Raw genomic sequence first — 57,671 nt, 5'->3', positions numbered from 1 at the left:
CGCTCCGTCACCGACTGCTCCGTGAAGTAGAGATTCTTCTTCGGAAACGCATCATGCACCTGATCGAACGCCTCCACCGTGCCGCCGTACAGGTGGAACCCTGTCCCATCCACATACTTGTTCGCCTTCTTGTCTTTCAAAATCGCCAGCGGATACGCCGGATGATCCAGGTTGTGGTCATACAGCACAATCTTCGTCCTGATCCCCGCCTTCTTAAACGCCGGTCCCAGGTGGTTCGCAATAAAGTCCGCCTGCTCCGACTCCAGCATCAACATGCTCGGCGTGTTCTTCTCATTCAGCGGCTCGTTCTCAACCGTCAGCGCGTCGATCGTGATCCCCTCAGCCTTCATCCCCTCGATGTACTTCACCCAGTACAGCGCATACGCATCAAAGTACTCCGGCTTCAGCACGCCGCCCCTCGCCACACCCGTCGTCTTCATCCACAGCGGAGCCGACCACGGCGAAGCCAGAATCTTGATCTTCGGATTGATAGCCAGAATCTCCTTCAGCACCGGAATCACATCCGCCTTGTCCGGCTCCAGCGAGAACTTCTCCATCTTCACGTCCGTCTCGCCCTTCGGCAGGTCGTCGTACGAGTAGACGTGATCATTCATGTCCGAAGCCCCCACGCTGACCCGCAAGTAGCTCACGCCAATTCCATCGCCCTCCGTTGTAAACAGCTCCTTCAGCAGAGCCGCGCGCTTATCCGCGTCCATCTTCGCAATCAACTGCGCGCTCCCACCCGTCAGCGCAAACCCGAAGCCGTCCATCGTCTGGAACCTCTTCGTGTCGTCGACATCGATCACCATGCCGCTCGCCGCCTCGCCACCAAACGCAATCGCCGGCGACTGCAGCTTCAGCAGCGACGATCGATCCGGAGTCGTCAGCCACAGCGACGCCTCCTGCGCGCGCAGCACCATCGGCATCATCATCGCCGCCACAGCCAACATCACACCCGTCCTCTTCCAACTCATCTCACTCTCCCCAAGATCACTTCGTCACCGACACCGTCTTCAGTCCAAGCGCCTTCAGATACCCCTCATTCACGCGGCAGCGCTCGAGCTTAATGTTCTCCAGCAATCCTGCAAACGCCTTATCGATCAGCGCCTGCTCCGGCCGCTCCTTCAGCCGAGCCTCCGTCGCACCAACCGCGCGCGGCAGCTTCGCAAACGCCACAATCCTGTCCCACCCCTCCGGTGGCTCCACCGTCACCACCGCCGAGCTCTTCCCCATCTTCTTGTACGGCCAGAACGCCCACCCAATGTCGTTCTTCTCCAGCAGCTCTCGAAACTGCGTAATCCACTCATCCGTGTTCTCGCCCGACTCTCCCAGCCACAGCGGAACGCCGTACTTCTGGCGAAAATCCACGTAGCTCTGCACAGCCGGCTGCTCCACCTTCATCCAGTACTTGTGCAGCGAGTACGCCGTATCCTTATCGAACGGCGGCCCGAACACTCCAAAGTTCGTGTCCCACTGAGCCCCGCCCAGAAACAGGATGTGATTCCGATCCACCTCGCGCACAGCCGCAGTCAGCTTCTTATAAAGCGGCTCCAGCTCCCCGTTCAGCGGCCGCAGCGCGGGATAGTGCGGGATCGGTTCATTCAGCAGGTCATACCCCATCACCGTCCTGTTGTTCGCATAATGCTTCGCAATCCGCTGCCACACCGCCACCAGATGCGCCTGCTCCTTCGGGCTGTCGTACAGCCACGGATACCCATAGCTGTCATCGATGTTCGTTCCCGTCTGCCCACCCGGAGCGGCGTGCATGTCCAAAATCACATACAGCCCCTCCTGCCGCGACCACTCCACCACGCGGTCCAGCAGCTTGAACCCCTCGCTGTTCTCCGCCTCGAAAAACCTGTAGTGCAGCGGCACGCGCACCGAGTTGAACCCCGCCTCGTGCAGCAGATGAATATCCGCCTTCGTCACGTAGTTCTCGCGATACTGCTTCCAGAACTCCTCCGCCCTGTCCGGCCCGATCAGCTCCGTCACCAGCGCCTCAATCTCGCGCTCCGACTGCGGCCCTCCCTCGAAGAGCCACATGTAGCCCTCCGTCACCATCCAGTTCCCCAGACTTGTCCCCCGCAGCAGCACCGGCTTGCCACCTGCGTCCACAATCTCTCCACCCTGCGTATGCGCAAACTGCCCATACATCGGAAGCGAAGCCAGACTCAGCGCAATCCCAACCACTCCTAGCAGACGACGAACCCTCATTCCAACCCCATTCAGAAAAAATGCCCTACTTCGCAGCCACCCTCAAACGTCGCGGCATTCGAGTCCGTTCCCATCCAGAGATCGGACACACCCGTCTCCTCTTCGAAAACCAAGAGAACGCCCTCGAAGAAGTTGCTCCAACTCCGTGCTATCCCATCACTGGCAACGAGATTCCCGCGTCCCTCCAGCCGAACAAGTGTAGAAAAACGTTTGTCTCTCTGTCTATGAAGAAGTCCCTCATCGGTCACCCATCCGCCATCCTGCTGCCACTGTTGCTGCTACTGTTAAGAACACACACCACGTCTTCACCGCTTAAAGGGCGCTTTCTCATGCAAAAGCCACCTTCACCCCCATCCCGCCCTCGACACGTCAGCCTCAAGATGCTGGCCGAGTACCTCCATCTCAGCCCCTCCACCGTCTCCTTCGTCCTCAACAACACCCCCGGCCGCTCCATCCCCGAAGCCACCCGCGCCCGCGTCAAAGCCGCCGCCGAAAAGTTCAACTACCAGCCCAGCATGATCGCACGCACGCTGCAGGGCAAGCGCATGCAGACCATCGGCATCCTCCTCCCCGAGCTCGGCGAAGGCTACCACTCCCAGGTCCTCTCCGGAGTCGGCGACCTCCTCATGCGCATGGACTACTTCTACTTCACCGTCCACCACCGCCACCGCAAAGACCTCATCGAGGCCTATCCCAACCTCCTCCGCTCCCGCGGCGTCGACGGCATCCTCGCCATCGACACCCACCTCGAAGCTCCACCGCCGCTCCCTACCGTCACCGTTGCCGGCCACACCACCCTTCCCGGCGTCACCAACGTCCTCCTCGACGAAGAGCGCGCCGCGCACCTCTCCCTCTCGCACCTCCGCGATCTCGGCCACCACAAGATCGCCTTCATGCACGGCCAGCCCTTCAGCTCCGACTCCGACACTCGCTGGAACGCCACCCTTCGTGCCGCCAAAGAGCTCGGCGTCGAGATCCACAACGAGCTCATGATCTACCTCTCCAAGGACTCCCACTCCCCCGAGATCAGCTACCCCGGCATCCGCTCCCTCATCCAGAGCGGACGCCCCTTCACCGCCGTCCTCTGCTTCAACGACGTCTCCGCCATGGGAACCATCCGCGCCCTCCACGAGACCGGCCTCCGCGTCCCCGAAGACGTCTCCGTCCTCGGCTTCGACGACATCCAGTCCGCCGCCTACCAGGTCCCCTCCCTCACCACCATCCGCCAGCCCCTGCAGCAGATGGGCACCGCCGCCGCCGAACTCCTCCTCCAAAAACTCGCCGGCGACCCCATCCCCGACCTCGTCCAGGTCTCCCCCGAGCTCATCATCCGCGAATCCACCGCCCCTGCCCGCACCCTGCCAACCTCAAAGAAGCGGTCTCGCACAACCTAACATCCTCCGTCGCCTCCGCAACGCGACATGATTGGGGTTCTCCTGACCGGACCCCCACCGCCGCAAAAATTCCCTGCAAGGTTTTGCACCCACAAGACATCCCATCCCAACCACGATCACGTCTTTATGAGCAGCGGCACTTGGCGCACTCCAGCGCCCTCCCCGGTCTAGCAACAAAAACGACAGCGATGGGAGGTCCCTATGCTCCTCGTCCCCGTAGTGTTGTTTCGGGACGCCACAAGTGGCGAATACCTCGTGCCAAGACCGTCGCCAGGGCTCGAACTGCTGCAACCAGGTGACCACGTGGTGCTCTACAACGGCCGGAGGGTGACCGTAGTCCGAACCATCCGGCGCAGCCAGGACGAACTCCAGATCTTCTGCGAATGAACACCGCCCGCAGCGGAATCGACCGCCGAAATCCAGCCAAAAACGCTGTCAAGCCCCAGACTGCCGTTCCCAGGTAGCCGGAGAGCCCCAAACTGCACAAACATATAGCCTTACCCTCAACCCAGAAAACCGCCGCAAAGTGCCGATTAATTCCACCCGCTTCCGTAAAATAGAAGTAGAGACAAGAAGGGAAAAGGGCTGGAGGAATCCGGCCATATTTCTTTTAAAATCAACGGCTTGCGATGACTGCTGTTTATTTTCAATACTTTACACGGGAGACAAGCACAAAGTACCAACCTAACCCAAAATAATGGAATACTTTGCGCAAAATTAGGGGGAGGGGATTAGTACCTCGCAGGAGCTAGCGTCCCACCCTGCTTCAGCCGATAGAACCGGTCCGCCGCAACACCCTCAAAGCTCTGCGCGCTCCCATCCGGCCAGCGAACCTCGACCCTGTCGATCTTCGCCGCATCGCCCAGCCCGAAGTGCAGCCGCAGGTCGCTCTGCGAAAGATAGCTGCCGCCGCTCCGAACCTCGTCCATCTGCCGCGCCCCACCGGCATTAACGAACACCCGGGCATTCAACGCAAGCCGGTCCCCCGTCGAGCCCTCGAGTTCAAAGCTCACCCAGTGGTGCGCCGGATCGGGCCGGGCCTCAAGGATCATCGGCAAGCCCGTCAGGTTCTCGACCACAAGATCCAGCCGACCCCTGTTGAAGAGATCCCCCACCGCCAGCCCGCGACTCACCTGCGGAGCTGTCACCGCCAGCCCCATCCGCGCACTCACGTCCTTGAACGTGCCGTCGCGCTGATTCTGAAACACCAGCTTCGGCTCGCGATACGCCGTTCCCAGTTTCGCGTTATCCACCTGCGGATACACGTGGCCGTTCACCAGCACCAGGTCCAGCCACCCCGAGTTGTCCAGATCGACAAACGCATCGCCCCAGCCCACAAATGGCACCGTCGACCGCGCGATCCCCGCCGCATGCGAGACGTCCGTGAAGTTCAGGTTGCCGTCGTTGCGATAAAGCGTCATGTACTCGTCGCTGAAGTGGCTCACCGCAACGCTCATCCGCCCCGTGTGCATGAAGTCGCCCAGCGCGACTCCCATGTTCGCCTGCTCCACGCCGTCCTCGCTCACCGCAACGCCAGCGTCATAACCGATCTCCTTGAACCGTCCGCCACCCTCGTTGCGGTACAGATAGTTCGGCTCGCCGTCATTCGCAACAAACAAATCAATCTTCCCATCGTTGTCGAAGTCCGACCAGACCGCCCCCAGCCCGAAGAACCTCTTCGCATCGTCGACGCCAACCGTCTTCGCCAACTCGGTAAACGTCCCGTCGCCGTTGTTATGAAACAGCGTGTCTGGATAACCCTTCAACCCGCGCGGCCCGCACTGTACGGGAACATCATGATACTGGCACGTCTTCTTCGACCCGAACGTCGGCAGGTCCTTCAGGTCGAAGTCCACATAGTGCGGAACAAACAGATCTACAAACCCATCACCGTCATAGTCGCCAAACGTCACGCCCGTCGCCCAACCACTGTCTTTATCAAGCCCGCTCTGCTTCGTCACATCCGCAAACGTGCCGTCGCCGTTGTTCCGATACAGCACTACGCCGCCAAAGCAGCTCACCGCCAGATCGGGCCTGCCGTCGTTGTTGTAATCCCCTACCGCCGCGCCCATCGCCCAGCACGGATACTCCACGCCCGCTTTGTCCGTAACATCCGTAAACGTCCCGTCGTGGTTATTCCGATACAACGCACTCTTCACCTTCTTGCCCTCAAGCGCCATCGCAACACTCGGCGAGTTCGTAAAATAGATATCGAGCCACCCATCGCCGTCGTAGTCGATCAGCGCCACCCCACCGCCCATCGACTCCACAATGTACCTCTGCTCCGGACTCGCCAGATGCTCAAAGCGAATCCCCGTCGAGGACGTGATATCGACCAGCTGCGGATACCTTCCCGCCGGCGATCGCTGCGCCGCACTCGCTGCCCCCCGCGGTTTGGCGGGGGCCTGACGCTGCGCCTCAACAGCACTCGCAACCAAAAGCGAACCGAGCAGAACGATGGCGCCAAACCTGCTTCGAGAGCTCGAACTCATCACTCCTGCTTCGCCTCTTTCGCCGGCTCGTCGCTTTCGTTTTGAAGCCGCAGATCTTTATAGATCTTGCGCAGCTTCTCTTTCATGTCCTTGTACTTCTGGTACTCGGCAAGCTCGCGCTTCGCATCCTCCGGCCGATTCAGCTTCCGATACACCGCGCTCAACCGATAATGCGCCTGCACGTTCGTCGGGTCCGCAGCAACCACCTTCTCCAGCAGAGGCAGCGCCGACGCCGCATCGCCCTTCTCCGTAAACACCCGCGCCTGCCCCATCAGCGCGTCCGCATCGCTCGGAGCCGCCGTCAACGCCTGTTTGTAGTAGTTGGCCGCGCCGTCGAGGTTCCCCGCATCCGCCGACAGATCGCCCAGCTTCGTCAACGCCTTCTCATCCGAAGGATTCGCCGCAACCGCCAGTCTGTACTCCTTCTCCGCCTCCGCGCGCAGCTTCAGGCCCGGCGACGCATGCAGCGCCTCAGCCAGCTCATAGTGAATCCCCGGCAGATTCGGATTCGCCGCCACAGCCTTGCGATAGTTCGTAATCGCGCCGTTGATGTCCCGCTGCCGCACCAGCTCATGCGCCATAGCCTGATACATCTGCCCCGACTCAGGAGCCGCCACCGACAACCCCAACAACGCCTCCCCCGCCAAGTCCGTATAGATGCGATACGCCGCATACAGCACCCGCGGATCCGTAGGCGCTCCCTGCCGCAGCGTCTCCACCACCCCCGCCGCCTTCGCCAGTTCCCCCGACGCCGTATCGATTTCGATCAGCTCGAGCCCAACCTCCATGCGAACGTTCGCATCATCCAGCTTCGACACAACTGCTTCAAGATCGGCCCGCGCAGCATCCGTCTTGCCCAGCCGCCGCTCGCACAGCCCCAACAGCGCCTGAATCTTCGTCAAATCCGGCTGCTGCACCACCGCCGCACGAAGATGAGGTTCCGCCTCCGCATACTTCCTCTGAAAAAAGAGCAGCACGCCCAGATTCGCCCGAGCGTCCAGATTATTCGGATCGACAGCCAGCACCGCGGCGAACTCCTTCGCCGCAAGCTCGGGCTTCTTCTCACTCAAAAGCTGATGTGCTCTCTGCTGATGAACCCTTACCTGTTCGGCGGCAGAACCCCCACCCGACTGCGCCACAGCCGTGCCGGCAGCTCCTGCAACAAGCAACAAAAGAAGTACCAAAACCCTCATTCCACGACCATACACTGCTACCGCAAGGCAAGTTAAAAGAAACAGGGATGGCTGTTCGCAGCCATCCCTGCGGTGACTATTAGAACGTAACGCGACCAACGAGCTGCATCCCGCGGCCGTTGACCGTAAGTGTACGGATCGTCGAGGTTCCCGTCGCAATGGAACCGTCGGGATTTACGGTCAGTTGAGCTGAACCCTGGTTGCCGCCGGATGTCGGCAATCCAAAGCTCGGGTGATTGAAGACATTTCTTGCATCTGCTCGAATCTGCAGGTTCACCGACTCCCAGATATGGAACGTCTTGCCGAGCGAGAAGTTCACATTGGAGAGTCCAGGACCGTTCAGCAGATTACGCCCAGCGTTTCCGAATGTTCCCGGAGTCGGAGTAGCAAATGCCGCCTCGTTGAACCACTGGTTTGTACCGTGATACGCGCCATGGCTGCTAAGTTTTGGATTGCCGATGAGGTTCGGATACCACTGTGAGTTCTGCGCCAACGAATACGAGTTGTCGGTCGCCATCGAGACGGTGAACGGCTGGCCGCTCTGCACGACCAGTGTTCCGGCCGTCTGCCAGCCTCCAACAATCTGATCGAGTAAGAGACTGTTATTCAGGAACCGCTTGCCGCGCCCGAAGGGTAGCTCATAGATCGCGCTTCCTTTGAAGGCGTTGCGTATATCGAAGTTCGAGTTGGCGTAATTCGCAGAGGGATTGTAGGACCGTTGATAGTTCTGCGCGCCGGCTCTGCTGCCCCACCCCGAAGAGTCGATATTACTCAGGAAGTGAGACCAGACGTAGTTGAAGTTGAAGTTCAGGCCATTGGAAAGCCTCTTGTTGACAGAGGCCTGAAGCGAGTTGTAGTTAGACAGCGCGTTGTTCGTGCTCCCGAAGATGTTTCCGAATTGCGGATAGGGGCGCGACTGCTGGTCGTTCGGCGCGAGCCTGTTTTCGGGAACCTGGTTAATATCCACCGGGAACGGCAGGTCGTGTCCATGGCTGGCTACATAGGCGAGTTCAACCACCATATCGTTTGAGATCTCGCGCTGCATGGACAGATTCCACTGATAGCTGCCGCCAACAGGAGCGTGGTATTGGTTGTAGTTGACATTGGAACCGTTGTAACCGGCAGGATTGGTCGTTACGGGTATATATGGCAGGTTCGCGCCCGTACCGCCCAGGAGCCCGATCGGAGTTACACCACCACTCTGGTCGCTGAGGTTGCCCTTGGTACCGAAGGCCTGACCCATTCCAGGAGCATAGGTGTCGAGGCTCCAGTTATAGGCATACAGACCGAATCCGCCCCGGAGAGTGGTGCGCGGATCGAGCATCCAGGCAAAGCCGACGCGCGGCAGGAAGGTCGTGTAGACCGGTTCCTGCAGCCTGTCTCTTCCACCCGCCTTGGTTGTGCCGTACCAGAACGCGCCCAACGTACCGGTTGCAGGGTTCTGAACTCTGGGATCGAAGGTCGCCATATTGCCCTTGACCTCTCCCCACCCTGACTGGATCTGATACCGAAGACCCAGGTTGAGCGTCAGATTCTGCGTGAGTTTGTAGTCATCCTGAATGAACATCTGCGGAACCCGCATACGAGCACCGGCCTCTGGAGTCACTTGCGCGCCCCAGCTATTCATCGTGCCCAACAGGAAGTCCGCGTAGCCCATACCGCCGAGCTGTTTCGTCTTATCGTTCGGGTCGGTCGTGCTGGTATAGGCGCCGGTAAAGCCCATCGTGCCGGCATCGATGTTCCCCCACGCCGTAGAGTTATCGCGGAAGAAAAGGTACTCGCCACCGAAGTGGAGGATGTGCTTACCCTTGACCAGGGTGACCACATCCGAGGGATCGTAGATGTGCTCCTTGTAGACAGCGTTGGTGTTCGGCGTCAGCTGGTAGTAACCCGTGACATTCAGCGTCGGGAAGTTGTCGGCTTTGGCGAACTGCCAGCCTAGTTTGCCTGGGAATCCCTGGTCCAACGCTGCCGGAACGAAGAAGTTCATCTGGTTCGTATAGGCAACGCGAAGCTCGTTGATGACGTTGGGCGAGATCGTCCATACATCCGTGATTTGTGCGTTGTGACGGCTCACAACCTGCGATTGGCAGTTGATAGGGCAAATGCCCTGTCCCTGGGAATAGGCGGGGTTATCGCTGGCGGTCTCCGACATCGTTAAGCGGTTATTGCCAGTGATGTCCCAATCCGCGCGGCCAAAGAACCTCTGGAACGGCTGCGAATTTGGTACGTTGTAAAAATAGTTGTTCTGAACGATGCCGTTCGAAGAGACTGTACCCGGCGTATTCGGCTTCGGATAGTACTGCTGCATCGCCTGAGCTACCTTGTCGAGCCTGCTTGCGGGGATGCGGTTTCCGTTGCCGTAGACCTGAGCAAACGTTTGGCGCTGGATTGCGCCGTTCACAACCGTCGTCGTATTAGGGTCATAAATGTCTGGAAGCCCCGTAAAGTCGCCGTTCAGCATCGCCGCAGTCGGAACAGTTGCCGTTCCAGTTGATGCCGCTCCATGGTTAATGACCTTGTCGTAATCGAAAAAGAAGAAGAGTTTTCTCTTGATAATCGGCCCGCCCACACTGAAACCAAAGTTGTTGTAACGAAGCGGAGAGACGGCCTCCTCCCTCGTCTTCGTCGCGAAGGCGTAATTCGCCGCATTCATCGCGTCATTCTGAAAGTACTCATATGCCGAACCGTGAAAGCGGTCCGTGCCGCCCTTGCTGATCTGGTTGAACATGATGCCGCCGATGCCATACTGCGCCGAGAAGGCAGAGGCACTTACTTTCACCTCCTGGATCGTTTCCTGAATCATGACGTCGGCGTTGGCGCTATGCGGCAGCGTAATCGCCGCGCCATCGGCCAGGATCGTGCTGAAGGGAAGATTGCCATTCACCGCAGCGACCTGCCCCGGGTTGCTCGAACCCTGAGCGCCCATCGGTGCACCCGCGGCTCCCGGAAGCAAAATTGTAAAGTTCTCCCACGTGGGAGTGCCGACCTGGGGAAGGTTCGCCAGCTGTCTGGAAGCGAGCGTGGTCGATTGCTCCGCATTTTCGGTCGAAAGCAACGGAATATCGGTATTCACCACGACCGACTCGGTCACCGCTCCAACGGGAAGCTGGGCGTCTACCTTCATGATTCCTACCTGCACAGTCACGGCAGATCTCACCAGCTTCTGAAAACCTGTCTTCGAAAATGTCAGCTCGTAGTTTCCAGGAACGATCGAGTTTGTGTCGTACAAACCATCCTGGTTCGTCGTGAAGTCCTTGGTAACGCCGGTGTCCTTGTTCAGAACCGTCACCGTCGCGTCAGGAATCGCAGCGCCACTGGAATCCGTTACGATTCCGCGTATATCTCCGGCGTTCATGCTCTGCCCCTGCACTAGCCCCGCACACGACATCCACAACACTGCCGCGACGACCGTCAGTATCGATCTCATTCTTCTCGTATTCATGATGTTGCCTCCAGAAATCTTGCAATCAACGACGTGCACAACCCGCAATCCCCGACAAGCAGGAAACTTTTCAACAAGACAAACGTTTGTCTTTGACGGATATTTTTCCGCTGCCAATTAGGCATCACCCATGCAAGCTTCGTCAAGTACTTAAATGGATAGAAATCCCGCCCGCCCCGGGTGTATAAACTCCACCAGCAACCCACTCACCCGTCTCGCACACGCAGGACTCGCCCCGGACCGATCACTCTTTGTGTATGTCCAGAATTTCCCCGCAGTTACACAAGTGGTCTGAACACTTCAACCGATGCCATCGGCTGCGCCGAGAACCAGTGCTCAATCGTTGAGCGTTTACTCTTTCAATTCCCCGCACAACCGAAGCGCCAGCGCGCGTCATCGCTCAGCAGCTATCGCGAAGCCTCTTCAAGAACGAATCCCGCCGCCTGAAAGTCCCCGCGCAGGACGACATCAAGCCCCCGCGACATCCAGGATGCTCCGCTCGCAACCTCAGGCGCGGCTTCGGCCTTCGCTCCATGTATGGGCCGCAGCCGATACTGCCCCGCCGCGTCGAGTCCACGCAACTTCACTGTCGGGAAAGGATAACCCTTCTGGCTCGAGTGCAGAAACGCAAAGACAACCGCCTGCCGCTTGTCCACCGAGACCGACTCCGTCGCCGAAGCCTCGCTCCCTCCCTCGGGTGAGATCAGACGGTACAGGTCACCGTGCTGCACTGTCTCGCGAACCTCCTTGTACGCCGCGATCATCTCCTTGGCCACAGCAAAATCCTCGGGCGACCACGTCCCCAGATTCGCGCCTACCCCGAGGCCCCCCTGCATCGAAGACAGAAACCTGTACTCAAGCGACGTCGTTCTCTGGTTCACCCAGTTCGGCGAGTCGGTGACCCAGGCCATCATCACGCCCGGCGTGTAGGCATAGCTGAAGCCGTCCTGAATCGTCAGCCGGTCGAAGGGATCCGTGTTATCCGAGGTCCACACCTCGTCGGTCAGGAGCATAATCCCCAGATCCACGCGCCCGCCGCCACCCGAGCACGACTCAATCTCCACCTTCGGATGCCTTGCGCGCAACTCGCGCAGAATACCGTACAGATTCTCCACGTAAGTGACGTACACCTTCTTCTGATCCTCGGTCGCGGCGGCATCCCAGCCCGGTTCGGCCCAGTTGCGGTTGTAGTCCCACTTCAGAAACGCAATGTCGTTCTGCTTCAGCAGGTCATCCAGAAAGCCAAGCACATAGTCCCGCACATCGCTGCGCGCCAGGTTCAGCACCAGTTGATTGCGCAGCTCAGTGTGCGGGCGGCCGGGAAAGTTCAGCACCCACTCCGGATGCTTGCGATACAGATCGCTGTCCGGATTCACCATCTCCGGCTCCACCCACAGCCCGAAGTCCATCCCCAGCCCATGCACCTTATCGATCAGCGGCTTCAGCCCGTTGGGAAACTTCTGCTTGTTCACATACCAGTCCCCCAGGCCGGCATGGTCGTTCTTCCGCTGCCCGAACCAGCCGTCGTCCATCACAAAGCGCTCCACCCCGATGCTCGCCGCCTTCTCCGCCAGCGCAACCTGCCCAGCCTCGTTCACCGCAAATCCCGTAGCCTCCCACGAGTTATAGAGCACAGGCCGAGGACGCGGATGCGGCGCCTGCGGCAGAATGCGCGTCACCTCAAACCGGTGCAGCAGCCGCGACGCCCCGTCGATGCCATCCTGCGAATAGCCGCCGTAGAACACCGGCGTCGTCAACCTCTCGCCCGGCGCCAGCCGATAGCCGAAGTCGAACGGATTGAACCCTCCCGTCACGCGAACCTGCCGCAGCTGATCCTGCTCCACGCTGATGCTCCACGATCCGCTCCAAGCCAGCGCGCCGAACCACACCTCGCCCGTATCCTCGTCCTTCGCGTCGCCACGTTCGATCGCAAACCACGGGCTGTTCTGGTGTCCCGTCGAGCCGCGCCTGCTCTCCAGCACCGTCTTTCCCGGCGCGATCTTCTGCTCATTCAGCGTCCACTCCGCCGCCCACCGCCCCGACAGATATCGCAGCCGATAGTCGCTTCCCACCGGCAGATTCCAGCTCGCCGCAGCCGCCTGTTCGATCATCACCGGAGCTTTCGTCCGGTTCAGGATCACCGCCGACCTCCCCAAAACGCCCGTCGATGCGTCCATCGAGTAGTGGAGCTCCACAAACACGTCCCGCGAGATGTCCTTCAGCGTCACCACCACTCCATCGCGCTCCACTTCGTGCGAGACATAGTGCAGCACCAGGTCGCGATTGCCGTCCGCAAAGCTCACCTTCAGCGCCGGCTCCGAATAGAGACCCTCTCCCCACCCCGAGAACTCCTGCTGAGTCGCATTCGCCGGAGCCTCGAACGAGGCCACTCCATGGCCTGCCTTCGCAGCAACAAACCCATCGCTCTCCTGAAGCCGTCCACCCCAATAGAGCGTCTGAAGCTCCTGCCTGTCGTTCACGCCAAAGGCATACGTCACCCCTGCCGCATCCATGCGAAAGACACGGCTCCCTGCGTCGAAGCGAACACTGGAAACTCCATCGGGCGGGGCCGCCCACGCGGCGCCAACTGCGAGGAGCAAAAAGACGCTCCGCACGCACAAACACTTCAGACATTCAGGCATCAGGTTCGTCCTCGTCCTGTAATCGTATACATTTAAGTGTCTGGCCCTAATTCCACCCGACGCTTTGTCGTTTCTTTTTGAGGAGCTCTCCAAGGAGCCCCTTCAATTGAAAAGAATTCTACTTCGAACCGGCGTACCAACGACCTTGCCGCAGTCAAAAAGTCTCGGACACTCATTGTCTTACCAAGCCGAAAAGTAATGTCACTCCGCTCAAAATCGCGCATCCTAAACTTATAGCGAGTCGCGTCCTGTAGAAGCCCAACGGAAAACACATCTCGCGGAGAGGTTCATGCAGAAAGAAAACACCACGCGGCGCTGGCTCGCTATCGCCGCATCTCTCGCCCTCGCGGCCACCGCACCGTTGCTTCGGTCACAGGCCCTCGCCGCCGGCGGAACCATCCGCATCGACGCCCGCGCCCAGGGCACTCCCTTTCCCCACTTTTGGGAGCAGACCTTCGGCTCCGGCCGCGCCATCCTCTCCCTGCGCGACAGCTACCGCAAAGACCTCCACTCCGTAAAGCAGATCACCGGCTTTCAGGCCGTCCGTTTCCACGGCATCTTCGACGACGAGGTCGGCCTCTACGACCCTGACCGCAAGCCCATCCAGTTCGCCCAGATGAAGGACGCCACCGCCGTCGCTCCGTCCGACAACGCCGGCATCTACAACTTCTCCTACGTCGATCAGATCTACGACGGCCTCCTCGACCAGGGCATCCGCCCCTTCGTCGAACTCAGCTTCATGCCGAAGAAGCTCGCCTCCGACCCCGACTCGATCCATCCCTTCTGGTACCACCCCAACGTCACGCCGCCGCGCGACTACGCCCAGTGGGACGCCATGATCACCGCCTTCGCCCAGCACCTCGTCGATCGCTACGGCATCGACGAGGTCTCCCACTGGAACTTCGAAGTCTGGAACGAACCCAACATCGATTTCTGGCGCGGCAAGCCCGCGCAGGCCTCCTACTTCGAGCTCTATGACCACACCGCGCTCGCCATCAAAAAGGTCAACTCCCGCCTGCGCGTCGGCGGCCCCTCCACCGCGCAGGCCGCATGGGTCGGCGACTTCCTCCGTCACTGCAAGGAAAAGAACATCCCCGTCGACTTCGCCTCCAGCCACGTCTACGCCAACGACACCGCCAAAGACGTCTTCCACGCCGACGAGGTCATCCCGCGCGACCGCATGGTCTGCCGCTCCGTCCGCAAGGTCCACGACGAGATCACCTCCTCGCCCCTGCCCTCCACGCCGCTCATCTTCAGCGAGTACAACGCCAGCTACGCCAACGAGCCCAACGTCACCGACTCCGTCTACATGGGCCCCTGGCTCGCCACCACCATCAGCCAGTGCGACGGCCTCACCCAGGCCATGAGCTACTGGAGCTTCTCCGACGTCTTCGAAGAACAAGGCGTCGTCCGAACTCCCTTCTACGGCGGCTTCGGCCTCGTCGCCGCAGACAACATCACAAAGCCCGCCTTCAACGCCTTCGCCATGCTGCACCAGCTTGGCGACCGCCGCATTCCGCTCTCCTCTGACTCCGCTCTCGCCACGCGCCGCTCCGACGGCTCGCTCGCCGTCGCGCTCTGGAACTACGCTTCGCCCGACGGCACCGGCGCCAACTACACCCCGCCGCCTGCCAGCCGCGGACCATCGAAGACCTTCACCCTCCAACTAACCGGAGTCCCCGCCGACGCCTCAGCCACCATCCTTCGCCTCGACGAAGACCACGGCAACGTCATCAAAACCTACGACGCCATGGGTCGCCCCGCCTTTCCCTCACGCGACCAGATCGTCAAGCTCCGCGAAGCCGGCCGTGCCGCGCCGCCGGAGCAGGCATCGCTCACCGCCGGCAGCCTCACCCTCCAGATTCCTCCCCAAGGACTTGTCGTAGTTATCCTCGGCAGCAAGGCGGCGCGTTAGACTCGAGTGTTGTCCGTTCTCAAATTCATCCTGGTGACCTCCGCATGAAGGCGATCACGCGGCGCAGTGCGACTCGCCTGCTCGCCGGTGGGCTGCTCTCCGGTGTCGTGCTTCCGCCCCTCACCCAGCGGCTGGCCTTCGCCGCGCCGCGCCCCGTCACACTCAGCGACGCCGACTCCGCCTTCCTCGACGAGATGGAGCGCCAGGCCTGCCTCTACTTCTACGAGCAGGCCGACCCTAACACCGGACAGGTCCTCGACCGCGCCAACAACCGCGCCACCACCGGACAGCTCGACTCGCGCTTCGCCTCCAGCGTCGCCGCAACAGGCTTCGGCCTCACCGCGCTCTGCATCGCCGACAGCCGCGGTTACCTCCCCGCCGATCGCATCCGCCGTCGCGTGCTCTCCACGCTTCAGTTCCACCTCAGGCCCATGCCCACCGAGCATGGCTTCTACTACCACTTCAACGACGTAAAGACCGGCCTCCCCCTGCTCAACATCGAGGTCTCGCCCATCGACACCGCCATCCTCCTCTGCGGCGTCCTTACCTGCCGCGCCTACTTCAACGACGCGAAGATCTCCGACCTTGCCACGCAGATCTACAACCGCGTCGACTGGCCCTGGATGCTCAACAACGGCGACACCTTCGCCCTCGGATGGCTCCCCGCCACCGGCTTCATCAACGTGCGCTGGGACCACTACGCCGAGATGATGATGATGTACCTGCTCGCCATCGGCTCTCCCACTCATCCCATCGACCCATCCTTCTGGGCCAACTTCTCGCGCCCGCGCATGCGCTTTCAAAGGTTCAACTACATCGGCAGCCGCGATCCTCTCTTCGTCCACCTCTACTCGCACGCCTGGTTCGACTTCTATCGCAAACGCGACGCCTTCGCCGACTACTTCGCCAACTCCGTCACCGCCGTCCGCGCACACAAGGCCTTTTGCCTCAGCCTCAACCGCGGCTACACCGACGACTACTGGGGAGTCTCCGCCTCGGACTGGCAGCACGGCTACACCGCCTGGGGAGGCCCGCCGCTCATGGGGCCGGTCGACGGCTCCGTCGTTCCCTGCGCCACCGCCGGCTCCCTGCCCTTCCTGCCCCAGGACTGCCTGCGCGTTCTCCGCTCACTCAAGGACAACTACGAACAGTACGCCTGGGGACGCTACGGCCCCTGTGACGCCCTTCACCCCAGCCTCTCCTGGTACGACTCCGACGTCCTCGGCATCGACCTCGGCATCAGCCTGTTGGCAGCGGAAAACCTCCGCAGCGGCTTCGTCTGGAAAACCTTCATGCAAAACCCCGAAGCCTCCAATGCCATGAGACTCGCCGGCTTCCGCAGCTACTAGTTGCATCCGCCAGATTTGCAGATTGCTTCTGCTCAAAATTCAAAGACGTGTCATCCTGAGCGGAGCCTCTCACAGCCTTATCGTGAGAGGCATAGTCGAAGGATCTGCGGTTCCTATCGAAGCGTCCAAACCGCACAACAAAACCCCGCTAATCTAGCCGCAATACGTGTCAATACAAGTCCTAGGCCACCTGCGGCTCCGCCTCGCCCTGCTCTCCCGGAATCCCTTTCGTCTTCACAACCTCCGGCTCCTCCAACGCCTCCAGCGACTCCTTGCTCAACGGCTTCTCATGCAACAGCAGCTCCGCCGCGCGCACAATCGCATTCGCGTGGAACCACCGCTTGAAGCACTCCCCGCGCAGAAGATTCGCCAGCGCCAGCAGGCTCATCCCCTGGTGGTGGGCCATCCATGACCGCACCACCTTCGGCTCGCCGCCTTCGATGTAGTCCGCCGCCTCATAGAAGCCGTAGTCCCCCACCCAGCCCATCGCGTCCATCCTGCGGAGATTCTCAATCGCATCGTCTCTCAATAACTCCAGCGCAAGAAACGTCGAATACGGCGAGATCACCGGCCCGTCCTCCGCGCCATACTTCAATGCCAGCTGCGGAATCCCCCACGCCTGATACCCATAACGCCCCGCAGCGTCCGTCTTCGCATAGCCCGACTCCGAGATTCCCCACGGAATCCTTCGCACATGGTCCCGCTGAATCCGCACCGCTGACTCCAGCGCCCGCGTAATCAGCGTATTCGCATACGCCCGCATCCACAGCGCTGGCATCATGAACTCGAACATCGTGCCCGTCCACGACACCAGGCAAGCGTGCCCACGCACCAGCACGTGCGAGCGATCCAACTTGAACCACGACTCCTGCGGAATATCTCCCTTCGCCACCGCAAGGAAGAACGCCATCCTTGCCTCCGACGCCAGCAGGTCGTAACACGCGCCATACAGCTCACCCGTCACACCGTCGTAGCCAATCGAGAGCAGCTTCCTTGACTCCACCAGCAGAAACCCATACTGCATCGCATCGGCGTAACGATTCGCCCGCTCCGCGATCGCCTCCACATCCGCTCGCAGCCGCATCACGCGCTCTCTCGAGGCTGGCAGCAGTTCGCGCAGCTCTCGAGCCAGCACGCCGAGTTCACCCCCGGCACCGCTCAGCCTCTCCTCCAGCTCCGACGCATACTGCGCAGCCCGCGCCAGTGTCGTCGACCGCCTGGCATCCTCAAGCCCCAGCGAAGGCTCCGGCGCCAACCGGTCAAACCGCGGCGACAACCAGGGAGCGTACTCCTCGATAAACCGCGCGCGCCTTTCGCGACATCGCTCCCGCTCCTGGCTCACCCAATCATCAGCCCCCTTCGCTCGCGTCTCCTCCTCACGCGCCAGCGGACGCTTCAATAACTCCAGCGCCCCCGTGTGCAATGAATACATCGAAGCCGCAAGGTTCCCGCTGTCCACCGCCGAGACAATCTTCGGCATAATCGGCTTCAGCGTCTCGATGTCGTACCAGTTGTAGATATGCCCGCGCTGCTTCTCCAACCGCTCATACGTATCCAGCGTCCCCAGCGTAGCCTCGGCAAACTCCGCCGGAGTAATAAATCCGAACTCGCACGCAGCCTGCCGCGCATTCAGCAGCATCCCCAGGTTCGTCGGCGAAAGCTTCCGCACCTGGTGCATCTCCTTCTCCTCCACGTTGTCCGGGATCAGCCAGTGATTCTCCGCTCCCCCAAACTCCGCAAAGTATCGCCAGATCAGGAGCGCCTGCCGCTCCAGAAACTCGCGATCCTTCGTCCTCAGCGGCCCCACCTCAGCACGCAGCGGCGAGTTCAGCCACGAGACCACCGCCGGAGCCAGCGCCCACATCACCAGCACCGGCGAGGCCGCGAACAGCGACTCCGGCTTCGCCAGCGCCAGCCCCATCGCAATCGTCAGCGCGATCACCGGCGACAGCTTCAGATACATGTCCAGCGAACCGCGCCCGCCGCCTCCCGACTCCGACTCCGCCGCCGTCTCCCAGTCCAGCAGATTTCTACCGGAAAGAAACGTGCGATTCAGCGAGCGCACAATCGCGTCCAGCGAAAGAAGCATGTGATGCGGCAGAAAGATCAGGTTCAGCATCGTGATGCCCAGTGACGACACAAACGTCGCAACTCCTCCACGCGCCGTCGCAAAGCTACGGTTGAACAGCGCACGGCTCAGATGGAAGCCCAGCTGCACCAGGCTCGGCAGCAGCATCAACAGAAGCACCGTCACCGTCCAGTACAGCGCTCCGCCAGGTAGGAAGAACCACCCGAAGAGAAACAGGAGAAACGTCACCGGCTCAATCAGGCTGCGCCGCAGATTATCCAGAATCTTCCATCGCGAGATCGTGCTGATCGGATTCACCACCAGGTTGCCGAACTCGTCCGGAACCACATTGAACAGCCAGCGCAGAATCTGCCAGTCGCCGCGAACCCATCGATGCTTGCGTTTCGTGTGCGCCGAGTAGTGCGACGGATAGTCGTCGATCACCTCGATGTCCGAGACCAGCCCCGCCCGCGCATACGCTCCCTCAATCAGGTCATGCGATAGCAGCGCATTGCGCGGAAAGCGATGATTCAGCACCTCATGGAACGCGTGCGCGTCATAGATGCCCTTGCCTGTAAAGATTCCCTCGCCAAAGAGATCCTGGTACGCGTCCGACACCGCTCGCGCATACACATCGAACCCCGTCTCGCCCGAGTAGAGCGCCGACAGCCGCGACCGTGACGCCGACGCAACACTCACTCCAACGCGCGGCTGCAGAATCCCGTACCCCGCCGTCACAATCCTCAACCGAGGATGAATGATCGCGCGATTCAGCGGATGCGCCATCGTCCCCACCATCCGCGCCGCCGTCCCATGCGGAAGCTGCGTGTCCGAATCCAGCGTGATCACATAGCAGATGCGCTCCAGCACGCCCAGCGGACCCACCTTGCGTGGAAAGCTGTCGATCTCGTCCAGCAGCAGCTTGTTCAGATCCAGCAGTTTGCCACGCTTGCGCTCCCATCCCATCCACACGCCCTGCCGCGCGTTGTACACGCGGTGACGGTGCAGCAGAAGAAACGATCCTCCCTTGCGCCCCGCATACTTCACATTCAGCGCGTCGATCGCGCGCGCCGCCAAATCCACCAGCGGACCCTCGTCCGGATCAGGTGGCCGCGCCGTCGTGTCGGGAAGGTCCGTCAACAGCGCGAAGTGAAGATTCGGATCCTGGTTCGAAAGATACCGCGCCTCCAGCTCGTCCAGAAGATCACTCACCTGCCGCTCGTTCAGCAGAAGTGTAGGAACGACCACCAGCGTCGCGTTCTCCTGCGAAATACCCTTTGAAAAATCCAGCTTCGGCAGAGCTTCCGTCTTCATCAGCGCAGAGACCATTCCGTTCACCAGGTCCACCGCGCCCTGCGTCGCCGGCAGCAGAGCCAGCAGCAGCGCCGCCATCACCGGCCAGAACTCATGCCGTGGAACCAGCGGAAGAATCATCGCCGTAATCAGCAGCAGCGCCAGGATGAACGTGCCCAGGATGTAGAACTCTTCGTTGTACGTGCGCACCAGATCGCGCAGCCGCTCCAGCGCCGTAGGCCGGAACCCGATGCGAAGCTTCAGCTCGCGAACCCCATCCGCAAACAGGTAGTAGCCGATGTGCGACTTCCTCTTCGCCATCCGCGGATCGCTATACTCCAGTCGCGCCGCCGCCTCCGCCAGCTCCAGCGCAACCTGCGCCGTCTGCAGTTCGTTCGTGTCGGCGTGCCGCGCAAGCTCTGCAACCCGCATCCGATACGCCGCCCGCGTCTCCTCCTCCATCGAAGCGAATACGCCAACCGGATCCAGCCGCAGCACGGTGTCAAAGGCAATCAGCGGCTCCAGAACCTCGCGCCACTCGATCTGGTTCATGCGCCGCAGACTATGGATCGGCGCCGAGAAAGGAGACTGCTCGATCGGAGGAAGCTCGCCGGCGGCAAACACCGCATCCGCACGGTTCAGGATGAACTCCAGCTGCGCCAGTTTCAGCGCATCCGGCAGCAGCTGAACCTCACGCAGCGTCAACGGATGGTGCTTCTGAACCTGCTCCGCATAGATCGAGAGCGACCGCCCCGACCACACTCCCTCCACCGCTGCCATGTAGCTGCCCGCAATATGGATCACCTGCGGCAGCATGCCCTCCGGAGGAAGATCCGCCAGCGGAGCCTCGGCAAACGTGGCTGCCGCATCCTCGCCGCGTGGGATCGCCGCCTCGAACATTCGCACGCTCTCTACCAGCTCCAGCTTCGGCGTCAGCACTGCCGTCGAGGTCCCTGCCTTCCATCGCGGAACAGCCTCCTTCAACCTCGATCGCAGCCTGTCCAGATACCCCTTCAGTTCATCCTGCGTCTTCCCCGGAGCCTGCTGCCGCAGGCGCACCGCCAGCGCATCGGCGTGTTGCCGCAGCTCCGTCTCGCCAATCGTCGGCTCCTCCGGCAACCCCGCCGAAGGCGTATCCAGTACCGGAGCCGTCAGCGAAGAGGCATGCGGAGACGTCAGTTCTTCAGATAATGCCATCGACTCGTTCTTTCCTCTCTCGACTCCAGAGTGCTTCTCGACTCCAGAGTGCTGCGCCTATCTCATGCGCCATCCCCCCTTAGGTTGGATGACTGCACGAGCAACCGCGCCTACCTGTAACTCGCCGCCTGCATCTCAAACATGCCGGCGTACACGCCGCCTCTGGCCATCAGCTGCTGATGATTGCCCTCTTCAATCAAACGCCCGCCCTCAAGCACAACGATGCGGTCTGCCATCCGGACCGTAGAGAAACGGTGCGAGATCAGCAGCGCCATCTTGCCCTCCGTCAGCTCCGCAAAACGCTCGAACACCTCAAGCTCGCTCCGGGCATCCAGCGCAGCCGTCGGCTCGTCCAGAATCAGCAACTGCGCATCACGAAGATACGCCCGCGCCAGCGCAATCTTCTGCCACTCCCCTCCCGACAGCTCCACACCGCCCTCGAACCTGCGCCCCAGCATTTGGTCGTAGCCTCCCGCCAGCTTGGCGACCACCGTATCCGCAAGGCTCTTCTGCGCCGCCGACTCCAACTCCTCCTGGCTGCTCAGCCGCTCAACACGCCCCACGCCTATATTCTCCCGCGCCGTCATCTCAAAGCGCACGAAGTCCTGAAAGATCACCCCGATGTTTTTGTGCAGGTCCTCGAGCGAATACTCGCGCAAATCCACGCCGTCCAGCAGAATCTGCCCCTCCGTCGGGTCATAGAGCCGCGTGATCAGCTTCACCACCGTCGTCTTGCCCTGCCCATTCTCGCCGATCAGCGCAATGCGCTCTCCCGGGCGCAGGACCATGTTGAAGTCCTTCAGCACAGTCCGCGTCGTCCCCGGATAGGCAAACGAAACATTGCGAAACTCAAATCCCCGGTCGATCCGCTCCGGCACGCGCCTGCCGCGCGGGTTCGCATCCACCGTCGGCTTCATCTCGAAGAACGCCAGCAGGTCCGTCAAAAACAGCGCCTGATCCGCAATCCCCGACGCAGTCGAAAACACCTGCTGCAGATTCGAACTCGCCTGCTGAATTGCCGTCGTCAAAAAGGTGAACTGTCCAATGTCATAGCGCCCCCCCAGCGTCCGCCAGATCACATACACATACGCGCCGTAGTAGCCCAGCGTCCCCACCACACCCAGCATGCCGCCGATCAACAGCTTCGCGCGCGACAGCGCCACGTCCTCGCGATAGATCCGGTCCGCCAGCGTCTTGAATCTCTCCGTGAAGAAGCCATGCAGCCCGAACAGCTTTACTTCCTTCGCCCCCTCGCGGCTTCCCGCCACCTGCCGCAGATAATCCATCTGCCGCTTCGCCGGTGTCTGTCGAAAATTCTTCGCATACCCCAGGAACGCGAAGTGCGTCTCTCCCAGGAACGACGGCAGCACTCCCACCGCCAGCAGCAGCACCAGCCACGGTGAAGCCCACGCCAGCGCCGCCGAAAACGTCAGCATCGTGATCACCTGCTGCACAAGCCGGCCCATCTGCTGGATCAGCACCAGCCTGTCGGTCGCCTGCACGCGCGCCCGCTCCAGCCGGTCATAGAAGACCGGGTCTTCATACGTCGTCAGATCCAGTCGCGCCGCCTGCTCCATCACGCGCACGCTCACATGCTGCGTGTAACGATTCGCTAGCAGCTGGTCCGTGTAGTCCACCGCGCGCATCAGCAAGCCCAGCGCAACGTTCAGCCCCACCTCCGTGCCCACCAGCCACCAGAAGTTCGCCGCCAGCGCCTGGCCCCGAAGCACGTTCGCAATGTCGTTGATGATGTACTGCGCCACCTTCGCGATGCCGAACGGAAGCACCGCGACAAACAGCCGCAGCACCAGCCCCCACGTCACCACCCCCGGGCCCGACTCCCACAGAATCCCCAGCACCGGCGGAACGTTCCGCAACGCGCGAAGACGCTCCAGCCACGGACTCTGGGCCTTTTGTACCTTTTGACGATCGTTCATACCTGGGTCGTTATCGCGCAGCAGCCTTTCCCCACCACTCTATCCTGCCCACCTAATCTATCCACATGGATGCGCGAACCCCGAACTGCGTTGGATACCTCGCCCGCTGCCGACCACCACAAAACACAAGGCCGACTCCCCTCGCAGGAGCCGGCCTTGTCTCTGCCGCTTCCCCTATTTCTGCGTCACGCGCAGAGCAATCCTCCGGTTCTGCGCTCGTCCCTCTTCGGTCGAGTTGTCCCCCACAGGATACTGATCCCCGTAGCCCTCCGCCTCCATCCGCGACGCATCCACACCCTTGGCGACCAGCGCGTTCATCACGTTCTTCGCCCGCGCGTCCGACAGGGCCTTGTTCGCCGCCGGATCGCCCGTGTTGTCCGTATACCCGCCAATCTTCACATGCACGTTCGGATACGCCTTCAGGATCTCGGCGATGTTATTCAACTGCTCGTCCGACGACGGCTCGAGCGTCGCCTTTCCCGTATTGAACAACAAACGATCGAAGTTGAACCACGTCGTGTCGTCCACCGGCTTCGACGGATCCTGAATAAACGTGAGCAGCTTGTTCTCGATCCCGAACTGCGGAATATTCAGCTCCACTCCATTCGGCAGCTTCGTTTTGAAAAACTCCCCCAGCGCCGACATCGCTGACGTTGCCGCGTTTCCCATCGCGTTGCCCGCCTCCTGCACCGGACTCTTCGCGCGGTTGAAGAACCACAGTCCCGCCAGCAGAAGCGCCGCCACCAGAACCACCGGCCACAGCCACTTGTTCGTCGTCGCCGCAGCCTGCGACGGAACAGCAACCGCACTCGAAGGCCCCGCAAAGATACTCCGGAACTCCGCCGGCAGAAACCGCTGCAGGCCCGGCGCCTCCGCCTTCAACGCACTTCCCAGCGTAGCCGGGCTCATGTTGTTATCGCGAACGTACTTGCACAGCGCCCCCATCACCAGCGTCGCAGCCACCCTCAACAGCGTGTTCGCCTTGCCGGCGCCCAAGCCCGAGAACTGGCTCACCGCATCGGTCACCGCGTCCATGCGCGAACCGAACACCGTCGAAAGAAATCTCCCGCCCAGATCGCTCAATGGAGAGGCTCCCGAAGCCGTCTCCAGGTTCGATGTCAGGCCCGTCAGTGCCGCCGGCGTGTTGGCCGGATTCGTAATCATCCCAAAGATCTGGCCCAGAAAGCCAGGCTCGTCTGCCCTCGCCGCAAGGCCGGAGAGCATCGCCTCCGCACCGCCCTGCAGGCCTCGTTGCACCGTATCGGTCGACTCACCCATCTGGGCAGCCAGCGGAGAGGCGATCTGCGGCCCAAGCAAACTCATCACACTCTCGATGATCGAATCTGCCATATCTTCCTCCTGGCGACAGTCATCTCACCACACGTTCCCTCGGGCCCGGTTCTCAGGACATCATGTTAGACAGCCCGCGCAGCGGAAATAGTTGCTCCATCGATAGTTAGCAGCATCCTCGACGTCTCACTCCTCCGCCTCATCGCCCACCGGCCGCTTCGCCGTCGCCAGAATCTTCTCCGAAAGCTGTTGCGGCACCACATCGTAGTGGTCCATATCCATTCGGAAGCTCCCGCGCCCCTGCGTGATCGACGTCAGCGTCGTCCCATAGTTCAGCATCTCCGCCATCGGAACCTCGGCCCGCACAACCGTTCCCGAGCCTGCGCTCTCCATCCCCTGCACCCGCCCGCGCCGGCTGTTCAGGTCCGCCATCAACGCGCCCGCAAACTCGTCCGGAGCCTCGATCTCCACCCGCATCACCGGCTCCAGCAGCGCCGGCTTCGCCTGCTCCATGCACTTGCGAAACGCAATCCGCGCCGCCAGCTTGAACGACATCTCGCTCGAGTCCACCTCGTGGTAGCTCCCATCAAACACCGTCGCCTTGAAGTCCACCACCGGATACCCGGCCAGAAATCCCCTGCCCGCCGACTCATGAATCCCCTTCTCCACCGCAGGCACAAACTGTCGCGGAATCGCTCCGCCAAAAATATCGTTCTCAAACACAATCCCGCTCCCTCGCGGCAGCGGCTCCATCCGTATCTTGCAGTCGCCAAACTGCCCATGCCCTCCCGTCTGCTTCTTGTGCCGCCCCTGCGCCTCCGCCTTGCCGCGAATCGTCTCCCGATACGGAACCTTCGGAGCCTTGAGCGTCACCTCCGTGTGGTACCGCTTCTTCAGCTTCGACACGATCGCCTCGATATGCGTCTGCCCCGAGCCCGCCACCAGAAACTCACTCGTCTGCGGATCGCGGAAGAACCGAACCATCTGGTCCTCCTCCATCAGCTTGTGCAACGCCGGAGCCAGCTTGTCCTCATCCCCGCGAGACTTTGGCTCGATCGCATACGTCATCACCGGCTCCGGCACCGACACCTGTTCCAAAAAGATCTCATGCGCCCTGTCACCCAGCGTGTCTCCGCTCAGCGTCGAGCGCAACTTCGGAACCGCCCCCAGATCCCCCGCATGCAGCTCCGGAATCTCCGCCGGCTTCCTCCCCTGCATCACCGAAAGATGCGACAGCCGCTCCGTCTCATGGCGCGTAAAGTTCTCCACCGTCATATCGTTCTTCACCACGCCGCTCACCACCTTGAAGAACGAGATCTTCCCGGCGAACGGGTCCGACATCGTCTTGTACACATACAGCGCCAGCGGCTCCTTGTCATCCATCCGCCGCATCACCATCTCTTCATTGACAAATTCATCGCCGGACTTCGACTCGCCGTTGCCTTGCGGTATCGACCGCGCCGCCCGCGCCGCAATCGGCTCGCGCTCCACCGGAGCCGGAGCATACATCTTCAGAAAATCCAGCAGATGGTCCGTCCCTACATTCCTCAGTCCGCTCGTATACAGCACCGGGAAGATCCTGTCCTCGCGAATCGCCTCATGCAGCGCCGTAATCAAATGCTCCTCCGGAATCGTCCCCTCCCGGAAGAACTCCTCCATCAGCTCGTCCTTACCCTCCGCCACCAGCTCGACTAGAGCCTCGTGCGCCTTCCGCGCGTCCTCCTCGAGAGCATGAGGAATCTTCCCTGGCTCGCCCCGCCCGCTGCCGTCCGGCTGATACAGATACGCCTTCATCGTCACCAGATCGACCACCCCGTGGAAGCCCTTGTCGTCTATGATCGGCAGCTCGATCGGCACCACCTGCCTTCCCCAGTGCTTCTGCATCACCTCGATCATCTGCTGCCGCCCCAGCCGGCTGTCCGCCTTCGGATGATCCACCTGGTTCACGACAATCGCGCGCGGCAGCGCCACCTCCGTCGCATACTTCCACACCCGGTCCGTCATCGTCTCCACCCCCGAGCAAGCATTCACCACCACCAGCGCCGACTCCACCGGCATCATCGCCGCCCGCGCCTCGTGCACAAACATATGGAACCCCGGCGTATCCACCAGGTTCACCTTCACCCCGTTCCACTCCGCAAACGCCACCGCATTCGCCATCGTCGTCTGCCGAGCCACCTCTTCCTCGTCATACGCCGTCACCGCAGACCCATCCGCCACGCGCCCCAGCGCCGGAGTCATCTTCGCCGCATGCAGCAGCGCCGCAATCAACGACGTCTTCCCGCTGTGCGCATGGCCAACCACCGCTACATTCCGTATCTCGCTCCCCGTATAGACCCTCATCCCAAGACCCTCCTTACACATCCGTCATCTCGATCCAAGCGGCGCAACCTTCCCCACACGTCATCTCGATCCAAGCGCGCACCATCACACACGTCATCTCCCACGACGCGCGCACTTCCACAAAGCGTCATCTCGACCGAAGCCCCTGAGCGAGCCGAAGGCGAGTCGAATGGGGCGCAGAGGAGAGACCCCTGTATTCCGTCTTTGCTCTTGCCCTTCCCCCCGCACCGTCGCTGCACGCCGCACCGCACAGGGATAACGCGACGGCACCACCACGCCGGTCGCATCGGCCAGCCCTCCGCTGGAACCCTCGGTCTGCCGTCCCTTACAACCAATGGAGGCACCGCACCTTTCTTTCAATCACTCGGGCCGCCTGTACTCCCAGCCTGCGTGACTGCTGCAACAAAGCATTCTCGCCCCGGAGACTGCCTCGCTCCAGCCGCCCTCTTTCAGGGCGCCGCAGCCGCTCCCCCGTAACGAAGCACGGATGCTATCACACCCCGCAACGCCCCCGTCAACGCCTCTCCGAACCTCCTCCCCGCGCGTCCACGCAAGCCCCGACGGCGGCAATGTTAGACTTCAACCCGTCTCATTGAATACCTTCTTCTTCGCCGGATCGCAGCGCTTACCGGCCCCAGGACTCTGCCATGGATAGCTCCACCGTCACCGCCCGCCTCGTCGTTCACGACGGAGACAACTCCCACACCGTCGCCGTCGATCACCTGCCCTTCACCATCGGCCGCCAGGCCGACCGCGACCTCGTCCTCTCCAACGCGCAGATCTCCCGCCAGCACGCCGTCATCCACCACGACGACGAGGGTTACGTCATCCAGGACCTCGGCAGCCGCCACGGCATTGTCGTCAACGGCATCCGCCGCGAGACCGCCCGCCTCCAGGCCGGCGACCGCATCCAGCTCGGAGCCTCCGGAATCACCCTCGTCTTCCTCCTCCCCCAGGACCACTCCTCCACCCGCGCCCTGCTCAGCCGCATCTCCTCCACCCCCTCCGGAGGAACCGAGCTCGAAAAACTCTCGCTCTTCCTCCAGGCCGCGCAGAGCTTCAACAGCACCCGCGTCCTCACCGACGTCCTCACCACCATGCTCGAGTACACCCTCCGCCTCACCGGCGCCGAGCGTGGCTTCGTCTTCCTCGGCGACAACGCCTCCTCCCTCGCCCTCGAAAGCGGCCTCTCCAGCGACGGCCAGCCTCTCGTCGACGACTCCCGCATCTCCCACTCCATCCTCCGCGACGCCGCCACCAGCGGCCAGCCCTACATCATCGGCGACGTCTCCGGCGAAGGCCAGATCATCGGAACCCAGAGCGCCGTCGCCCACGAGCTCCGCAGCGTCATCGCAATCCCCCTCCGCGGCCGCAACTCCGACCGCTTCTTCGGCGTCCTCTACCTCGACTCCCGCCTCCGCACCAGCACCCTCAACCGCGTCGGCCGCGACATCCTCAACGCCATCGCCTCCGAAGCCGCGAACCTCCTCGAAAACGCCCGCATGGTCCAGGCCGAGCGCGCCGCCGACCTCCTCCGCAACGAGCTCGACATCGCCGCCAACATCCAGCAGAGCCTCATCGCCCGCGAAACCCCCTCCTTCCCCTACGCCCGCATTCTGGCACGCACCGCCCAGTGCACCGAGGTCGGCGGCGACTTCTACGACATCATCCCCCTCGGCCCCAACGGCAGCGCCACCAACGCCAATGCAGACGATGCAGGCTTCGTCGCCATCGTCGCCGACGTCTCCGGCAAAGGAATGTCCGCCGCCCTGCTCGCCGCCATCATCCAGGGAATGATGTACGCCCAGGTCAAGGGCTGTACCACCCTCACCGACGCGTTCGCCACGGTCAACACCTTCCTCTGCTCCCGCGTCTCCGGCCAGAAATACGTCACCATGCTCGCCGTGCACTTCCGCCCCAACGGCGAGCTCGAGTTCGTCAACGGAGGCCACGTCCCGCCCTTCCTCGTCCTCGAAGACGGCACCACCCAGGCCATCTCCGACGGCGACGTCCCCGTCGGCCTCATCCCCGGCACGCAGTTCCACTCTATCCGCCTTACCGTCCCCCCAAAAGCAAGGCTCGTCCTCCTCAGCGACGGCATCACTGAGACCGAAGACGCCAACGGCAACCAGTTCGGCCCCACCCGCCTCCCACGCGAGCTGGCCTCCGACGACCCCATGCACGCCGTCTTCGCCGCCATGCACCACTTCAGCAACGGAGCCCCACCTCACGACGACTGCACCTTGCTCGTCATCGATCGAACGGCATAAAACTGAACCTGCTGCCGCCGCAGCTGCGAGCGCCGCCTCATGAAGCTTCTGATGAAGTTCAACCTCATCTCTTCGCGCTGGCCGCCATCGCCGGGGTGCCCCAGGTCTCGCATCTGAGACCTGGGTTCATTCGAGCGAAGCTCGAACCAGACCTGCCGAAGCCCCACAAAACAAGACACCCACCCCAAAAAGCATTACCGTATTCCTCATGCAAAAGGCGCTCGTCCTCCTCACTCTCCTCACCGCCCCTGCCTTCGCCCAGCAACCAGTTCAGCAATCCGACCAGACCCTCACCCTCTCCCGCGTAGAAAAATCCCACCCCCTCCCCAACGGCCTCTCCGCAACCATCTCCGGTGCCGCCCTCGAGATCACCGCCCTCCGCCCCGACGTCCTCCGCATCCGCATCGGCCGCAACAACCAGCTCCCCGAGGACGCATCCTGGGCCGTCCTCCCCGCCGCCCGCACCTCCACCTCCCCCGTCACACTCGACTCCTCGCCCGACAGCATCAGCTTCCACACCGAAGCCCTCCGCGTCTCTCTGAACCGCCGCAACGGAACCCTCCGGGTCACCGACACCGCCGGCCACCTCCTCCAGCAGGACACCCGCCCAGTCGAGTACCACGGCTCATCCTTCCGCCTCTACAAAACCATGCAGCCCGACGAGCACTTCTTCGGCCTCGGCGACAAGACCGGCCCCCTCGACCGCCGCAACCAGGCCTTCACCGACTGGAACACCGACTACTTCGGCTTCCAGGAGTCCTCCGACCCCATCTACAAGTCCATCCCCTTCTTCATCTCCTTCAACCAGGGCCGAGCCCTCGGCGTCCTCTTCGACAACACCTTCCGCGCCTCCTTCGACTTCGGCAAGGAGTTCTCCAACGCCTACTCCTTTGGCGCCCCCGACGGCCCCATCGACTACTACCTCTTCTACGGCCCCACCCCGCGCCACGTCGTCGAAACCTACGCCTGGCTCACCGGCCCCTCGCCCCTCCCGCCCCTCTGGACCCTAGGCTTCCAGCAATCGCGCTACAGCTACTACCCCGAGCAGCGCGTCCTCGACATCGCCGACCGCCTCCGCGAAGACAAGATCCCCTCCGACGCCCTCTACCTCGACATCGACTACCAGCTCAAGAACCGCCCCTTCACCGTCGACCCCGCCACCTTTCCCACCTTCACCAACATGATCGACGAGCTAGCCAAAAAGCACTTCCACGTAGTCGCCATCACCGACCTCCACATCGCCCACCTGCCAAATGCGAACTACGCCCCCTACGACACCGGAGCTGCCGGCGACCACTTCGTCAAAAATCCCGACGGCACCACCTACGTCGCTCCCGTCTGGCCCGGCCCCGCAGTCTTCCCTGACTTCACCCAAAGCCAGTCCCGCGACTGGTGGGGAACCCTCTACACCCAGTTCTACAAAGACGGCATCGCCGGCTTCTGGAACGACATGAACGAGCCCGCCGTCTTCCAGACCCCCACCAAGACCATGCCGGACAACATCCAGCACCGCATCAACGAGCCCGGCTTCAAGCCCCGCACCGCCACCCACCTCGAGATCCACAACGTCTTCGGCATGCAGAACACCCGCGCCACCTACGAGGGCCTCCTCAAGCTCAAGCCCGACCAGCGCCCCTTCGTCCTCACCCGCGCCTCCTACGCCGGAGGCCAGCGCTACGCCGCCACCTGGACCGGCGACAACTCCTCCACCTGGAACCACCTCCGCATGACCACCCCGATGTTGCTGAACCTCGGACTCTCCGGCTTCGGCGTCTCCGGAGCCGATGTAGGCGGCTTCGCCGGAACCCCGCAGCCCGACCTCCTCACCAAGTGGCTCGAGATCGCCGCCTTCCAGCCCATCGATCGCGACCACACCGCCAAGGGCACCGGCGACCAGGAGCCCTGGATCCACGGTCTCACCCACGAGTCCATCCGCCGCCACTTCATCGAAGAGCGCTACCGCCTCCTCCCCTACCTCTACACCACCGCCGAGGAGATGTCCCGCACCGGCCTCCCCATCGTCCGCCCCCTCTTCCTCGACTTCCCCAACGCCACCCCCGACGGCCACCCCCTCGACCTTGACGCCGGCGGCGAGTTTCTCTTCGGCCCCGACATCCTCGTCGCCCCCCCTGCCTACCCCGACATGCTCGACCCCTACGAGCTCAAGCTCCCTCCCGGCGACTGGTACGACTACTGGTCCGGCGCCCACGCAGCCCACATCACCGCCACCACCACCCGCGACCTGGAACAACCCCTCGCCGCGACTACCAAACCTCACACACCGGGTGCCCCATCTTCGACTCGTGACGACGCCAGTCGGCACGAGGCTAAGGTGGGTTCACAGGATGCCTCCGGAAACCAGCCCCTCCCCAACCCGCTCGCCTCCGCCACCCCACACCCCATCCTCATCACCCCCACCCTCGAAACCCTCCCCGTCTACGTCCGCGGAGGCGCCATCATCCCCATCCAGCCCCTGGTCCAGAGCACCGACGAAAAACCGCAAGGCCCCCTAACCCTCCGCGTCTACGCCCCCACCCCCGGCTCCCCCAACTCCGACTGCCACGGAACCCTCTACCAGGACGACGGCATCTCCTTCGCCTTCCGCAACGGCTCCTACCTCCGCATCGACTCCACCTGCCAGATCACCAACAACCAACTCCAAATCCACATCGGCAAACACGAAGGCACCTTCCAACCCTGGTGGCACGACCTCCGCATCGAAATCTACGGCTATAACTCAACTGCCCCCATCGCCTCCGCAAACAACCAGCCTGTCCCAGCCAGCGCCATCCAAAGCAACCCCATAATCCTCACCCTGCCCGATCCCGGAACTGGCCTCGAACTAATCTTGAAATAGCTCGAAGGCTTTCCGCACTCATGTCGAACCCCGCGGGGTTGCGCGGGAATCTACTTTGCTAGGCGAACGCTCGCCAGGAGGAAGTTCCTCTCCGAAGCGTTCGGAGCCAGAAGGGGAAACGTGAGTAAAACAGCTTTGATTGTTGGCGCATCAGGCATCGTAGGAAGAAATCTTGCAACAGAGCTGGCCGCGCAACCGAACGAGTGGAAGATCTTCGGTCTGGCCCGAAAGCCCGTCTCCATCGACGGTGTTGAACCGGTCGCCGCCGATCTCACATCAACAGATTCCCTGCGCAGTGCTCTTGACCGCATCAGACCGACCCATGTCTTTCTGTCGACATGGATGCGCCAGCCAACAGAAGCGGAAAACATAAGAGTAAACAGTGCCCTGGTCCGAAACCTCCTCGACGCAATCCGGCCCCACGCTTCGGTGGAACACGTCGCACTGGTGACGGGCCTCAAGCACTACCTCGGTCCCTTCGAGGCCTACGGAAAAGGAACCCTTCCCGCAACACCCTTCCGCGAGGAACAGGGCCGTCTGAACGTGGAGAACTTCTATTACGCGCAGGAAGATGAAGTCTTCGCCGCCGCCGATCGGGATGGATTTGGCTGGAGCGTACACCGTCCTCACACCATCATCGGTTGGGCTCACGGTAACGCGATGAACATGGGCGTCACGCTCGCGGTGTATGCCTCTATCGGCCGGGCTACAGGACGTCCCTTTGTCTTTCCAGGTTCGGCGGTGCAATGGAACAGCCTCACCGACATGACCGATGCCCGGCTGCTCGGCCGCCATCTCATCTGGGCCTCCACCACTCCCGCCGCTCGAAATCAGGACTTCAACATCGTCAATGGCGATGTCTTTCGCTGGAGCTGGATGTGGCAGCGTCTGGCGCAATGGTTCAATATCGAGCCAGCTCCATTTCCTGACAAGGTCTCCCCTCTGGAGATTCAACTGGCAGACGCCGCGCCCGTCTGGGAGCAGATAGCAACTAGACACGACCTCATCGAGCCAAAACTGAACTCGCTTGTATCTCCCTGGCACACCGACGCCGACCTCGGCCGTCCTATCGAAGTCGTCACCGATATGAGCAAAAGCCGGCGACTCGGCTTTTTGGATTACGTGCCCACAGACGACAGCTTCTTTGCGCTCTTTCGACACCTACGCAATCAGCGAGTCATTCCATGAGAGCATCCGAATCGCCCAAAACGTTGTCAAGTCCCCAAACCACTCAACCTGATGAAAACAAAGCAAATATAATGTGCCGATTAATTACCTCCAATTCTCTACAAGAGAAATAGAGAGAAAAAAAGAAAAGCCCGGAGCAATCCGGGCTTCTTCTTCAGCTTCGAGCAGAGTACCAACCTAACTCATCTGAATCGAATACTTTGCACAAAGAGTACGGGAGGGAGGGTACCTCAGGAAGGCTGAACCGAAAGCCCCTCAGCCAGCTTGAACCGCACAATGGACTCCGACGGAATGTCGATATCGCCATTTCCCGTCAGCCCGGCCGCAGCCGTTCCCGCGCCCGCACCAGCAAGACCGCCGATCAACAATCCGGTCCCGCCAGTCGCAAGACCGCCGACCAGCATTCCCAGACCGGCGCCGCCGCCGATCATCGCAGCCGATCGCTTGCCCTTGCCCTTCTTGGTTCGTGTCAGGCTGCTCGTCTCCAGCGGATAGCGCTGCCCATTCAGAGTCATCGACGTCAGCTGCAGCTGCAGGACCGACGCGCCCTTGAAGCGCCCGCGCTTGTGCGACTCAGCAACCACGCCGCCCACAGGAGTTCCCTTCGGAACGATCAAGCGGCCGCTCCTGTCCGCCACCGGCTCCGCGATCTCGCCGTCAAACGGATCGCCCGCGTGGCTCGTCTTCACGCTGATGTGCTGGTTGATCCGGATCGCCAGCGTCGTACCCGCTGGAATCTTCACATCCGCCGGCGCAATCGCAGCGCTTGCCGGACCCGCCGCCGGCTGCTGCTGCGCCGCCGGAACCTCCGGCTGCCCATTCGCCATCACCGTCGCCTGCTGAGCAACCGGCGCCGCCTGCCCTCCGGCCACCGCCGGCGCATTCGCCGGAACACCCGAGGCCGGGGTCACCGTCGTCGTCACCTGCTGCCCGGTCTGTCCCGGAAGCGGAGGCTGAACCGTCGTCGTCGTCGTGTTTCCGTTTTTATCAACCGAGACCACCTGCTGCGCCTGTCCCGTTGCCGCAGCCTGCTTCTTGGCATCCTCGATCGCCTTGTCCTGCTTCGACTGGCAACCAACAAAGGCCAGCATCGCAAAAACAAGTACCGCAGCCTTCATCGTCGTTCGCGTCGTGTCTTGAGCAATCATCGTACGAAGCTCCTTTTCTTTCCTCTTACCAGGGATTTTTTACGTTCTGCGGAGCAACAACATCCACACCTATACTTAACATGCACGTCAGTCTCCACGCCGTCCGTACCGCACTAAGGTTTACGATAGTTGCATGACCACCGCAGCCCAAACGCGCCCGCAGCTCGCACACCTGACCGAACAACTCAACGAGCTCAAGCAGCGTGGAACCTACTTCAAGCTGCGCATCCTCGAAGATGAGCAAGGTCCCGTCTGCACCTACGACGAAAGGAAAGTCATCAACCTCGCCTCCAACAACTACCTCGGCCTCTGCGACGACCCGAGGCTCAAAGAGGCCGCCATCGCCGCCACACAAAAATACGGCGTCGGCTCCGGAGCCGTCCGCACCATCGCCGGAACCATGCGCATCCACATGGAGCTCGAAGAAAAGATCGCCGCCTTCAAAGGTGTCGAGGCCTGCGTCGTCTTCCAGTCCGGCTTCACCGCCAACGCCGGAACCGTCTCCAGCATCCTCGGCAAAGAGGACTTCATCCTCTCCGACGAGCTCAACCACGCCAGCATCATCGACGGCGCGCGCCTCTCTCGCGCGAAGATCAAGGTCTTCCGCCACAAAGACGCCGCTCACTGCGAAGAGCTCCTCAAGGAAGTCCAGAACGAACCCGGCCGCAAGCTCGTCATCACCGACGGTGTCTTCTCCATGGACGGCGACATCGGACCCGTCGACAAGCTCTGCGACCTCGCCGACAAATACGGCGCCATCATGATGGTCGACGATGCCCACGCCTCCGGAGTCCTCGGCCGCAACGGACGCGGCTCCGTCGATCACTTCCACTGCACCCAGCGCGTCGACGTGCAGGTCGGAACGCTCTCCAAGGCCATCGGAGCCCTCGGCGGCTACGTCTGCGGCTCACGCGACCTCATCGACTACCTCTACCACCGCGCGCGCCCCTTCCTCTTCTCCACCTCGCACCCGCCGTCAGTGGCCGCAACCTGCATCGCCGCCTTCGACATCCTCGAGAACGAGCCCGAGCGCATCGAGCGCCTCTGGTCGAACACCCGCTACTTCAAGCAGCAGCTCACCAACGCGGGCTTCGACGTCGGCGGCAAAACCACTCCCGCCAGCGAGACCCCCATCACCCCCATCATCATCGGTGACGGCCGCAAAACAATGGACTTCAGCAAAGCCCTCTTCGACGCAGGCCTGATGGCCACCGGCATCGCCTTCCCCACCGTCCCCGAAGGCAAGGCACGCATCCGCACCATCATGACCAGCGAACATACCCGCGAGCAGATCGATCAGTCGCTCGAGATCCTCACCACCGTCGCACGCAAGATGAACCTCCTCGCAGAGGTCGCTTCATAAGCGGTGAAATCCTTCAACTTAAGAGTCAGATCTCACTCCGACACCGCATCGATTTGCTCAGAAGTGCGTCTTAGGCTGTATGCCTCACGATATCCGACGCTCCTGCAGCATTCTCGCCACGAGCGCCGCCTTCTTCTTCGTTCCCCTCGGCTCCGTACCTGTTCGCTCCCAACAGCTAATTGCGATTACCAGCTCCCGCAGCGCCGCCGAAGAGCTTCCTGACGCTCCCAAGCAACAGCAACAGACACCGTCCGCAGCAGGAGCTCAGCTCGTTCCGCCAACAACGCCCGATGCCGGCGGTCCCCAACAGACCAAGCGCATCCTCGGCATCATGCCCAACTTCAGTTCTGTCTCCGCGGATGCGAAGCTGCCGCCGCAGACCCCAAAGGACAAGTTCATCATTGCTGCCAAAAACAGCTTCGACTACTCCTCCTTTGTGATGGCCGCAGTCCAGGCCGGCTTCTCCATGAATAGCAACTCCTACCCTCAGTTTCGCCAGGGGGCCGTCGGCTACGGTCGCTACTACTGGCACACACTACTCGACACCGCCGGCGAGAACTTTATGGTCAGCGGCCTTGGTCCTGTGGCCTTCCGCCAGGACAACCGCTTCTACACGCTCGGCCACGGAAGCTTCCGCAAGCGGGTCTTCTACGCCGCAACACGCGTTCTCGTCACCCGCACCGACGACGGCGGCAGCGCCCCCAACTACTCGGAGATCATCGGAGCAGGAGCGGCGGCAGGCGTCTCGACCCTCTACTATCCCTCCGAGTACCGCACCTGGACCAAGGTCGGACAGAAGTGGCTCACCAGCTGCATCATTGACTCGGCCAGCTACGCCTTCAAAGAGTACTGGCCCGACATCAACCACAAGGTCTTCCACACCAAGTAACTCTTCTCTCGCTAGAACCGCAGCTTCCCGGCAACCTGCACCACGCGCGGGTCAGCCGTGGTCGCCGTAATGGACCCGAAGTTTGCCGTGCCAACCGTCGCATTCGGCTGCGCGAACGCCGGCGTATTCGTCACGTTGAAGACCTCTCCCCGCAGCTCGAGCGCAAGCCGCTCCCCAAACTGCGTCGTCTTCACCAGCCCCAGATCCCAGTCGCGATACGCCGGCCCGCGTGCAGGATCACGTGATGCATTGCCCAGCTTGAACTGCGGCGTGATCGAGAACGCGGCCGTGTTGATAAACCGCGCGACCGTCCTCATATCCGCAGAAAGATTCGGCCGTCCGCTGATCATCGGCCGCTGCGTTCCGAACCCGGCGAATGCGTTGAAGTTCGTCGCCTGCGTAATGGCGAACGGCATGCCGCTCTGGATCGTAACGATGCTATTGACGTTCCACCCGCCCAACAGCCACGCCATCGCGCCGGACGAGGCCACCCGATGCCCCCTGCCCATCGGCAGCGCATACACCACCGACCCCACCGTCACATTCGGCATATCGCCCAGCGAAGCATCGCGCTCCAGCGAAGGATTGAAGCTGTCGGCCACAGGAAAGTTCGCCACCGGCCCCGTCAGAATCGACGAGTCAAACACCGACGACGCATCATCCATCAGCTTCGAGTGCGTATAGCTCAGCATCGCCGTCAAGCCATAGCTGGTCCGCTTCTCAACCTTCAACTCCGCCGCGTTGTAGTTCGTGCGACCTGTATTCTTGCGGAACGATGACACGGTAAGAAATCGCGGATATGGCCTCTGCAACTGCGCCACCGAAACAGTCTTCCCGCCAATCGAAGACGACACCGGAATCTGCCCATAGTAGGGATTCGCTACCGTAGCCGTCAGCGCAGAACCCTGCGCAAGCTGCGCCACCGTCAGCTGATTGAGGTTAGTGTCCGGAATCCCCACGCGCGTGATCACCGATCCCGTATAGGCCACCTCAATCGCAAGATCGCGCATCAGCTCATGCTGTACCGCAAGGTTCCACTGCTGCACGTAACCCGAACCAAGCTTGCGATTCACCGTAAAGACGCCCTGCCCCAATCCCGCATCGGCGTTCAAAGGAATCGGTGCAACCGATGGCCCACTCGAAAGGACGAACGCCGGATGAATGCTGTCGAGCGTCGCCTGCTGCACTGTCTGAAGAAACGGAAACTGCGGCGTTGTGAACGGCGTCGTAATGCCCGTCTGCTCGATGAAGATGATCCCATAGCTCGAGCGCACTACCGTCTTCGGCGTCACCAGGTAGCTGAAGCCGAGCCTCGGCCCCACGTTGCCATAGTGAAGCTCGCGCGCCGAGCGCGGAAAGCCATCCTGTCCCAGGTACTGATACCGTTGCGTTGTCAGATTGAAGACCGCGCCCTGGTTATGAACCTCAGTCGACGGAAAGTTCAGAGTCCATCGCAGCCCGGCGTTTACGGTCAGCCGCGGCGTCGCCTTCCAGTCATCCTGTACGAAGAACTCAGCGATATGCGCGCGAGGACGTATTACGCTTCGCTGTAGATCGATGGAAAACGTATTCACCTGTCCCAGCAGAAAACTCGCCACCGCATTCCCCGAGTTCGTCACACCACCCTGATTCGTAAACAACGTCGAAAATGCGAAGTTGCCCGTCGGGTTCGGTGGCTGCACCGCATCCAGGTGCTCCCAGCGCAGGTCGACTCCGGCCTTCAGTGCATGCCTTCCCTGAACCCGCGAGACCATGTCGAAGACCTGCGTCACATTCGTCGAAAAATTCGAGAAGGTGCTCGGCGAAGGCCCAAGCTGCGTGATGCCCGCGATGGCGAAGACCGGTAGTGCGTCGTTGAATGCCGCGTTGGTTGGGATCCCGGGAATTCCCAGTGCCGCCGATGCCGTCCCCGGCAGGAATGCTCCCGACCGATTCAGCGCGCGCCGCGTGTAGCCAAACCGCGCCTCGTTCACCGTTCGCGCGTTGAAGCTGTGCGTCTCGTTGGCGACATACTGCTGCCCCACAGTGCGGGAGAGTCCAATCACGTTGCCCGTCGAAAGAATCGTGCCCGTAATCACTCCGCTCCCGTCCGGCAGCGGCGTCACCGGCTCCTCGACATCGTGGAAGTACGTATAGCGCACAAACCCGCGATCGTTCTTACCCAGTTGCGTATCCAGCCGCACATCGAACTGATTCTGATGGTCGATGTCGTTCCCCACTCTCACATAGTTGTTCGCGGCCGCCGAATTAGTGGGCAACGGATACCGCGCCAGCAGCCCCAGCGCCGCCGGATCCACACGGTTGCGCGGAATCGTGTCATTCGGGAACTCCGCGCGCGTAAAGGTCGAACCCGTCTGCACCGTCGTCGCAGGGTCATAGATCTTCGTCGGCCCAAAGCTGAAGCCAGTCGTCGGATTGCCGTTCGCATCGGGAAACCCGCGCTGCGCCAGCGTAGGCACCGTGCTCGTCCGCACCACGCCCACCGCCTGGTTCGTCCCCTGATAGTCGGTAAAGAAGAACAGCTTGCCTGGAAGCACCGGCCCGCCCAGCGCCGCACCATACTGGTTGCGCCGAAAGATAGGCTTCGCTGACGAAGCCGGAGTGAAGTAGTTCCGAGCATTCATCGCCTCATTGCGCAGAAACTCGTACACCTCTCCATGAAACGCGCTGGTGCCCGGCTTCGTCGAAAGATTCACCACACCGCCGTTGAAGCGTCCAAACTCTGCCGAAACGCCGTTCGACATAATGGCAAACTGGTCGATGTCATCGATGATAGGAAAGAACGCCACCTGGCCCGGCTCCGGCTGCAACGCCGACACGCCGTCATAAAGGTACTCGTTCGTGCGTGGGCGACCACCGTTGATGCGCGGCAACAATGTGCCCGGCGGCAGAGAAACCCCCGGCGCAAGCGTCGTCAGCGAGATCATGTTGCGTCCATTCAACGGAAGATTCTGCACCGCCTCCTGGCCAATCACCGTCACCAGCGCCCCCGACTCGCTCGCCAGCAGCGAGGCATCGGCGCTAACATTCACCACTTGGTCCGCCGCTCCCGCGCGCAGCTCGATATCAACGCGTGAGCGCACGCCAGTCTTCACAGTAACGCCTGCACGATCCACTGTCGCGAAGCCCTCGGCCTCAACTCGAACCGTATAAACACCCGGACGCAGGGAAGTCACCGCGTAGTCTCCCGCCTCTGTCGTTTGCGTTTGCGTTTCCACTCGCAAAGACAGAGACCGCACAGTGACCCTCGCGCCTGCAACCACGGCCCCACCCGCATCTGTCACCCTACCGGCAAGATCACCGCTGCCGCTCTGTGCCCATGCACTCCCAGCCACAACCGCAAGCGCGCATACCATCATGTAACGAAGTAATCGGAGAGAGAACCGCATATATCGAAATTACACGATTAACGATTTCAAGAATGTGCGATTTAATTGTCAAACGATTCTCCCAGCTTAGCAACGCGGTAAACTACTCATTAACTTGTTGATCCGAGGTGCCCCATTCCTTCCGCCGACACACTCCTCAAACCCCGCGAAGCCGCCGCGGAACTAGGGCTTAGCTACCCGACGATCAAGCAATGGATCCTCTCCGGCAAACTCTCCAGCGTCAAGACGCCCGGAGGCCATCACCTCATTCCGCGCAGCGCTCTCGCCCCGCTCCTGAAAGCCACGCCGAAACCAAGAGAGACACGCGAGCGATTCCGCCAGGTCAGCGGACGCAACCAACTCATCGGAAAGATCGTTGAAGTCAAGATCAGCGGACTGCTCGCCAAGGTCGTCCTCTCCATCGGCGACCAGCGCATCACCTCCATCATCACGGCCGATGCTGCCCGTGAGATGCAGCTCCGCAAAGGTCAAACAGCCGCCGCGCTGATGAAGTCCACCGAGGTCATGATCACCCGCGTCTGACGCTTAGCCGCGATACACCACGCGCCCGTCGCAGATCGTCGCCTTCACTCGCCCCAGCATCTCCGCGCCGTCGAACGGCGTATTCCGCGACTTCGACCGCGATGCCGCCGCGTCGAATCTCCACTCCGCGCCCGAATCAAAGATAACTACATCGCCAAAGTGCCCGGCCCCCAACGCGCCGCGCCCCGCCAGCGTCGCAATCAACGCTGGAGCCGTGCTCATCAGCGAAATCACACGCGACAGCGACATTCCCTGTCCGCGATGCAGCATGCGCAAAGCCAGCCCCAGCGCCGTCTCCAGGCCCGTAATGCCGTTCGGAGCGCGCTCAAACTCCTGCACCTTCTCGTACGCCGCATGCGGAGCGTGATCCGTCGCAATGCAGTCCGCCGTACCGTCGACCAGCGCGGCCACCATCGCCGCTCGATCGGCCTCCGCCCGCAGCGGAGGATTCATCTTGGCGTGCGTGTCGTAGTCGCCGATCGCCTCGTCCGTCAAACAGAAGTGGTGCGGCGCCACCTCGCAGGTCACGTGCAGTCCTTCCCGCTTTGCGCTGCGAATCGCCTCCATCGCGCGCGCCGTCGAGACATGCTGCACATGTAGGTGCGGCCGCAGACCCTCCACACACTCGATCTCGCGAAGCAGCCGAATGTCGCGCTCCACGATGCGCGCCTCAGCTTCGACCGGCATGCCGCGCAGCCCCAGCCGAAAGGCCACTGGCCCCGCGTTCATGCTGCATCCGCCGGTCAACCGCGTGTCCTCGGCATGCTGCGATACCGGAACCTCGGCCCGCGCCGCGGCCACCAGCGCCGCGCGCATCACGTGGTCCTCGAGCACCGGCTTGCCATCGTCAGTAAAGCCCACGGCGCCGGCTCCACGCAGAGCATCGAAGTCCGTAAGCTCAACCCCCATGCTCCCCACCGTCGCCGCCGGCATCGCAAACAGCTTCACCACCGAACCCCGCGCCGCATCGAGCATCCACTCAAGCTTCGCAACCGTATCGTTCACAGGAACCGTATTCGGCATCGCCACAACACTCGTGAAACCGCCCGCCGCAGCCGCGGCCGTCCCCGTCGCGATCGTCTCCTTGTAAGTCTGCCCCGGCTCTCTCAGATGCACATGCACATCCACCAGGCCCGGCGCGACGATCATCCCCGTCGCGTCGATCATCTCCGCCGCCTCCACCCCGCTCAGCGCTCCCGGCGCCTCGACCGCTGCCACACGACCATCGCGCACCAGCAGGTCCCGCGGCGCGTCCACTCCGTTGGCAGGATCGATCAGCCGTCCGTTCAAGATCAAAACGTCACTCATACCGTCGCACTCTCAAACTCGCCTGCGCAAATCGCTCTGACCAGCAGCGCGGACCGCACAGCCAGGCCATGATCCACCTGTTCCTCAATCGCCGATTGCGGACCATCCGCCACATCGTCCGCGATCTCCAGCCCGCGGATCATCGGTCCCGGATGCATCACCACCGCCTTCGGTGCCGACGCCGCCAGCCGCTCGCCATTCAGCTGATACCGCGCAATATAGTCCGCCAGATCCAGTTCCAGCCCCGCCAACCTCTCCTTCTGGATGCGCAGCATCATCGCCACCTGAGCCTGCCTCAGCGCACGATCGAAGTCGCGCTCAAGCTCGATCCCTGCGCCCATCCTCCGCGCGTCCTCCGGCAGCAGCTTCTCCGGCCCGCACAGAATCACGCGCGCTCCCAGCCGCGGCAGCAGCATCGCGTTCGACCGCGCCACGCGGCTATGCAGGATATCTCCCGTAATCACCACCGTCACGCCTTCGAGCGTGCGTTCATCAACCGCCGCCGCGCGCGCCGCGCCATACAGTCGCGTCAGTATCGTTCGCAGATCCAGCAGCGCCTGCGATGGATGCTCGTGCATGCCGTCGCCTGCGTTCAACACCGGAAGCCCCGTCTCGCGCGCCAGCACAAACGGAGCGCCTGACGACGCATGCCGCAGGATGATGCACTCCGCGCCCAGCGCCCGCAGCGTCAGCCCCGTGTCCTTCAGGCTCTCGCCCTTTTCGATTGAAGATGACTTGTCGCTCACCAGCGTCGTCGTCGCGCCCAGCGACTTCGCCGCCAGCTCGAATGAAGTCCGCGTCCGGGTGCTCGATTCGTAGAACAGCAGCGCGATCCTTCGCCCCGCCAGTATCTCCACGCGCGTCGCATGCGGCATCGCTGCAATCCGCGCCGTCTGTGCCAAAATCTCTGAGACCTCGTTCACCGTCAGGTGCGCCACGCTCAACAACGAGCCCGCAGCATATCGAGATCCACTCACCGAAACCTCACTTGCCTCTTGCATCCTTGCCGCTCAGTCCACTCGCTCGACCAGCAGCACCTGCTCCTGCCCGTCCACCTCGTTCAGCTTCACCTCGATAATCTCGCGGCTCGAGGTCGGGATGGAACGCCCCGTATAGGTCGCCTCGATCGGAAGCTCGCGGTGGCCCCGGTCGATCAGCACCAGCAGCTGCACACTCTTCGGGCGTCCATGGTCGAACAGCGCATCCAGCGCCGCGCGAATCGTCCGCCCCGTGTACAGCACATCGTCCATCAGAACAATGTCGCGTCCCGTCACGTCGAAGCCGATCGCCCCCGGCGTCACCACCGGCCGCGGCCCGCTCGTCGACAGATCGTCGCGATAGAAGCTGATGTCCAGCACGCCCACATCCACAGGGTGCTTCTCGATCTTCTCGATCATCGCTCCCAGCCGCTGCGCCAGCGGAACACCGCGCCGCTTGATTCCCACCAGCCCCAGGTTGGCGCCGCCGTTATTTTTCTCGACGATCTCGTGCGCCAGCCGCACCAGCGTCCGTTCGATCTCCGAGGCCGACATCAGCCGGCCCTTCTCCCGAATCTTCGGTCCCTGAACTTCCGTCTGCTCGCTCATAAACGCTTCCGCTGCTGATGATATCAGCAGCCCCGCCGTGCGATCTCCGCCCGCGTTACGCAGTTCTGCGGGCACGCACCATCCCGCCGACCGCCCCGCCCAGGGTCGACAGCACCATCACAAACCCAGCCAGCATCGCAAACCCGGCCAGCATCATTCCCGCCCTGAACTCCGGCGAATAGACATACCGCATCACCTCCGCCGGCTGCGGATTCATCGCCGCCGCCTTGTCGATCTGCGCGCGCAGCTCCGTGTCGAACGCCCCCATCGTGTGCAGCTTGTACCTCGCCACCAGTCCTGCGCCCGCCATCGCCACCGCAATCGACACCACCAGAGTCAGGCCCACCACCATCCCGATCCGCGCACCCACGCCCGCATCCATCCACGCCTGCGGTCTTCGCCACTGATACAGTCCCAGCGCGATCACCGACCCGCTCACCGTCCACAACCAGCTCAGCGCCGACAACGCCGGCACCCGCGCCGAGGCCACGCTCAACAACGCCGCCACCAGCGAGACCACGATCGCACATTGGATCGCCATCTTCCAATCCACCTGCTGCGGCCGCGGCGGCGGCAGAATTCCAGTCGAGCCTTCGGCGGCATCAGCCCCCGTGGCTTGCTCAGTCATGTAGATCTGCGGAGCTCCGCAGTGCGGGCAGAACGAGGACCCGCCGTCACCGGCAGCCAGTTCACCGCCACATCGGTGACAATATGCGTGCATAGCTCCAAGCTATCCCACCCAATACCTTGCGGCAAGCGGAAGAGCGAACCCTACTGTCGCTGATCCGTATCGCCGTCCCCCACCGAGAGGCTCCCCGGAAGGTCCAGCGCCACCAGACCGAACTTCGTTCCCCCGCTGTTCGGCTCGATCGCCACAATATGCTGATGCTGCTTCGATCCCGTCTTCAGCTCCATCTTGCCCGAGCTATCCGCCGTCACACTCGAATGCTTCTTGCCGCTGTCCGAGCACGTCAACCCTTCATCCGTCTGCGTCGGCGTCCCTACAGGCTGATCGTGATTGCACTCGATCACCGCTCCATACCGCCGCATCGCGTCCTTGTAAAACGCGCTAACCTTCTCCGGCGCATCCGGCGTCTGGTAGTTCGCCGCCTTCACCCGAAGCTGGAATCTTCCAAAGCTCAGATTCACATCCGCCGAGCCGTTGTCCTTGTCCCGCTTCTTCACCAACTCCGCGCCCGGATACACCGGCAGCCCAATCCCCTCCACGCCCCCAGCTTCATTCGTCTTCACCTGGATGCCGCCGAACGGAGTCGCGACCTTCACGTTCTTATCGTCCCCATGCTTGTTCGTGTCGACCCGGCAGCCGCTCACCACCGCCACACTCAGCAGCGCCGCCAACCGAATCCATTGCTTCGCGCCCATTCCGTCTCCGCCTTTCCTCCAGCAACGATACGTCACTTGCGCCTCCGCAGTTCCTTCTGCCAGTAAGGTCTCCTTCCATCATTCCGAAGGCGACCATTAACACTCCGGGGCATGGCTCCCCCGCTCCATACGGTTCAAGTGAACCTCGTTGAATGTTTGCGAGCCATTTCACCACGAACGCGCCCCGCAGGAAACGGAAAAGTCGTTCCCGTCCCGCTCAAAAAAAACCGCACCGAAAAGGTAAACGTAGATGCTGCAACACGCTCACGCTGGCCTATACTGACACACAAGGGCGAGGGAGCCCTTCTGGAATCTGGCATGGCACAACACCAGCCAATCCGCAGAAATACGCCGCCCTCCGGGTCCGAAATCCCGGACAAGCTCTACTTCCGCATCGGCGAAGTCTCGCGCCTCTGCGACATCCCCGCCTACGTCCTGCGCTTCTGGGAGAGCGAGTTCCCTCAGCTCAAGCCGCACAAGGGCGGCACCGGCCAGCGCCTCTACCGCCGCCGCGACGTCGAAACCGTACTCCACATCAAGTCGCTGCTCTACGACGAGGGCTACACCATCCCCGGCGCGCGCCAGGTCATCAAGACCGAACAGCGCCAGAAGACATCCCAGCTTCCCCTCGACATCGAAGCCGGCGCCTCCGACCCCACACCCCAGCTCCGCAAGCTGCACAAAGAGATGCGCGACCTCATCGCCCACCTCTCCAGGCCACCCGCCCGCCCCGCCATTCAGAGCATTCGCTCCCCACGCAGCAGCGGCCCCGCCACCCGCCGCCCCGCAGGCGACAAGCTCTTCGAGCCCGGCTCAGAAAACTAGCACCTTACCTCTTGCGCATCACAGGGCAATCCATCCCGCATGGATCGCCCACAGCGATACGCTCGCCACCACGATCCACAGCAGAACGCCCTGAACCAGCGGACGAACCCCCACCTGCCGCAGTGTCTTCCTCGAGATCCCCGACCCGATCAGAAACAGCACCACTGTCAGCCCCGCGCGCCCCAGCCGATGCAGCGCGCTAAAGGCCGCAACACTGTGCGGAAGCAACCGCGGCACGTAGCTCGCCGCCACCGCCGCCACGCAGAACAACAGGATGAACCACGGCCACTGCACCTTCGCCTTGCTCTTCCGCAGCGCCGCCGTTCCGACTGCCAGCGGCACAATCCACAACGCGCGCGCCAGCTTCACGGTCGTCCCCACGGCCAGCGCCGTCGCCCCGTATCTCGCTCCCGCTCCCACCACCGAACTCGTGTCATGAATCGCCAGCGCCGCCCATAGCCCGAACTGCGTCTGCGTCAGATGCATCGCCCACCCGATAAACGGAAACAGCAGCAGCGCAATCGAGTTCAGCACAAACACCGTGCCCAGCGAGACCGCCATCTCCTCCTCGTTCGCCTCCAGCACCGGCCCCATCGCCGCAATCGCGCTCCCGCCGCAGATCGCCGTCCCCACGCTGATCAGCAGCGACTGCGTCCTGCCCACCTGAAACATCTTCCCCAGCACAACCCCGAGGCTCAGCGCAAACATAATCCCCAGCGCCGTATAAGCAACCCCCGACCGCCCCGCCTGAACCACCTCGCCCAGGTTCATCCCAAACCCCAGGCAGACCACCGCGGCCTGCAGCAGAAACTTCGACAGCCGCCTGCTCTCGCCATGAAATGGATGCTCCACCGTCAGCCCGAAGATCAACCCGAGCGCAAGAGCGAACGGAGGCCCAATCAGCCCGCTCGCTGCAACGACAATCCCGATAAAGAAGAGATTCTGTACCATCGCCTCTCAAGCATCGAACCTTCCCACGCCCCCGTCGAGACGGAGTTTTCAATCGCCGATAAGTTTTTCTTATCGGCCTGCTGAAAAAACTATCGCTCCGGCAGCCCCACCGCCGCCAGCGCAAACCGCTGAAACGCCCCCGCCGCCCCCGTAGGCTCCGCCCCAGCCAGCCGCACAAAGCTGAACTCCCGCACGATCCTCAGCCCCGCCACCTTCACCACCTTCACCGACCCCAGCCGCAGCACCTTCCCCACCGCCCACCGCGAAACAAACCCCACCCCCAGCTCCGCCTCCACACCTGAGATAATCGCCTCCGTCGAATCCAGCTCCATCGCCACCTTCAGCGACCTCAGCGGAAGCCCCGCCTGCTTCAACGCCCGCTCCACGACCCTTCGCGACCCCGACCCGCGCTCACGCATCAGCATCGGCACCGTAGCCAGCTCCGCCGCGGCGATCGGGCCCTTCCTCTGCGCCCAAGCATGCCCCGGGCTCACAATCAGCACCAGCTCATCCGGAGCCATCGGCTCCGTCGTCACATCCCTCCGCATCGGCGGCCCCTCGATAATGCCCAGCGCCACCCGCTCCTCCGCCACCGCCTCCGCAATCTCCTCCGTGTTCCCGCTCACCACCGACATCCGCACATGCGGATACTGCTTCAGAAACGCCCCCAGGATCCGCGGCAGCAGATACTGCGCCACCGTCGTCGAAGCCCCCAGCCGCAGCTCGCCCGTCACCTCATGGTTCAGCGCCGCCAACGCGCGCTCCGCCTCGGCCATCGTCGCCGCCGCGCGATTCGCATAGACCAGCAGCACTCGCCCCGCCTCGGTCAGCGCGATCTGGCTGCCGCGACCATCTCCGCCCGCGCGATCAAACAGCCGCACCCGCGCCTCCTCCTCCAGCGCGCGAATCTGCTGACTCACCGCTGGCTGGCTCAGGTGCAGCACCTCCGCCGCCTTGCGAAAGCTCATCGCCTCAGCCACCGTGCGAAACACCTTCAGCCGAAAGTTCTCCACTCCCTCACCTCACGCGAAACCGAACCTGCCCCGCCACTCCTCAGCATAAGCCCCGTCACTTGCTCACCCGGTAAAATCAACGTAGCCCTAAGAGACACGCCCTGAACGACGCACCCAACCCGCAGCCAGCCGTCACAGCCGTTCGCCCTCGGCGCAACCCTCTCGCCCTGCTGCGGCCGTCCGCCTCGCACAGCGCCTCCTCCGCCACTATCCTGCTGATGCTGAGTGCGCTTCTCTCCGGTCTGTTCGGATTGGCGCGCATCAAGGTAATCAACTCGCTCTGGGGTGCTGGCCCCGAGCAGGACGCCTATCGCGCCGCCTTCAAGCTGCCGGACCTGCTGTCTTACTTTCTCATCGGCGGTGCCGCATCCATCTCACTCATCACCGTCCTCAACCGCTATCGAGAGAAAGGTGACGAAGAGGGAGGCGATCGTGCGCTCTCTGTCATCCTCACCACGATGCTCGTCGTTCTCGGCGTCGGCGTCCTGCTCGCCGAGATCTTCGCCCCCCAATTCGTTCTCCTCGCTAATAAAGGCTTCCGCACCGATCCGCTTCGTGCCTCCTACTGCACGACCATGACGCGCATCATCCTTCCTGCTCAGCTCTTTTTCTTCCTAGGCAGTGTCATGGGAGCCCGCCTCCAGGTGCGCAAGATATTCATCTACCAGGCGTGCGCGCCGCTGATCTACAACACCGGAATCATCCTCGGCGCACTTATCGCAAAATACGCGCCCTCGAATAACGAACAGTTCGAGATCCACTCCCTTGCGCTTGGCGTACTCGTCGGAATGTTCGTCGGCTACGGACTGCTGAACTCAATCGCCGCGTTCCGCACTGGCCTGCGCTACCGCCCGATCATCGGCTTCCGCGACCCCGCTTTTCTGGAATGGCTTAAGCTCTCGCTACCCCTCATGATCGGCGTCTCACTCGTTATGTTCGACGGCATCTTCCTCAATTACTTTGGCTCGCTCCGCGAGGGAGGCATCACTCTACTAGGCAATGCCAAGGACCTCTTCAACGCTCCGTTCAACGTCATTGGACCAGCCGCAGGCGCCGCTTCGCTCCCTTTCTTCGCCTCAATCTATCAGCAGAACCGCATGCGCGACTTCTCTATCGCAGTCTCGCGCGCAGTCTCGCGGCTCTTCTCTGTGGGAATGCTGGTCTCCGCCTGGATGATCGCTCTTGCTCCCTGGCTCATGGATCTCTTCCGCGGAGGCAACTTCCGCCGTGTCGATGCCGCCGCCGCGACCCAACTCTTCGTCATTCTTGCCGGCACACTGGCCATCTGGGCCGTACAGGGTATCTACGCCCGCGCCTTCTACGCCGCTTCCGATACCAAAACCCCCGCGATCACAGGCACCCTGATTACCGTTCTCTCCGTCCCCATCTACGCCGCGCTCTTCCGCATTCTTGATCTCAAGGGTCTGGCGCTCGCCTCCGACCTAGGAATCCTGATCCAGACCACTACCCTAGCCGTTTTGCTCCATCGCAGGAAACTCGTCAGCTTTGCCGATCTTGAGTGGATCGAATTCGCTCGCGCTCTGCTAGCTGCACTCATCGCAGGAGTGGCAACCTGGGCCTGTGCACACGCTCTGCGGCTTCCTCAGAACCACATCGCCGATCTCATCACGCTCGCCGCAGGTTCTCTCATCTGGGCCGCGCTTGCCGCCGCTACCCTGCACCTCACCGGCTCCACAATCCTCCGCCAGCTTCGCTCCCGCATTCGCTAAGCTCTCGATCGCTTCAACTGTCGCGACCGGCATCACCACGCCGCGAATTCTAATCGCTCCCACACAAGCGATGAATCCCACCTTCGTCCGCTCTCCCGCACTCTGACCTCGCAGTTATCATGCCTCCATGGCAGGCATCTCCTACCAGTACACGGCTGCGAACACCTCAGGCAGCCACAGGTATCTCTATCCCGCCGTCTCCCGTTTTCTTCGGCACCTCCCCGCCGGCTCCACCGTCCTCGACGCAGGCTGCGGCAACGGAACCTTCCTCGCACTCTTTCAGGACCGCGACTGGCAGCTCCACGGCTCCGACTACTCCCCCGCCGGCCTCGGATTCGCCCGCCAGTCCTTCCCCAACATCAACTTCTTCCTCGCCGACGCCCAAAGCCCCTACGCCGACTTCCTCTCCACCGTCGGCCCCGTCGACGCACTCATCTCCACCGAGGTCATCGAGCACCTCTACGACCCCCACGCCTTCCTCCGCAACTGCTACGGGCTCCTCAAGCCCGGCGGAACCCTCGTCCTCACCACGCCCTACCACGGCTACCTCAAAAACATCCTCCTTGCCCTCTCCGGCAAGATGGAGTTCCACTACGACGCCCTCCGCGTCCACGGCCACATCAAGTTCTTCTCTCGAAAGACCATCGAGCGCGCCCTCACCGACGCCGGCTTCACCTCCATCGAGTTCACCGGCACAGGCCGCTTCCCCTACGCCTGGAAGAGCATGGTCCTCAAGGCCACCCGTCCCGCCTGACCGCTGACTCCGGTGCGTTCTACGCCCCGCCGCGCTCCAGCTCCCGCGTCTTCAACACAATCATGTACTCGTAAAACGACTGCAGCGTCGCATACGCCATCCCCGCCGCGCCGTCCAGCAGCGCGCCCCGAACCAGCATCATGTACCCCCACTTGATCAGCGGCCTCCCCGGCATCCGATAAAACAACGCCTTTTGATGCAGCCGCCGCACATGAAAGTCCGGATCCCTCAGCGCCTTCCTCCACGAAGGATCCTTCAGCCCCTGCTGCCGATAGATCAGCTCCGCCTCCATCGTCGAGTACACATTGTGCTTCGCCACCCAGTGCGCAATCCCCTTCGAGAACGGATAGTGGTCCAGCGGATAGCTCAGCTCCGCCACGCGTCCCTCCACCTCCAGCACCTCGTTGATCGCCCGCGTATACCGCGCCCTCTCCGGCCGCACCAGCCGTATGTAAAACGGCGAGATCTGCGCATGTTTCAGCCACACGCCAAACAGAAAGTCCCTCCTCCGCAGCCGAAACCCCGAAACCTCCTCCCCCGCCGCCGTCACCGCCTGCTGCATCTCCCGCCCCAGCTCCGCAGTCGGCCTCTCATCCGCATCCACCACAAACACCCACCCGTGCCTGAAGTGAATCTCCTTCAACGCCGCATTGCGATGCGTCGCATAGTCATCAAACACCCTCTGATACACCTGCGCCCCCGCCGCCCGCGCTATCGCCACCGTCGCATCCGTCGAAAACGAGTCGAAGACATGCACATCATCCGACCACGCCACCGACTCCAGACACCCCGGCAGGTCGCGCTCTTCATTTTTAGTAAGGATAAGGACCGAGATCATCTCCCTCGTATTACACCATCCCGCTCACCACAAGACCCCACTCCCCCAAAAGTCCCACACGCGATACCATCCCAAATTACCCGCCCTCCGTCTAAACTCATCCCATGTGCGGAATCGTCGGATACATCGGCCCCCAACCCGTCGTCCCTGTCATCATCGAAGGCCTGCGCCGCCTCGAATACCGCGGCTATGACTCCGCAGGCATCGCCGTCGCCGGCAACTCCGCCGGACTCGAGCTCCGCCGCGCTCCCGGCAAGCTTCGCAACCTCGAGACCGTCATCGCCGACCACCCCCTCCACGGCACCTTCGGCATCGGCCACACCCGCTGGGCCACCCACGGCCGCCCCACCGAGGAGAACGCCCACCCCCACCGCGACTGCACCGGCTCACTCGTCGTCGTCCACAACGGCATCGTCGAAAACTACCTCGCCCTCAAAAAAGAGCTCACCGCCAAGGGCCACACCTTCGTCACCGAGACCGACACCGAGATCATCGCCCACCTCATCGAGCAGGAACTAACAAACGCTCGTCATTCTGACCCTGAGCCTGTCGAAGGGGAAGAACTCCCGCATTTTGCCAATGGCGCCACAGGCATCCCCCTTGAAGAAGCCGTCCGCCGAGCCGTCCACCGCCTCACCGGAGCCTTCGCCATCGGCGTCCTCTCCGCCAACGAGCCCGACAAGCTCGTCGCCGCCCGCATGGGACCTCCCGCCGTCATCGGCCTCGGCGACGGCGAGTTCTTCCTCGCCTCCGACGTCCCCGGAATCCTCCACCACACCCGCAACATCCACTTCCTCGCCGACGGCGAGCTCGCCGTCATCACCCGCGCCGGCGTCACCCTGACGAACTTCGAAGGCGAAGCCCTGCCCCTCAAAGTCCAGCGCATCGCCTGGGACCCCATCCAGGCCGAAAAGGCCGGCTACAAGCACTTCATGCTCAAGGAAATTAATGAGCAGCCCCGCGCCATCCGCGACACCACCCTCGGACGCGTCTCCTTCGACACCGGCCAGGTCTTCCTCGACAACCTCGACCTCTCCCCCGACGACATCCGCCGCGCCTCTCAGATCACCATCGCCGCCTGCGGAACCTCCTGGCACGCCGGCCTCGCCGGCAAGTTCATGATCGAGCGCCTCGCCCGCCTCCCCGTCGACGTCGACTACGCCTCCGAGTACCGCTACCGCGACCCCATCCCCAACCCCAACGCCATCGGCCTCCTCATCACCCAGTCCGGCGAGACCGCCGACACCATCGCCGCCCAGACCGAGCTCATCGACAAAGGCTCCAAGACCCTCGCCATCTGCAACGTCGTCGGCTCCGCCATCACCCGCCGAGCCTCCGGCGTCATCTCCACCAACGCCGGCCCCGAGATCGGCGTCGCCTCCACCAAGGCTTTCACCTCCCAGCTCACCGCCCTCTTCCTCCTCGCCCTCCACTTCGCCCAGACCCGCGGAACCATCACCCCCGAGCAATCCCTCCACCTCGCCACCGAGCTCTCCCGCCTCCCCTCCAAGCTCGAGTCCATCCTCGCCCTCAACTCCGCCACCGCCACCGGCATGTCCGAAGGCGTCGCCGCTCCCGCGCGCCTCACCGGAGCCCCTGCCCCGCCCATCACCCCGCTCCCGCCCTTCCCCTTCGTCGAGCGGCGCTCCCGCCCCCGCATCTCCCTCGACGAGCACTGCCAGCACCTCGCCAAGCTCTTCCACACCGCCGACGACTTCCTCTTCCTCGGCCGCGGTATCCACTACCCCATCGCCCTCGAAGGTGCCCTCAAGCTCAAGGAGATCTCCTACATCCACGCCGAAGGCTACCCAGCCGGCGAGATGAAGCACGGCCCCAACGCCCTCATCGACGAGTCCCTCCCCGTAGTCTGCATCGCCACCAAGGACCCCGCCGACCCCGCCAGCGTCCTCAAGTACGAAAAGACCCTCTCCAACATTCAGGAGGTAACCGCCCGCAGCGGCCGAGTCATCGCCATCGCCATCCAGGGCGACGAAGAGATCCGCAACCTCGTAGAACACACCATCTACATCCCACCCGCCCCCGAACTACTCCTACCCATCCTCGAAGTAGTCCCCCTCCAACTCCTCGCCTACCATATAGCCGTAAGAAGAGGCTGCGACGTAGATCAACCGAGAAATCTCGCGAAGAGCGTCACCGTCGAGTAGACGTTTGCACAAACATGGAGTTTATTGACCTCAACATTTAGTTTGAAATTAAATGATCGCCGCAAGGCCTCTTTACATTACTCTGTCTACGCACAAACCTCATCGTCGAAAACTAGTCATATCAACGACAGTCCTCATTGCGGTATCGCTCAGTGCAATTCATGCTGCTCACGCTCAAAAAGCGCGACTTGACCAGCCACCGGAGACACCACCTGTAAGTTGCGGACTAGCTTTAGTGTCACTTTCTACAATATCAGGCTCCCCCACCTACAAGAGATTGCGTTATCAGCTCGAAGCTCTCAACTCAGCACAAGAAGCCGTTGTAATCATGTCGGAGGGACTTGAAAACTCCAAGAGTTCATCTACACCTGCATTGGCACTTTCCGCCATTCTTACAAGCTCGCAACGAGGCCGCGATGATCTTCTTTGCGCTGCATCCATAATTGGCCGTTATCAACCAATAGATGACGACGACAAAATGATCAGAGGCCTCCTGATCGCCTCTTATAACCAAGAGGCAAACGCGCTAATTGACTTGCAGGCGCACATGAAGGAACAGATATTGCGGAGAACGCAAAGCCAGAACACATTGCTTAAAGATGCAGAACGCATTTCCTCGATAAGTAAAACTCAAGACGAGGCAGCAGACACTCTCATACAAATGACCACGCTTTCACTGATGCTCTCTGTCGACTTGCGTAATCCAAACGCGAAGAATACAGAGGAGACCCTGCTCTCATGCAAAGAATCTGAGGATCTCAGGAAGATTAGTGCTCCCATTGCAGCGGGGAAACAAAGTGCATATCAAGGCCCAGCCACCTTATTTTTGAAGTTTCTAGAAGGCCACAAATGTAATCCATAAGGGACGGGTGGCCCACATCTGAAACCTGTGCCCCATTTATGCGGCCTCGTCTCATGGATGATATTCGCGGAATCGGATTCACCTTGGCTTATGTATCCTTGATCACCATGCTCAAATTTCTTGAATTCCATTCGGCTGCAATACAAGCCGCGTGTTCAGCGCTCGGGCTAATTGGCCTTGCGGTATATACATGCTTAACATCAAGTATTCGAAAGGCGACTGTACGCCAAGCAAAAGCCTCCCAACGGCCCTTGATCGTCTTTGAGCTGGTGTCAGACAAGGAATCTAAATGGCTTATCTACAACAGAGGTAACGGGCCCGCTTTGCATGTGTACTGGAAAATCGGTCATGCAAATGACAAGCAGAACTGGCACAATCTCGGAGCGCTTGCGGTCAACGACTGGTCCGATCTTCCTGACCAATCTAACCCAAGGCTACTAACAATGCCCTGATAACGGACTCCGAGTTCACTACAGCGACTTAGCCGATAACAACTACTGCACAATTATAGAAAATGGTCCACATACGTTCCAGCAAGACTCCTTCGACTTACGAAAGAGCGAATGCAGCCATCTCAGATAGGTGATCGGAGCAAATGGAATGTCGGACGGGCGGCGGGGCGGGTGGCCCACACATAAAAACGAACCCATACCTCGGTGTGGGTGGGTGGCCCACATCTAAACTCAGGACGGGTGGCCCATACATCCAAACCAACCCATACCTCGAACCGGCGGGTGGCCCATACACGGTCAGGAGGAACAACCCACCTCTAGCTACCCGTCTCCGAACTGCTCCCCACCCAACAGCCGGGTGGGGGAGCAGTTGGAACCGCTTCATTCGAAGCGACGCGCAGTACTTGAGCCGCAGCCCGGCGCAATCAAGTTCCCGCTGGTGTCCAATATTTCAAGCTTGATCGTATCGGTGAATTCGTCCGCGCCCCTGTCCAGCTCAATGGTTCGCGTGAATCTATGTGTCGATATCCAGACTCCGGCCGGGTTAAACGCGAAGGCCTCGATTACTGCGGTGTAAGTCCCGCGCCCCGTGTGCCGCCAGACACCGATGCCGTTAGTGAAAAGCGGTGGGGGCTGACCGGCGGTCGCCTGTGTGACCGTACCCCCTTTTACGAAGGCTAACAGCGCTGGAAAGCTCCTCTGCACCGCGCCCGTCTGACAGTCCTTGACCGACACCTGCACGCGCCACGTCCCCTCTAGCCCGCGCTCCTGCGATTCCCACCTGTCCTCTTGCGCACCTAGCCCCGATGTTGCAAGCAAAACGACCGCCAGCGCGAACGCCGACACCAAGTTCACTCCGTGAACCGACTTTAAGTTTCTAACGTTCATCTTCGTTTCTCCTCTCGTGCAATCTGGCCGGTCCTCCCTAGTCAACACACCATGAAAAGCATCATCGAGACAGGGGCCCCTGCGTCGGCATCCGCATGAAAGAGCCCCTCCCGCCGAAGCAGGTTCAACGGATATCGTGTGGGCCCATGGAGGAAGGCCCAACAGTACTCCTCCACCCAACGATGGTCAAAGGCGGGTGGCTCGGGTGCCCCATTCATGCGGTCTCATCGCATGAGTGGGCCATTGCGCGGCAGCGCGATCCGCTCTCCCTCCCCCAGCAGGGATGCCTAGCTCAGGAAATAACCGCCAGCGTGCTGGAGGCCTTGGCCACGATGAGCCGCTTGTTATCGCCTTCGATCATCACCTCCGCCTCGGTAAAGATAAGTCTCTTTCCAGCCTTCAATACCTCCGCCCGGCAGAGGAGCACCGCTCCTGATGCGGGACGCAGGAAGGAAACTTTGTTCTCTACCGTAATCACATCTTGCCCTTCAGGCGCCATAGTTGCTGCCGCACCTCCGCAGGTATGGTCGGCAAGCGTCATCAGCACACCGGCATGGGCAAATCCATGCTGCTGCTCCAGAGTCGGTGTGACAGGAACTCTCGTCTCACACCATCCATCGCCAAACGCAATCAATTCGATTCCCAGCAAGCGAACAAACTGCGCCTGCTCAAAGATTCGCTTTACAAGACTGACCTTCGAATCATCCATGCCCGCGTCACCCTATGATCCTCACCATACTAAGCAAAACGGGTGACGAGAAAGGGCGGGTGGCCCACATCTGAAATCGGGTGCCCCATCTTCGGCGCGTAGCGCCTAAGGTGTGTCATTCGCGCGGAAGCGCGAACCGCTCTCCTCCCGAACCTGCTAAAAATCCAATCATGCCCCTGGGCCTGGAAGCGGTGGGCGCAAAGCGAAGCCGAGGCATTCGTCGCCTCGGCTTGCTTTAACCGGATGCTTCAGGAGAATGACTTAGAAGGTAAAGCCATGCACCAGCCGGACGCTCTCCGCAGTCATCGAGCCCAATCCGTAAGCTGCTCCGGCGATCGCCGTGCCGCCGAGGCTTGACGTGGCATCCGTATTCACGCCGCATTCTACGCTGACGGTGTAAGTGCCAACACCGACATTCGGGAAGATGAAGTTGAAGGTATGGGCGCTGGTCGTGTTCAGCACGAGCTGAAGCGTCGAATCAAAGTCGCAGGACCCACCAGCCGTCCCAGCAACCGTCACGACGCAGTTGCTCAGAGTCTGCGTAAGCGTTTGAAGGCGGGAGTCGAGCACCACACCGTAATGATTGCTGGAGTCCTGGACGCAGCCTAGGATTGCATCCGAACAAGCAGCGACGGGATCGGCGACCTGAACCACGGCGCCTGTGTTTGGGTCTCTCAGGACAACACGCAGGTAGACTCCTCCCGTCGCCGTCGCCGTCGAGGTACCGCCAGTGTGCGTCTTCGTCATGGTGTTGGTGTAGAGTCCGGTCACCAATGACGGGGACACGATGATCGACTGGCTGTTTGAAACCTTCATGGTGCTCGTCATCACCGGAACGAAGTTGTCCGGAGTAACCGCCACTGAGGCTCCGCTGAAGATGTCATGGCAGCTCACAGGCAGGGTGGCTCCATCCGCCGAGCCACTGGCGGTGCAGCCTACCCCGGTATTGATGGCGGCTGTTGCTTTTGAGCTGGCGGTTTGTGCGAAGGTTGGAGTGCTTATCAAGGCTGAAAAACTCAAAGCTATGGTCAGTTGTGCGACTGCGCGTGCTTTCATTTTTGCCCCTTATCGGCTACGCCTTGAACGACCGCGATGCCGAGAGCGCCACGTTATCGGCCTTCTAACATCGAGTCAAGTTAAATCATTGTGCCTCCTAGACTTAGCTCGCCCCCGTCAAGCAGTTGAATAGCCATTTCACAGAACTTCAACCCATCATTTACAAACAATAACGAGGATCGCCACCGGGTGGCCCAATCTGGAACTCGGGTGCCCCATTCATGCGGTCTCTCATCGAATGAGTGGCCCACATCTGAAGCTCGGGTGCCCCATCTTCGGCGCGCCAGCGCCTAAGGTGGGGTTCGCGCGGCTCCAACCCCTCCGCGCCCGACCACCCAAAAACCGAACAAAACCATGTTTTCCACACCCAAACCCACCCAAAATCGTGTCAAGCCCCAAAACCACGCATATCTCTGATTCCAAAATTGATCCAAGTTGCCGATTAGAGCGGATTCAAGGTAGCTGCACCCTGTAATTGCAGAGTCTGAACCATGCTGTGGCGTTGTGGGCGTTGATCCTGGGCAAGGCTTCTGTGATGGCCTGGTCGAGCTCTTTGGGGTCGCGTGCTTTGGTGGCGCGAAGGAGTTGTTTGAGTTTAGCCCAGGCTTTCTCGATGGGGTTGAGGTCGGGCGAGTAAGGCGGCAGATACAGCACGTCGGCACCACGCTCTTGAAGCCGTTCTCGCACCCCGGCTACCTTGTGCGAGCTGAGATTATCCATGACCACAACGTCTCCGGGACGCAACTGCGGGCA

Annotated in this window: 38 protein-coding genes and 1 pseudogene (1 of these 39 running past the window's edge); 15 read left to right on the top strand and 24 right to left on the bottom strand. The window is 61.6% G+C overall.

Translation table 11 applies throughout. The features are described 5' to 3' along the window. Together Q363_RS13520 and Q363_RS13515 are read right to left on the bottom strand one after the other, a co-directional pair. Window positions 1-974: the 5' portion of a glycoside hydrolase family 30 protein gene (locus tag Q363_RS13520; RefSeq protein ID WP_035350943.1), read on the bottom strand. The gene continues 430 nt to the left of window position 1, outside the view; only the first 974 of its 1,404 coding nucleotides appear in the window; the start codon lies at window positions 972-974; the stop codon falls past the left edge of the window. Between the two features lie 16 nt (window positions 975-990). Further along, complete coding sequence (locus tag Q363_RS13515; protein ID WP_035350940.1) at window positions 991-2,214, bottom strand: glycoside hydrolase family 5 protein; 1,224 nt, start codon at window positions 2,212-2,214, stop codon at window positions 991-993. Between the two features lie 20 nt (window positions 2,215-2,234). On the opposite strand from Q363_RS13515, the gene Q363_RS13510 reads away from it, so the two are divergent. Further along, on the top strand, window positions 2,235-3,608 hold the full coding sequence (locus tag Q363_RS13510) for a LacI family DNA-binding transcriptional regulator (RefSeq protein WP_245632203.1): 1,374 nt from the start codon (window positions 2,235-2,237) through the stop codon (window positions 3,606-3,608). A gap of 731 nt (window positions 3,609-4,339) precedes the next feature. Here the strand turns inward: Q363_RS13510 and Q363_RS13500 are convergent. The 4 genes from Q363_RS13500 to Q363_RS13485 form a co-directional block, all read right to left on the bottom strand. Beyond that, a complete protein-coding gene (locus Q363_RS13500; RefSeq protein ID WP_084080337.1) occupies window positions 4,340-6,100 on the bottom strand; it encodes a CRTAC1 family protein in 1,761 nt (586 codons plus the stop codon). Continuing rightward, on the bottom strand, window positions 6,100-7,293 hold the full coding sequence (locus Q363_RS13495) for a tetratricopeptide repeat protein (RefSeq protein ID WP_084080336.1): 1,194 nt from the start codon (window positions 7,291-7,293) through the stop codon (window positions 6,100-6,102). Before Q363_RS13495 ends, Q363_RS13500 begins: the two co-directional genes overlap by 1 nt. Before the next feature lie 79 nt (window positions 7,294-7,372). Next, the gene (locus tag Q363_RS13490) at window positions 7,373-10,723 is read right to left on the bottom strand and encodes a TonB-dependent receptor (RefSeq protein ID WP_245632202.1); all 3,351 of its coding nucleotides are present in this window, start codon (window positions 10,721-10,723) and stop codon (window positions 7,373-7,375) included. Between the two features lie 422 nt (window positions 10,724-11,145). After that, the gene (locus tag Q363_RS13485; protein WP_051978740.1) at window positions 11,146-13,338 is read right to left on the bottom strand and encodes an alpha-galactosidase; all 2,193 of its coding nucleotides are present in this window, start codon (window positions 13,336-13,338) and stop codon (window positions 11,146-11,148) included. 331 nt (window positions 13,339-13,669) lie between these two features. On the opposite strand from Q363_RS13485, the gene Q363_RS13480 reads away from it, so the two are divergent. Together Q363_RS13480 and Q363_RS13475 are read left to right on the top strand one after the other, a co-directional pair. Beyond that, window positions 13,670-15,295, top strand: coding sequence for a GH39 family glycosyl hydrolase (locus Q363_RS13480; protein ID WP_035350931.1), 1,626 nt, complete (start codon window positions 13,670-13,672; stop codon window positions 15,293-15,295). 44 nt (window positions 15,296-15,339) lie between these two features. Further along, window positions 15,340-16,644 carry a glucoamylase family protein gene (locus Q363_RS13475; RefSeq protein ID WP_157466840.1) on the top strand — a complete coding sequence of 435 codons (1,305 nt, stop codon included), beginning with the start codon at window positions 15,340-15,342 and terminating at the stop codon, window positions 16,642-16,644. A gap of 181 nt (window positions 16,645-16,825) precedes the next feature. On the opposite strand, the gene Q363_RS13470 is transcribed toward Q363_RS13475, so the two are convergent. The 4 genes from Q363_RS13470 to fusA form a co-directional block, all read right to left on the bottom strand. After that, entirely contained in the window at window positions 16,826-21,202 is a 4,377-nt protein-coding gene (locus tag Q363_RS13470; protein ID WP_064742639.1) for a glucoamylase family protein, read from the bottom strand. A gap of 110 nt (window positions 21,203-21,312) precedes the next feature. Then, on the bottom strand, window positions 21,313-23,139 hold the full coding sequence (locus tag Q363_RS13465; RefSeq protein ID WP_035350928.1) for an ABC transporter ATP-binding protein: 1,827 nt from the start codon (window positions 23,137-23,139) through the stop codon (window positions 21,313-21,315). A 174-nt stretch (window positions 23,140-23,313) separates the two neighbouring features. After that, window positions 23,314-24,489: an OmpA family protein gene (locus Q363_RS13460; protein WP_035350926.1), complete on the bottom strand. Its 1,176-nt coding sequence runs from the start codon at window positions 24,487-24,489 to the stop codon at window positions 23,314-23,316. Window positions 24,490-24,615: 126 nt separating this feature from the next. After that, window positions 24,616-26,772: an elongation factor G gene (fusA, locus tag Q363_RS13455; protein WP_035350923.1), complete on the bottom strand. Its 2,157-nt coding sequence runs from the start codon at window positions 26,770-26,772 to the stop codon at window positions 24,616-24,618. Between the two features lie 647 nt (window positions 26,773-27,419). Here fusA and Q363_RS13450 point away from each other — a divergent pair. The 3 genes from Q363_RS13450 (at window position 27,420) to Q363_RS13440 (ending at window position 33,087) form a co-directional block, all read left to right on the top strand. Next, window positions 27,420-29,042 carry a SpoIIE family protein phosphatase gene (locus tag Q363_RS13450; protein ID WP_035350921.1) on the top strand — a complete coding sequence of 541 codons (1,623 nt, stop codon included), beginning with the start codon at window positions 27,420-27,422 and terminating at the stop codon, window positions 29,040-29,042. Window positions 29,043-29,250: 208 nt separating this feature from the next. Continuing rightward, complete coding sequence (locus tag Q363_RS13445; RefSeq protein ID WP_035350919.1) at window positions 29,251-31,899, top strand: glycoside hydrolase family 31 protein; 2,649 nt, start codon at window positions 29,251-29,253, stop codon at window positions 31,897-31,899. Between the two features lie 120 nt (window positions 31,900-32,019). After that, window positions 32,020-33,087 (top strand): SDR family oxidoreductase, encoded by a 1,068-nt coding sequence (locus tag Q363_RS13440; RefSeq protein ID WP_035350918.1) that lies wholly within the window; start codon window positions 32,020-32,022, stop codon window positions 33,085-33,087. A 230-nt stretch (window positions 33,088-33,317) separates the two neighbouring features. Here the strand turns inward: Q363_RS13440 and Q363_RS13435 are convergent, their stop codons facing one another. After that, complete coding sequence (locus Q363_RS13435; protein ID WP_035350916.1) at window positions 33,318-34,235, bottom strand: hypothetical protein; 918 nt, start codon at window positions 34,233-34,235, stop codon at window positions 33,318-33,320. 133 nt (window positions 34,236-34,368) lie between these two features. On the opposite strand from Q363_RS13435, the gene Q363_RS13430 reads away from it, so the two are divergent. Continuing rightward, complete coding sequence (locus Q363_RS13430; RefSeq protein ID WP_035350915.1) at window positions 34,369-35,598, top strand: glycine C-acetyltransferase; 1,230 nt, start codon at window positions 34,369-34,371, stop codon at window positions 35,596-35,598. A 79-nt stretch (window positions 35,599-35,677) separates the two neighbouring features. Further along, entirely contained in the window at window positions 35,678-36,487 is an 810-nt protein-coding gene (locus Q363_RS13425) for a hypothetical protein (protein WP_157466838.1), read from the top strand. 11 nt (window positions 36,488-36,498) lie between these two features. Here the strand turns inward: Q363_RS13425 and Q363_RS13420 are convergent, their stop codons facing one another. Further along, the gene (locus tag Q363_RS13420; protein WP_245632209.1) at window positions 36,499-39,843 is read right to left on the bottom strand and encodes a TonB-dependent receptor domain-containing protein; all 3,345 of its coding nucleotides are present in this window, start codon (window positions 39,841-39,843) and stop codon (window positions 36,499-36,501) included. A 147-nt stretch (window positions 39,844-39,990) separates the two neighbouring features. Between Q363_RS13420 and Q363_RS38090 the strand changes: the two genes are divergently transcribed. After that, window positions 39,991-40,398 carry a TOBE domain-containing protein gene (locus tag Q363_RS38090; RefSeq protein ID WP_035350971.1) on the top strand — a complete coding sequence of 136 codons (408 nt, stop codon included), beginning with the start codon at window positions 39,991-39,993 and terminating at the stop codon, window positions 40,396-40,398. A 3-nt stretch (window positions 40,399-40,401) separates the two neighbouring features. Here the strand turns inward: Q363_RS38090 and Q363_RS13410 are convergent, their stop codons facing one another. The 5 genes from Q363_RS13410 to Q363_RS13390 all read right to left on the bottom strand — a co-directional run bounded on the left by Q363_RS13410 (window position 40,402) and on the right by Q363_RS13390 (window position 44,675). After that, window positions 40,402-41,706 (bottom strand): dihydroorotase, encoded by a 1,305-nt coding sequence (locus Q363_RS13410; RefSeq protein ID WP_035350914.1) that lies wholly within the window; start codon window positions 41,704-41,706, stop codon window positions 40,402-40,404. Next, a complete protein-coding gene (locus Q363_RS13405; RefSeq protein WP_051978738.1) occupies window positions 41,703-42,707 on the bottom strand; it encodes an aspartate carbamoyltransferase catalytic subunit in 1,005 nt (334 codons plus the stop codon). Before Q363_RS13405 ends, Q363_RS13410 begins: the two co-directional genes overlap by 4 nt. A 9-nt stretch (window positions 42,708-42,716) precedes the next feature. Continuing rightward, window positions 42,717-43,292, bottom strand: coding sequence for a bifunctional pyr operon transcriptional regulator/uracil phosphoribosyltransferase PyrR (gene pyrR / locus Q363_RS13400; protein WP_035350913.1), 576 nt, complete (start codon window positions 43,290-43,292; stop codon window positions 42,717-42,719). Between the two features lie 55 nt (window positions 43,293-43,347). Next, window positions 43,348-43,920: a hypothetical protein gene (locus Q363_RS13395; RefSeq protein ID WP_035350912.1), complete on the bottom strand. Its 573-nt coding sequence runs from the start codon at window positions 43,918-43,920 to the stop codon at window positions 43,348-43,350. A 143-nt stretch (window positions 43,921-44,063) separates the two neighbouring features. Beyond that, window positions 44,064-44,675 (bottom strand): hypothetical protein, encoded by a 612-nt coding sequence (locus tag Q363_RS13390; RefSeq protein WP_035350910.1) that lies wholly within the window; start codon window positions 44,673-44,675, stop codon window positions 44,064-44,066. A 318-nt stretch (window positions 44,676-44,993) separates the two neighbouring features. Between Q363_RS13390 and Q363_RS13385 the strand changes: the two genes are divergently transcribed. Further along, window positions 44,994-45,500, top strand: coding sequence for a MerR family transcriptional regulator (locus Q363_RS13385; RefSeq protein ID WP_035350909.1), 507 nt, complete (start codon window positions 44,994-44,996; stop codon window positions 45,498-45,500). Between the two features lie 18 nt (window positions 45,501-45,518). On the opposite strand, the gene Q363_RS13380 is transcribed toward Q363_RS13385, so the two are convergent. Both Q363_RS13380 and Q363_RS13375 read right to left on the bottom strand, forming a co-directional pair. Further along, window positions 45,519-46,451 (bottom strand): YeiH family protein, encoded by a 933-nt coding sequence (locus tag Q363_RS13380; RefSeq protein WP_035350907.1) that lies wholly within the window; start codon window positions 46,449-46,451, stop codon window positions 45,519-45,521. A gap of 89 nt (window positions 46,452-46,540) precedes the next feature. Beyond that, entirely contained in the window at window positions 46,541-47,464 is a 924-nt protein-coding gene (locus Q363_RS13375; protein ID WP_035350906.1) for a LysR family transcriptional regulator, read from the bottom strand. Between the two features lie 218 nt (window positions 47,465-47,682). Between Q363_RS13375 and Q363_RS13370 the strand changes: the two genes are divergently transcribed. Together Q363_RS13370 and Q363_RS13365 are read left to right on the top strand one after the other, a co-directional pair. Beyond that, window positions 47,683-49,194, top strand: a complete 1,512-nt coding sequence (locus Q363_RS13370) for a lipid II flippase MurJ (RefSeq protein ID WP_051978737.1) — start codon at window positions 47,683-47,685, stop codon at window positions 49,192-49,194. A gap of 127 nt (window positions 49,195-49,321) precedes the next feature. Continuing rightward, the gene (locus Q363_RS13365) at window positions 49,322-49,948 is read left to right on the top strand and encodes a class I SAM-dependent methyltransferase (protein ID WP_051978736.1); all 627 of its coding nucleotides are present in this window, start codon (window positions 49,322-49,324) and stop codon (window positions 49,946-49,948) included. A 19-nt stretch (window positions 49,949-49,967) separates the two neighbouring features. On the opposite strand, the gene Q363_RS13360 is transcribed toward Q363_RS13365, so the two are convergent. Continuing rightward, window positions 49,968-50,786 (bottom strand): glycosyltransferase family 2 protein, encoded by an 819-nt coding sequence (locus Q363_RS13360; protein WP_035350904.1) that lies wholly within the window; start codon window positions 50,784-50,786, stop codon window positions 49,968-49,970. A 104-nt stretch (window positions 50,787-50,890) separates the two neighbouring features. Here Q363_RS13360 and glmS point away from each other — a divergent pair, with 104 nt between their 5' ends. The 3 genes from glmS to Q363_RS13345 all read left to right on the top strand — a co-directional run bounded on the left by glmS (window position 50,891) and on the right by Q363_RS13345 (window position 54,265). Continuing rightward, window positions 50,891-52,951 carry a glutamine--fructose-6-phosphate transaminase (isomerizing) gene (gene glmS, locus Q363_RS13355; protein WP_035350902.1) on the top strand — a complete coding sequence of 687 codons (2,061 nt, stop codon included), beginning with the start codon at window positions 50,891-50,893 and terminating at the stop codon, window positions 52,949-52,951. Between the two features lie 277 nt (window positions 52,952-53,228). Then, on the top strand, window positions 53,229-53,813 hold the full coding sequence (locus Q363_RS13350; RefSeq protein WP_157466836.1) for a hypothetical protein: 585 nt from the start codon (window positions 53,229-53,231) through the stop codon (window positions 53,811-53,813). A 53-nt stretch (window positions 53,814-53,866) separates the two neighbouring features. Continuing rightward, the gene (locus tag Q363_RS13345; protein ID WP_035350898.1) at window positions 53,867-54,265 is read left to right on the top strand and encodes a hypothetical protein; all 399 of its coding nucleotides are present in this window, start codon (window positions 53,867-53,869) and stop codon (window positions 54,263-54,265) included. Window positions 54,266-54,646: 381 nt separating this feature from the next. On the opposite strand, the gene Q363_RS13340 is transcribed toward Q363_RS13345, so the two are convergent. The 4 genes and pseudogenes from Q363_RS13340 to Q363_RS46210 all read right to left on the bottom strand — a co-directional run. Next, window positions 54,647-55,153, bottom strand: coding sequence for a hypothetical protein (locus tag Q363_RS13340; RefSeq protein WP_035350897.1), 507 nt, complete (start codon window positions 55,151-55,153; stop codon window positions 54,647-54,649). Between the two features lie 292 nt (window positions 55,154-55,445). After that, window positions 55,446-55,862: a PaaI family thioesterase gene (locus Q363_RS13335; protein WP_035350895.1), complete on the bottom strand. Its 417-nt coding sequence runs from the start codon at window positions 55,860-55,862 to the stop codon at window positions 55,446-55,448. Between the two features lie 261 nt (window positions 55,863-56,123). Further along, entirely contained in the window at window positions 56,124-56,918 is a 795-nt protein-coding gene (locus Q363_RS13330) for a hypothetical protein (protein ID WP_157466834.1), read from the bottom strand. A 569-nt stretch (window positions 56,919-57,487) separates the two neighbouring features. Next, window positions 57,488-57,671: pseudogene (locus Q363_RS46210) on the bottom strand (transposase); the annotation flags it as partial.

This window comes from Edaphobacter aggregans DSM 19364, from assembly GCF_000745965.1.
GTDB lineage: Bacteria > Acidobacteriota > Terriglobia > Terriglobales > Acidobacteriaceae > Edaphobacter > Edaphobacter aggregans.
Note: the sequence above shows the minus strand (reverse complement) of the source record. Positions and strands in the feature narration are given on the sequence as shown.

What these genes read in the sequence shown, in the direction of transcription:
- Q363_RS13385 (WP_035350909.1), top strand. Translation starts at nt 44,994, where the DNA reads ATGGCACAACACCAGCCAATCCGCAGAAATACGCCGCCCTCCGGGTCC.
- Q363_RS13470 (WP_064742639.1), bottom strand. Translation starts at nt 21,202, where the DNA reads ATGGCATTATCTGAAGAACTGACGTCTCCGCATGCCTCTTCGCTGACG.
- Q363_RS13460 (WP_035350926.1), bottom strand. Translation starts at nt 24,489, where the DNA reads ATGGCAGATTCGATCATCGAGAGTGTGATGAGTTTGCTTGGGCCGCAG.
- Q363_RS13335 (WP_035350895.1), bottom strand. Translation starts at nt 55,862, where the DNA reads ATGGATGATTCGAAGGTCAGTCTTGTAAAGCGAATCTTTGAGCAGGCG.
- Q363_RS13405 (WP_051978738.1), bottom strand. Translation starts at nt 42,707, where the DNA reads ATGCAAGAGGCAAGTGAGGTTTCGGTGAGTGGATCTCGATATGCTGCG.
- Q363_RS13515 (WP_035350940.1), bottom strand. Translation starts at nt 2,214, where the DNA reads ATGAGGGTTCGTCGTCTGCTAGGAGTGGTTGGGATTGCGCTGAGTCTG.
- Q363_RS13380 (WP_035350907.1), bottom strand. Translation starts at nt 46,451, where the DNA reads ATGGTACAGAATCTCTTCTTTATCGGGATTGTCGTTGCAGCGAGCGGG.
- Q363_RS13425 (WP_157466838.1), top strand. Translation starts at nt 35,678, where the DNA reads ATGCCTCACGATATCCGACGCTCCTGCAGCATTCTCGCCACGAGCGCC.
- Q363_RS13435 (WP_035350916.1), bottom strand. Translation starts at nt 34,235, where the DNA reads ATGATTGCTCAAGACACGACGCGAACGACGATGAAGGCTGCGGTACTT.
- Q363_RS13395 (WP_035350912.1), bottom strand. Translation starts at nt 43,920, where the DNA reads ATGACTGAGCAAGCCACGGGGGCTGATGCCGCCGAAGGCTCGACTGGA.
- Q363_RS13475 (WP_157466840.1), top strand. Translation starts at nt 15,340, where the DNA reads ATGAAGGCGATCACGCGGCGCAGTGCGACTCGCCTGCTCGCCGGTGGG.
- Q363_RS13430 (WP_035350915.1), top strand. Translation starts at nt 34,369, where the DNA reads ATGACCACCGCAGCCCAAACGCGCCCGCAGCTCGCACACCTGACCGAA.
- Q363_RS13490 (WP_245632202.1), bottom strand. Translation starts at nt 10,723, where the DNA reads ATGAGATCGATACTGACGGTCGTCGCGGCAGTGTTGTGGATGTCGTGT.
- Q363_RS13365 (WP_051978736.1), top strand. Translation starts at nt 49,322, where the DNA reads ATGGCAGGCATCTCCTACCAGTACACGGCTGCGAACACCTCAGGCAGC.
- Q363_RS13450 (WP_035350921.1), top strand. Translation starts at nt 27,420, where the DNA reads ATGGATAGCTCCACCGTCACCGCCCGCCTCGTCGTTCACGACGGAGAC.
- Q363_RS13420 (WP_245632209.1), bottom strand. Translation starts at nt 39,843, where the DNA reads ATGGTATGCGCGCTTGCGGTTGTGGCTGGGAGTGCATGGGCACAGAGC.
- Q363_RS13500 (WP_084080337.1), bottom strand. Translation starts at nt 6,100, where the DNA reads ATGAGTTCGAGCTCTCGAAGCAGGTTTGGCGCCATCGTTCTGCTCGGT.
- Q363_RS13495 (WP_084080336.1), bottom strand. Translation starts at nt 7,293, where the DNA reads ATGAGGGTTTTGGTACTTCTTTTGTTGCTTGTTGCAGGAGCTGCCGGC.
- Q363_RS13465 (WP_035350928.1), bottom strand. Translation starts at nt 23,139, where the DNA reads ATGAACGATCGTCAAAAGGTACAAAAGGCCCAGAGTCCGTGGCTGGAG.
- Q363_RS13360 (WP_035350904.1), bottom strand. Translation starts at nt 50,786, where the DNA reads ATGATCTCGGTCCTTATCCTTACTAAAAATGAAGAGCGCGACCTGCCG.
- fusA (WP_035350923.1), bottom strand. Translation starts at nt 26,772, where the DNA reads ATGAGGGTCTATACGGGGAGCGAGATACGGAATGTAGCGGTGGTTGGC.
- Q363_RS13445 (WP_035350919.1), top strand. Translation starts at nt 29,251, where the DNA reads ATGCAAAAGGCGCTCGTCCTCCTCACTCTCCTCACCGCCCCTGCCTTC.
- glmS (WP_035350902.1), top strand. Translation starts at nt 50,891, where the DNA reads ATGTGCGGAATCGTCGGATACATCGGCCCCCAACCCGTCGTCCCTGTC.
- Q363_RS13410 (WP_035350914.1), bottom strand. Translation starts at nt 41,706, where the DNA reads ATGAGTGACGTTTTGATCTTGAACGGACGGCTGATCGATCCTGCCAAC.
- pyrR (WP_035350913.1), bottom strand. Translation starts at nt 43,292, where the DNA reads ATGAGCGAGCAGACGGAAGTTCAGGGACCGAAGATTCGGGAGAAGGGC.
- Q363_RS13510 (WP_245632203.1), top strand. Translation starts at nt 2,235, where the DNA reads ATGCCCTACTTCGCAGCCACCCTCAAACGTCGCGGCATTCGAGTCCGT.
- Q363_RS13340 (WP_035350897.1), bottom strand. Translation starts at nt 55,153, where the DNA reads ATGAACGTTAGAAACTTAAAGTCGGTTCACGGAGTGAACTTGGTGTCG.
- Q363_RS13330 (WP_157466834.1), bottom strand. Translation starts at nt 56,918, where the DNA reads ATGAAAGCACGCGCAGTCGCACAACTGACCATAGCTTTGAGTTTTTCA.
- Q363_RS13345 (WP_035350898.1), top strand. Translation starts at nt 53,867, where the DNA reads ATGGATGATATTCGCGGAATCGGATTCACCTTGGCTTATGTATCCTTG.
- Q363_RS13370 (WP_051978737.1), top strand. Translation starts at nt 47,683, where the DNA reads ATGCTGAGTGCGCTTCTCTCCGGTCTGTTCGGATTGGCGCGCATCAAG.
- Q363_RS13480 (WP_035350931.1), top strand. Translation starts at nt 13,670, where the DNA reads ATGCAGAAAGAAAACACCACGCGGCGCTGGCTCGCTATCGCCGCATCT.
- Q363_RS13390 (WP_035350910.1), bottom strand. Translation starts at nt 44,675, where the DNA reads ATGGGCGCGAAGCAATGGATTCGGTTGGCGGCGCTGCTGAGTGTGGCG.